Genomic DNA, 57077 nt, shown 5'->3' on the forward strand with positions numbered 1-57077 from the left:
GGCGGACGAGCGCGACCAGCGCCAGGCGAAGGAACTGGCCAAGAAGCTGCCGATCACTGGTGCGCGGTTCAGCGCCGAATCGGCCGGCGAGGTTCCCGCCGAGCTGTCCGCGATCATCGCGCAGGTGGTCCAGGCCGTTGCGGCAGGGCACACCGTCACCGTCAACGCGATGCCGGAAGAGCTGACAACCACAGCAGCCGCGAAGCTGCTCGGGATCTCTCGCCCCACCCTGATGCGCAAGATCAAGGCGGACGAGATCCCAGCACACAAGGTCGGCACACACACAAGAGTTCGCACCAGCGACGTGCTAGCCGAGCAACGAGCCCGCCGGCAGCGCCAGATCGCAGCGTTCGACGAACTGCGCGCCTTGGAAGAAGAAGACTGATCCACGACCGTGGTCGGACCGGTCCGGCTTCACCTGCACGGACCACCGTGCAGGTGCCGGGGCGGTGACTAATCTTGCGTGGTGACTGTCGCAAGAGTGTTCGTCGACGCGAACGTGTTGTACTCACGCACCCTGCGCGACTGGCTCTGTTTGCTGCGCAAGTACGGGCCTGAGGTGATGGACGGCGAGATCTTCATCGTCTACTGGACCGAGCATGTCCTCAGCGAGGCGACCTACCACCTGCTGAAGAAGCACCCCGCGTGGGACGGCGCCAAGCTCACACAGATCCGCGACCGCATCGTGGCCACCTTTGAGGGCGGGCGCGTTGAGGACTTCACCGTCGACGGCTCATTCCCGGGTACCGACCGCAACGACCAGCACGTTCACGCCGCAGCCGTGGCATGCGATGCCGACATCCTGCTCAGCGACGACGGCGGCTTCTCCGTCGACGAGGAGGCCGCCGACGACCTGCCGTACGAGGTGTTTCTTCCCGATGACTTCTTCCTGCTCATCGAGGAGAACATGCCGGAGGTCGTGCGGCGGGTGACTCTCGAGCAAACTCTCTACTGGCGCGGCCGCAAGACAGGGCGTGCTGACCTGGCGCGGCCGCTGATCGACGCTGGTTGCCCGGAGTTCGCGAAGCGGGTGCGCTTCCACCAGAGTCAGCTGTCGCTGCCGGCCGAATCCGAGGCCAAGAGCGAAGGAAAGGCCAGCTGACCAACGCTCAGCGCCCTCGCCCCACCTCCGCCGTAGACTCGCGTTCGAGGCTCGACGTCCGCGTGGTGAGTACGGCAGCACGGATCTTCCGGTGCGGCCGGCGTTGCGGCACGTGCGGAACGCGCACGGTCCACACGCCGGGCCACTGCCCGCGCCGGCACCCTGTGCCTGACTCGGGTACGTTCTCGTGGATCGTGGCGCTGCGCCTGCACGCGCTCATCTGCCTCCGTCGCCGCGACGAGGGGCACATCGACGACCACCAGTGGGCGGTCATCGACCCGGCTTACGAGCAGCTCGGCGAGGACGAGGCGAAACGAGCAGGGCTGGAGCCGGTCGCGGTGCCGCCGAGCGTGCCGGCCGGGCCGGATCGAGCTGCACCTGGACGGCGTCGCGGTCGGCATCCCCGAGCTGGCGGTGTGCCCTCGCGACTGGACCGGCGTGCTCGAGCACGTCCAAGTCGACGACGGGCACCGCGGCCGCGGCTACGGACGCATCCTCGCCCTGGCCGCGTTCTCGCGGGTGGACTGGTCCACCGATGGGCCGCACTGAGTGCGCGGCGATCGACGGGTACGGGCGCTGCGCGCGGCCCAGCAGGGCACCGGGTACACGAGGACAACCACGCTGATCGAGGACACCCGCGAGGCGCGCGGGTTCGGCGGCCGGCTACCGCTGCCGGCGGTTGGGGAGCCGTTGTACTGCCGGCACATGCTCGACGCGGCCGCGACGCTGGCGATGTAGATGCACGAAACGGCCGCCGCACAGTCGGGGGGAGGCGCGCGGCGGCCGTTCGTAGACGCTCTGGAGGCTCCCGCTGCTGACCGCAACCTCGTGACCGTTCTGTGTCCTCGCGCGGTGTTTTCGCCCTGCTCCGCCCGACTTACCGTGGGTGAGAGGTGGGTGCCATGTCACTACGTCATTGGATCGGCGCCTTGGTGGGTGCCGTTTTACTGGTGCTGGCGACCGCGTGCGGAGGCATGGGCTCGGGCGGGTTGGGTTCTGGCGACACCGAGACCACGAACTCGAGACCTGAGACCACGGACTCGAGCCCCGGGATGGAGAGCACGGGGCCCGAAGTGCCGCTGCCGCCAGGGCAGGGTGGCTCCGTGCAGCTCGCGGGTCTGCCCATCGGGGTGGCCCAGGGCGAGAGCGGGACGATGGAATGCCTGAGCGTGAGCTGGCTGGGCAATCCGGCGATCCCCGATGGGGTCGAAGTCGTGGTGACCACTATCAGCGTCGGCCCCTCCGACGTGGTGTCTGGTAGCGAAGGGTGCGGCGAGAAACCGGCCTGCACATCGTTCACGTTCACCGCAGAGGCGCTGCCGTGCTCGGTCGGCATCACGTGGGTTGACCAGTCCCGAAAAGGAAGCCTGAGCATGAATGGCCGGCTGACGTGCGGCGGGGACCAGAGCACCTGCGAGAAGTTCGCGAGCCAGACGAAAACCGGCCAGCACGTGAACATCGACCCCCCCGAGAGGGAGATCTCTCCCAAGACCACCAAATCCTCCTCGCCCAAGACCACCGAATCCTCGGCGGAGACGTCCAAGACGACGACTGAAACCACCATTACGTCGACGACCTCGGGCTGAGCGCGGAACATGGCACTGCACGCACGGAAGACGGTCGAGCCGTGCAGGCAGTCCCGACGGTGTACATCACGTCACCAGGGTTGACGATCATCGATCGGGCCGGTCGTTGAGGAAGCGGCGGAGCCGTTCGGCGTGGTGGCCGTGGTCGACGGCGAACTCGGCCAGCTCCGCGGGTGTCGGTTTGCGCAGGGACACGCCGAAGGGCCCGGTTTGGTAGATCGCGGGCTCGGTTCAGGCGAAGCAGACGAGGAAGTCGCCGTCGGCCGGCGGATCGTGATGCTTTCTGGTCCGGCGGGCCGGCCGAGTCGACTGGCGTGCCGCAGAACGGGCACGGCTGCCGGGTGAATCTGGTCGGGCTCAGTCTCCCGGTGGCTGTGGTCAAGGCGACATACGAAAGACTCTTCGCGATCGGGGTCAACGATGTGCGCTCCAGGCTTTGCTATGCCCGGTACCTCCTGATGCATGGTCCCGATTGGGACCAAGAGGCCCGGGAAATCCTCCGCCAGCTCGAGGAGCCGGCGCGACAAGCTGGTGTCTGGGATGCCGCCTTTCTTGGTCATCATCCGGTCTTCTATGAAGGCCCGCCCAGGTAGGGGTTGTCTTGGAAGCAGGTCGTGCCGTGGGACTTTCCGGGAACGTCTGCTGGACGGCATCGACCGTCAGGAGAGGACTGGAGGCGACGGGTGGTTGCGGTGACCGCGGAGCTGCTCGCCGGAGCCGGCCACCAGGGCTTCACAGCCGGGCTGCGCCTCGCCCCTCCAACACCGAACCCCTGGGCTGTCTACGTGCCCGCCTGGAACCGCGAGACGGCGTTCCAGCAGCACCAGCGAGCGACGTCGCTGCTGGCCATGGGGAAAGCAGCAGCCGCCGCGTGTCACGTCCGCGGCGGACAAGCGGGGAAGCACCGTCGGAAAACGGCAGGGTCGGGGGCCAACCGGGTCATGCCGCGCCGGAGCCGGGCTGTGGACCGACTCCACCCGCCGAGCCCCCTCCTCCCAACCCGTTTTTGTCCGCACCAGCACGAGAAAAAAGCCAGCGTCCAAACCGGACCCGAAAGCCCTGGTCACGCCCCTGGCTCAGGCTTAATCTGGCCAAAAATGCAACCACCGGGAGGTGGCAGGATGAAGTCACATCACGCGATTCGGGTGGCTGTCGCCACCTTGAGCATCTTCGGCGCTGTAGGGCTCGTCAATGCGGCTCCGGCGCAAGCCCAGAACCAAGCCTACGTGGCCGTGTCGTTCGCCCCGTCGGTCAGCCAGCCCGAATTTGTCGCGGGAAACACGCAGGCTGAGGCCACATCCTTGGCCTTGAGTCTCTGTCGGCAATTCGCCGGCAGCTACCCCAACTACCAGAACGACTGTCAGGGCGGGGCCTGGGTGCACAACGGCTCGGTGGCGATAGCGGGAGACGGTTCGTTCAACCCCGGAGAGCCGTCCGGACCGTGGGGAACCGGCTGGGGTAATACCGGGGACCGAGCGACCCAAGAGGCGAGGATGGTCTGCCAGAACTCGGGCGGGCAGGGCTGCGCGCCCCACGGAAGCCAGCAGTCACCCTCCTACGACCCCAACCAGCCGACTGAGGGAGGCTCTTTCTGACAGCGGCGCACCGATCGGCGCAGTGCTCAACCTGACCGACACTCAACCTGACCGACAACGACCCCGACCGCCCTGGCTTGTGGCAACGCCAAGGCGACCAATGGGTTCCGGTAGATCCCGTCTCGTAGGCTGCTGACCTGCGATCTTACTCGCACACGTCGCGTTTTCAACGGCATTAGATCGACATACGATAGATATGAGAATACGAATGAGAAAGGCGATGAGTCTCCAGCAGGGGGACGACAGCAACGAACCCGGCGAGGTCGCGTACGACGACCCCCGCGTCCGCAACGCGATAGCCGACGAGGTGGAGCGGCGCGGGGCAACCAGGCGGAAGAGACCGTCGACGAGACCATCAAGGCCGCAGTCATCGATCTTCGTGCGGTGGCCGCCGAGGGTGTCTACGCCGTCGCCGAGCTGATCACCAAGTACGAGGACTCCCGCGTCCGCAACGCGCTCCACGGCGAGCTGGAGCGGGGACGCGGCGAGTTCGCCGCCGAGACCTGGCGGCAGGCCTGCGACATCGCCGACCAGGAAGCGCTGGTCGACGACGCTGTCGTGGCGGTGAGCTCCGACATCGACACCGCGTTGTCCGCGGCGGCTACGCCCGCCGCGCCGCCGGCGAGCTGGACGAGGGGCACGTCGAGTACCTCGAAGGCGACGCCCAGGACGTCGTCCGGCATCTCGAAGACGCGGCTCACTCGCTGCGCGCCGCCCGCGCCCGCACCGGGCGGCAACCCGGTGACGGCGTCTGCAGGGACCTGGAGGCGCGGATGAGGGGTCTGCTACCGCCGATCCAAACGCACGTGGGCAGCTGCTACGTGGACGGGCCTCTCGGACCACCAGTGGAACAACGAGGGCCTGCTCGACGCGGACCGGGGCGTGATCGTGATGGGCACCGACAACGTCGAGCGGGCGCAGGAGCTCGCGGATACGCGATCAAGCGATGGTTCGGTGCGAACGTCGCCGCGGCCCGGCCGGTCCCGGGCACTTGGTACCTCGTCGCCGCACCGCACAGCGAAGACGACGCGATGTGGATGAACGGTCCTCCCGAGCGGGGCTGCCCTGGCGTCCTGTTCACCGCGCAACCCGCTGAGGCCGTGGGCGACAGCGGCCACCAGACCCCCGGCTTCGACGGTGCTCGGTGCATGAAGAAATCCCAGATGAAACGGAGCAGGACATGGCGATCACGAACAACACGGAGGCGGAGCGGTGTCGACGCTGACGTACTGGCTCGCCGGTGTCGGCCGCAGCGCCATGGGTGTGCCGTCCGAGGAGCACGCAAGCAGGCCCTCGCGACGCCGGCTAACGCGTCGTACAAGAAGCTGATAGCCGGGGTTGGGCCGGCCGACGTCGACGAGCTGTGGGCGAAGATCGTGGCCCGCGTCGACGGCCAGCACGCCGATGCCGACGCCGCCGCCGGTGCTCTCGCCTCGGAGTCGAAGGTGCGGGCGTGACGTCGACGATGTACGAGCAGCGGAACACGGTGGGCCGGTGGGTTTCCGATGCTGCCGCCGCGGCTCGAGGGCGAGACCGAGAGCGACCGCCGAGCACGGTTGCTGAAGCGGAAGATGTACGACCACCAGCCACCAGCCCGGCAGGTGAGGACCGGGTGTCCGCCGGAGAAGCATCCCGCCGCGCACTGATGGACGCGATCCTCTACATCGGGCGTACCGGGTGCTCGCGGCCGCAACTTCCCACCCTGGCAGACCGGGGTTATGTTGGAGTAATCGCCGCTGGTCAGGCCCATTGTGGCGAGGTGATCGGCGCGGCCAGATCTGGCCGGCAGCGGTGGGTGGCTGGGCATGTTCACCCGGACGCTTCCTGGCCACCCTTCTGGCTGGGAGCGTGCGGGCGCTGGCGGGCGTCTGGTGAGGAAGCGGCGTGGCTGCCACCGGAGCGGAGGCCTGATGGGAACTCAGCGAAGCGATCGGATCGCCAGGGAGCAGGCGGCGCTGCGGCGGGTCGCGATGCTGGTGGCCCGGGCGGCCACGCCGGAGGAAGTGTTTGCCGCGGTCGCAGAGGAAGCCGGGCGGCTGCTGGGTGCCCACCACTCGTGGATGACCCGATACGACCCCGATGGCGCGGCAACGGTGGTCGCCACGTGGAGCAGCACCGGTGCTGCCGTCCTCACCGGCACCCGATTGGGCCTCGGGGGACGGAACGTGCGCACGCTGGTGTTCCAGAGCGGCCGTCCCGCGCGGATCGACAGCGCCGCCACCTCGGGCCTCGTCGCCGACGACCTCCCTCGCGAATTCGGTTACGGCGCAGCCGTGGGCGTGCCGGTCAGCGTCGAGGGCCGCCTGTGGGGTGCCATAGTCGTCGCATCCCGGCCAGGGGAACCGTTGCCGGCCGACTCCGAGGCGTGGCTGGCCGGGTTCGCCGAGCTGGTGGCGACCGCGATCGCCAGCTCGCAGGCGCGGGTGCAGCTGCGCTGGTTCGCCGACGAGCAGGCGGCGCTGCGGCGGGTGGCGACGCTCGTGGCCCGGGCGGCCACGCCGGAGGAGGTGTTTGCTGCGGTCGCTGAAGAAGCCGGGCGGCTGCTGGGCGCCCACCACTCGTGGATGACCCGATACGACCCCGACGGCGCCGCAAAGTTGATCGCCACGTGGAGCAGCACCGGCGCTGCCGTCCCCGCCGGAACCCTTCTGCCCCCCGGAGGGAGGAACGCGTACACGCTGGTGTTCCAGACCGGCCGTCCCGCGCGGATCGACAGCGCCATCGGCGCTCCGGGCCCGGACTGCGAAATCGCCAGCGAGCTGGGCGTTCGCTCGGCTGTCGGCGTGCCGGTCAGCACGGGAGGCCGCTTGTGGGGCGCCATCGTCGTGTCATCCACGCAAGAGGAGCCGCTACCCTCGGACACCGAGACGCGGCTGGCCGGGTTCACCGAACTGGCCGCCACCGCCATCGCCAACGCCGAAGCCCAGACAGAGCTGGCCGCCTCCCGGGCACGGATCGTGGCCACCGCCGACACCACCCGCCGCCGGATCGAGCGGAACCTGCACGACGGCGCCCAGCAGCGCCTGGTCTCCCTCGCCCTGCAGCTACGAGCCGCGCAGCTGACCGCGCCCACCGGGGCCGGTGAGCTGATGCGGCAACTGGACGAGGTGGCCACCGGGCTGGTCGAGGTGCTCGAGGAGCTACGCGAGATCGCCCAGGGTCTACATCCGGCCACCCTGGCCGAGCACGGACTGCGTTCCGCGCTGAAGGCGCTCGCCCGCCGCTCCGCCGTTCCCGTCCAGCTGGATGTCCGGGTGAAGGGACGGCTGACCGACCCGGTCGAGACTGCCGCCTACTACGTGGTGACCGAGGCGCTGACCAACGCGGCCAAGCACGCGCACGCCACCACCGCCGAGGTCCAGGTGGCCGCCGGTGACGGCGCGCTGCACGTGCGCGTCCGCGACGACGGCTGCGGCGGCGCCGACCTCACCCGCGGCACCGGCCTCACCGGCCTCAAGGATCGAGCCGAGGCGCTCGGCGGCCACCTGGAACTGCACAGCCCGCCCGGAGAGGGCACCACCCTTCAGGTTCAGCTCCCGGCGGAGCACGTGCGAAGCCGACCACCTGTGAGCGTGTCAGCGATCAAGGACATTCCGTCTTAGCCCGGAGAGGGACGCTGCGTTTGAGGAACATCGGAACGAAAAGCAGCGCTAAGCCGAGGACCCGCTGATCAGAGTGATGCGGGTGTGCGAGCGCCCAGCAGGTATGAGATCTGCGACACACGATGCGCCGGCATCGACAGAACCGGAACCTCGGGGGCGACTGCCCCGAATGTGCACGCGCGGCTGCGCGATGGTTGTGTCTCGAAACCAAAGCAGCGGGAGTCCGGCGGCAGGAGCAGGTGGCACATGAGCCCGCCCCGCGCTGCCGTGGGGCGGGGGCGCAGCGGGGCGGGGTGGTTTGAGGCCGGCGCGGGGGTCGCCTCTCGGCGAGTGGCGCGACCTGGGGCCGAAGACTCGGCGGTCCGGGAGGGCAGTGGGTGGAGCCCGGGGACACCACCGCACCGGCAATCACTTGCAACGCTGCCCGCCCCCGGATATTCCACAGTGGACGTGGCGAGGTGCTCCCACCCCCGGCTAGCCGTCAAGAGGGAGTTCTCGGAGATCTCGCGGAAGATCCAACGGAGGAGGCCCCTGACCAGCGGTCCCCGTAGTACCCGTCGAAAATCGGGCGGATATGCCTGACCAGCAGTGATCAGTCGTTGGCGGCGCGGTGGTCGGCGACCGTTTGCTGAACGCCTACGCTGCCGCGCCATGGTCCGGACCTTCCACGCGGAGGTAACCGGATCAGGAGACCGCGGCCGAACTGGACGGCTGGGTCCGCCGCCGCCACACCCGCCGTGTAGCCTTTCGGCACACGACGCGGGGTGGAGCAGCTCGGTAGCTCGCTGGGCTCATAACCCAGAGGTCGCAGGTTCAAATCCTGTCCCCGCTACTGCGAAGAGGCCCGGTTTGCCCATGGTGCAGGCCGGGCCTTGGTCATTGGCGGATCTGTGGCGGATCCGCGAACTTTGTGAGACTGGTGCCTGAACTAGGCGCGACGGCGTTCATCACGGTGGCGAGCTCTGTGGCCGCGCCGGCCGGGCGGGAGATGTACAGCTGGGCGTACAGCCAGCCGTCGGTCTCCAGGCCCTGCGGGTCCATACCCGCGCTCGAGAGCGTGTCCAGGATCTGGGTCTGCTCCTGCGCCGAGGCGAACCTTCGCTGCCGGAACACACCGTCGACGCGGGCGCTCTGGTAGCCCAGCTCGGCCAGGCTTGCCGCGACCGGGTCGTAGGAGAACATCCGCAGCACAAAATGCGCCATCCACGGCCGCGATCCGTGCGCGATCCGGGCGATGGTCTTGTCCGTGACGTACCCGACGCAGCCGGTCGAGATGACGAGGTCGACCCCGGCCAGCAGGTCCTGTTGCTCCGGCGTCGGATCGTCCTGCTCAAGGTCCGCGTGGATCGCGGCGTCGATGAAGCCGGCCGATTGCGCATAGGCCAGCGCCGGACCTGAGCTGTCGAGACCGATGAAGCGGATGTCGTCGGTACCCGCGTGCGAGCGGACCCAGCCACGGTCGGCCGCGAGCAGTGCTTCGTGGTCGAGGGCGAGCACATCCGGACCCGTGTAGTGGTCGTAGAGCTGGTCCATCGTCACGTCGCACCGTTGCAGGACCGCGTTGACGCCATAGGAGCAGCCGACGTCGAGCACCGTCGGTTCCGCGACGCCGCGTTCGGCGCGGTATTCCTCGATCAGCTTGCTGAAGTAGGGCTTGGCCAGTTGTGGAATGAGATAGCCGACCTGGCTCAGCGTGCCGAAGAAGGCACGCGGATCGGGCTCGGCGTAGATGTGGTCGAAGGAGATTTTGCCGGTCGAGTCGATGGGCACCCCGGTCTCCTGACTGGACGGTATGGCGTGACTGCCTCGGATGAGACGGTCACGGCCCGGGCCTCGTGCACGCACATCCGTGGGTTGCCGCGCAGGGGCTGCCCGCTCGGTCCATCCGACATACGTGGGAGGCCCGGTGGTTGTTGAGCGTACGAGTGTGAGCTCGAAGTTCACACCCGCTCGATCACGGCTGCGGTGATAGCGGCCGCCAGATCAGGAGCCTCGCATCATCCGCTCCACTCGGACCCCGGGAGCGCACACAGCTCGCCGACGGGCCGGGGGGCACGCGCCTGGGGGCGGGGCGCCGCCGGGATATGAGCGAAACGGGCAACGGCCTCTTGAATCTGCTGGTCAGGGGTCGTGTCGGCGAGGGCGCGGTGTTATCGGTAGCTTGGGTCGACGGCCTCCCCTTCGTCGGCGCCCCCTGCGAGAGGGCGCGTCCGACGAGATCGAGCGCGGGTAGCCGCAGTGAGCATCAACCGCCACGGTCGTGGTCCCTTCTCGTGCGTGCAAACGGCCAACTCCAGTCGCTCAGGTGCCACCTCGATTTTCTAGACTCTGATGCCCTCTCCTTCTCGCCCACTTAAGAAAAGGAATCCGAATGGCTCAGACCAGGCGACCTGGGGTGTGCGTTCCCCGAGCCCGTCTCCGGACCCGCTGACGCGGTTGCTGACTGCGTGGCGCCGCGACGTCGAGGCCGAGCCGCTCGCCTCGTCGCTGGCGATCGCGGCGTTGCGCCGCCGCGGAATGGCGAGACTGTCGAAGCGGTAGGCCGGCAGGCCGTGGGGCTTTGCTTCGCTCCCACTTGAGGACTGGACCACGTTTGCGCAGTTGAGCGGCCTGGCATAACAAAACGCACCTCGGGCTTGCGTGCCCATGGTGCGCCATGTAGTCGCGTAGCGTGTTTGCACCTTCGGTTTGGGGGAGGTGAGGCACGTGGTGGCTGCGGAAGCGTGGGCAGCTGTGCGTCGGGCGTTGCGTCCGGCCGATCGGGGCTGGGCGGTCCTCCCGGCACTGCGCACGGTGCTGGCCGTAGGTGTGTGCGCGGCGGTCGGGGCGGCGACGGGGGGCTTTGCGGTGCTCGGGGTGATGTACTTCGGCGCGGCGTGCGCGGTGGTGTTCGTGACGGCGGGGGAGTACCGCACGCGTGTGATCGCGTTGGCGGGTCAAGGGATCGGCGCCGTGCTCGGGCTCGGGATGGGCGCGGTGGCGGCCACGCTTGCCGGGCAGGTGGCGGTGGCGGCCGCGGTGGCGCTGGTGTGCGGGGTGTTCGGCGCGATCGGGCCGGTGTTCACGGCCGGCGCGGTGATGGCGGTGATCGGGGTGGCGTTCGGGCAGTTCAGCGGGCTGGCCCTGCCGTGGTGGCAGCAGGCGGGCTGGTACTTGCTTGGCACGGCGATCGTCGCGGTGCCGGCCCTGGTGCCGTGGCTGTTGGGCCCGCGCCGGTACGAGCGGCGCGCCATCGCCGAAGTGTTCCGCGCGTCGGCGGAGTTGCTCGCGGCCATCGGCACCGAGCAGGCGCACCGGCGGCGCGTGGAACTGGCGGCCTGCAGCGCCACCGCGCACGCCGCCGTGCTCGGGCACCGGCTGACGGTCCCGGGGCGGCACCGGGACCTGCTGGTCGACCTGGCCGCCGCGCAGGAGACCGCGGTGCGCGCCGCGACGTACTACCACGAAGGGCGAACTCCTCCGGCCGAGGTTATCCGTGCGGTGCGTGCGGGCGAGCATCCCGGCCACGACGTGGTGGTCGTGATCCCGTGGCGCCGGCGGGTGGCGATCGCGGTGCGCGGGCTCGCCCGGCGGCCGGTGCTGCTCGCCGGGGTGCGGCTGGCATGGTGCGTGGGCATCGCGACACTGCTGGCCGGGGCGGTGCACCCCGAAGGTCACGCGTACTGGCTGCCCCTGACGGTGGCCGTCGTCGTCCGGACCGAGTACGGCACGGTTTTCGTGCGCACCGTCAACCGGATCGCCGGGACGGTGGGCGGCGCGCTCGTCGCGGTGGTAGCTCTGCTGGTGTTCGGCTCAGGCTGGCCCGTCGCGCTCGTCGCCGCGCTGTCCATCGGCTTCGCGGTGCTCGCGGCCCCGAAGCTGTACGCGCTGAGCGTCGTCGGTGTGACCGCCTCGGCCCTGCTCAGCGCGTGCATCGCGGTGGAGGACACCGTGTTCCCGCTCGTGCGTGTCATCGACACGCTGCTGGGCTGCGCCGTGGCGCTCGTCTTCGGCTACTTGCTGTGGCCCGGCCGTCATGCCCTGCCGGCCAAGGCCGATCTCGCGGCCACAGCCCGGCAGGTGGTCGCGTACCTCCAGGCGACGGTGGCACCCGACGGCGACCGGACCGGCTACCAAGCCATGCGCGACGAAACCTACCGCGTGGTGCACGAGACGCGGACCGCCGTCGCCGCAGCGCTGGCCGATCCGCCACCGCTGGGCGCGCTCGCGGCCGCCGCGCTGCCCTCGGCCGTCACGCTGGAGGACGCGACCGACGGGATCACCACACTGCGAGAACGGCTCGTCGCCGGCGCGGAACCGCCCACCGGCGACCAGGTCCGGGCAGTCATGCAGTCGGTCACCGAGTGGAGCCGGCCGATCGGCCACACGCTGGACCCGCCGGCCACGCTCATCCGGCGCACTCTCATCGACCAACCGTAAATGGAGTCGTTCGGGCCGGGAACCACCCGTCAGGCTGGTGACCTGCACGTTTCCCCCGGCGGCTGCCTGAGTGCCGGGTTAGGCTCGCGCCAAGATGCCGCCGGGCGCCGGCCACCCGGCTCACCGGCGAGCCGGGGAGGTCCGATGGCCACGCGCGCGAGGCGACCGGTCAGTGGTGCCCGGCTACGTGGAGCCGATGCCCCGCCGCGACCTCGGGTAAAGCGGATCTTCGTGATTTGTGGGGCCGGGAGTTTGGCCGGTAGGGCAATGCTGTTTCCCTGTCTTCTCGGGAGGCGACGAACACGCTGGATATGTTCCGTCGCCGTTGCCAAGATCAACACGGATTCGCCCGATGACAATTCGAGCGCGTGCGAAAAGGGGAGAACAGACGTGAAACTTAGCAGCAAGGCCCTCGCTACGGGACTGGTCGCCGGTGCGCTGGTCCTCGGTGGGAACGCGATCGCCTCGGCCTCGACGGTAATCGCGACCTACAGCGACCCGAACGCGTGCCAAGCCTCGCTGGCGATCTACGAGACCGTGCACCCGGGCGCTTCGGTCTCTTGCGAGCAGGTCACGATCAGTGGTGGCGAACTCCGCTGGTGGCTCGTGCAGAACTAGTCGCGTAAGTATGGAGGTAAGTGCGCCGCGGCCATAACTGCGGCGCACTTATCTGCATTCGGAGCAGTTCCACGTGCCGCGCAATTCGATCAGCGGTACCGGCTGGTCGCGTATTGACCGGACAGCTTCTTGGCGTTGGCGAGCGCGACGTCGTAGGCCAGCGGCGCGGCCGAAGGTGGAGTTGCATGCCCACGCCACCGAGGGGGTACATCATGGTGTGCACCCCGACAAGATCGCTGAGCCGCGAAGACCGCCAGAAACCCGCGCGCTCCCGGCGCGTGCCGCGGCCGATGCCCCGGCGCCCCCGGTGCTGCACCTGCGCCAGCCGGCCCGGATCGAGGACACCTCCACCCTCCGCCACGCTCTCGCCGCCTGGGCCCGGGGCCGCGGCCTGCCGCAAGAGCTGATGGTCGATCTCGAGCTTGCCGTCTACGAGGCCCTGGTCAACGCCGTCGAGCACGCTTACCCCGACGGCACCACCGGCACGACGACCAGGCCATGCGCGTCACCGCCACCGTCACCGACCGCGGCCGCTGGCGGCCCCAGCCCGAGCCCGACCCGCTCCGCGGCCGAGGACTGGCCCTGATCCGCTTGCTGGCCGACCACGCCGAGATCACCCCGACCACTCAAGGCACTGTCGTCACCATGTGCTGGCAACTCCCCCGCGACCACGCCACCGGCTAGGCCGGCCAGCGCCACGTCTGCCCTGATCTGTATCCCACACCCACGGTCAGACCACGCCGCCCGGCGGGACGTGGTGACCCGGCATGACCGAGCCGGCATGGTGGCGTGCGCCAGTAGTAAAAACCCCGGTCCGGTCGGCCCGCGCGGTGCCCCGGGCCGGCCCGGCCTGCTCACCGGACGGTCATGGCGGGAACGACGCTGTCTCACGAGATGGCGGGGCTCGGTCGTGCCGTAACGTTGGCTTCCGCGGGGCGGCACAGCCGGCCGTCTTCGCCGTGCGCAGACAGGAAGACCGGCATGAGCAGTGAGCAGGAATGGCAACGCGACAAGGCCCTGTTCGTCGAGGACAACTGTCAGGACGCTGAGGGCCCAGGCCTGCTGGCCGGGCAGTTCGCCGAACTGACGGCCCGGCTGCTCACCGCCCCGACCGTCGACGACGTGCTGCGGCGGGTCCTTGAGGCGACCACCCTCATGGTCCCGTCGGCCGATCTGGCGAGCTTCACCCTGATCGGCCGCGACGGCGCCTTCCACACCCCGGAGGAGACCGACGAGGTCGCCCTCGAACTAGACCGCCTGCAGTACCGGTTCCGCGAAGGACCGTGCGTCGAAGCCGCGGACCCCGCCGGGCCGGCCGTCGCTGTCGCACCCGACCTCGCCAACGAGCCGCGCTGGCCACGCTGGGCGCCGGCCGCCACCGAACTCGGCATCCACGCCGTCATCTCCACCGCCCTGATCCCCGGCCCCCGCAAGGCCCGTCGGTCGGCGCGCTCAACGTCTACTCCCGCACCACCAACGGCCTGGACAAAGCCGACCGCGACGCGCTCCTGCTGCTGGCGACCCACGCGTCGCTGGCCCTGGCCACGACCGACGCCGTCACCCGCGCCGAGCTGGAAGTCGCCCACCTCCGCAAGGCAATCGCGAGCCGCGACGTCATCGGACAAGCCAAAGGCATCATCATGGCCCGCCGTGGCGTGTCCGCCGACGAGGCGTTCGACCTGCTCCGCCACACGTCCCAGGACCTCAACATCAAACTGGCCGAACTCGCCCGGACCCTCACTGACCGGCACACCGAACTCGACCTGCCCACGCACTGAACCGCGCTCAACGACCAGCCGTGCCGGGCATGCAGCAGCGTGGTGATCGCACCTCCTCGGCACTCGCTGCCCGTGGGGGGCGACCCCGCCCGTCCTCGGTCTAGAGCGGACGGGGTCTAAACCCGACGTTTCCCGCGCGAGACGTAATGGGTCGACAGCTTCTTCGCGTTCGCCCGCGACCTTGTATGCCACGGGGGTGGTGGACTCGATCAGTTCGACGGATCCCTCACCTGGGCAGCGAGTCCGTCCACTCGGCACTGATCGCGGCCCCCCGCGGGTCGTCCAAGTGGTACACGGCGCCGTCGGCGGTCACGAACGTCGACGTGCCGTTGACACGCCCGGTCGCCGGGGCGACGACCAGGCGTTCCTCCCCGGGCAGCACGAGCCCGCGCCCGCCGGGCACGGCACCGAGGTCGCGGACGCCCGGATAGGCGGCGATCGCACGGAACGCCGCGGCCCGCACACCCGGCGGCGCGGGCAGCGCCGACACGAGGGAAACCAGCGACTCCAGCAATGCCTGCTCCCGGTCGCTCGCGGTCAGCGGACCCGCACTCGTCCGGGCGTCGCTGTGCTTCAGCGCCTCCGCGATCCAGTCGCGCAGCGCCGTCGGGTCGGTGGGCAGGGCTCGAAGCTGGTCGAGGGTCACGTCGACGACGCCCAGCCGGAAGGGGTTCGACTGGCCCAGCGGCACGACCCGGCCACCGGACTTCGCGCCGCGGAACCACTGGTGACCGTCGGCCGTGGTCCAGGACTCGTACGTCAGATCCCGGGACGTCGTCACGACGTGCCAGTAGGTGCCGGTTTCCGACGGCGCCTTCGCGGCCACGGTGGCCGCCGCGAGCAGGACGTCCTGGCCGGTGACGACGGGGGCCACCGCCTGCGGCCGCGGGGCCTCCGCGGGAGCGCCGGGCAGGGTCGCCACCACGATGGCGGCCGCGGCCGCGGCGGCGAGGCCGGTGCCGAGCACGAGCGGGCGGCGTCGCCTCCGTGGCGCGCCGAGCATCCGGTTCTGCAGCCGGTGCCGGCTCCGGTCGACGACTTCCTGGGCCGGTTCGGTGGGCAGCAGCACTGCCCGCAGGGTCTGCAGGTCATTCATCGGACGCCTCCTGGGCGAGAACAGGGGTGAGTTTCTTGCGGGCGCGCGTCAGCCGGGAGCCGACCGTGCCCGGGGAGATGCCGAGCGCCTCGGCGACTTCGGCGTAACCGAGTTCGCCGAGGGCCACCAGCAGCAGGACGTCACGCTCGCCGGCGGACAGCCGGGACAGTGCCTTGCCGAGCTGCCCGGCCGCGATGGCCGAGACGACGCGGTTTTCGTGGCTTTCGGCGGCCACAGGGACGTCGAGCCGGGAGAGTGCGCGGTAGTGCCGGGCCTCCTTGCGGCGGTGGCGCGAGACGAGGTTGGTCGCGATGCCGAACAGCCACGCCCGCAGGTCGCCGCGGCCGGCGTCGAACGCCTTCCGGCGGTCGAAGGCGACGAGGAACGTCTCGGCGGCGATGTCCTCCGCGGCCTGGGCGCCGAGCCGCCCGGCGACGTACCGGTAGATGTCTGCGAAGTAGCGGTCGTGCACCTCGGTGAACGGCTCGACGCCGGTCACCGGGGCCGCCGTCACGGTGCTGCCTCTGTCATGGGGTTCCTTCCCGTAGGCGTTAGTTTCACCACCACTTCGCCGAAGGTCCGGAACCTCTTCCCTACCCCACCAGTCAGGGGCGCTGCGGCTCGCGAAGCCATTCGTACGCCGTGGCTGCGCGCGGGACGCCCAGTCGTCGTCCGGCGCGGAGGCTGCGAAGGCCTTGTGGTGAAGGTCCGGACCTCGAAGTACTGGCCCGGCCGGCGCAGCCCGGAGTGGTTGAAGCACCCGCTGATCCAGACCCAGGAGGTGGTAATCGGCGGCTGGCGCGGCGGCCAGGGCGGCCGAACCGGACTCTTGGGCGGAATGCTGCTCGGCGCGCACGACCGCGACACCGGCGACTTGCTCTACATCGGCGACGTCGGCACCGGCTTCACCCACCAGGCCCTGCTCGACGCCCAGGCCAAACTCGACCCGCTGGCCCGGGCGACCAGCCCGTTCGCGAACAAGGTGCCGCGCGACCGGGCCAGCGGCGTCCACTGAGTCGCCCCGACGCTGGTGGGTGAGGTCGTCTACCGCCAGTTCACCCCGCGCGAACACCGCCTCCGCCACACCGCGTGGCGCGGATGGCGGCCGGATCGAGTGCCCAGCGAAGCCTTAGTCCCGGACACCGGCCGCGGCGGCGGGTGTGCCTGATGCCCGAGAAGAAGCTGAACGTGCAGGTCGGGGGCCGCCAGCTGGCACTGTCTAATCTGGACAAGCCTCTGGGGCTCACCAGCCCAGCGCTGCTCGTGCGCGGCATCGCCCAAGTCGGGCAAGGCACGGTGTCCCTCGCGGCCGACCAGGTCACGCCGCTCGACCCCAAGAGCCTCGCGGTCGCGTCTCGTGACTTCAGGTAGAAACCAATCTGCAGCGCGGGTGGTCGCGGGACCCTGCTGACCTAGTGTCGCGTGTCGTTAGTTGTTTGACGGTTGGGTGGGTGTCAGAATGCGGTATGGCGAATCGACCGGCTGCCGCGCTGTCTCTTCGTGATGGTGATCGTGAGCGGTTGCTGTCGTTGACCAGGAGTTCGTCGGTGCGGGCGGGCCTGGCGCAGCGGGCGCGGATCGTGCTGCTGGCCGCCGAGGGTGTGGCGAACAGTGTGATCGCCGAACGAGTCGGGGTGTCGCGGCCGACCGTGATCGGCTGGCGGGAACGTTATGAGGGTGGTGGGATCGACGGCCTGCACGACGAGGCGCGCTCGGGGCGGCCCCGGCTGGTGGACCATCGAGAGATCGTTGCGGCCACGCTGAAGCCGCCGCCGAAGAAGCTCGGCGTGACGCACTGGTCGAGCCGGCTGCTGGCCGCCCGGCTGCGGATCAGCAACGGCACGGTGGCCCGCGCGTGGCGGGACTACGGGGTGCAGCCTTGGCGGAGCGAGACGTTCAAGTTCTCCACCGACCCAGAGCTGGTCGCCAAGGTCACCGACGTGGTGGGGTTGTATCTGGCGCCGCCGGAGAACGCGATCGTGCTCTGTGTCGACGAGAAGTCCCAGGTCCAAGCGTTGGACCGGACCCAGCCAATGCTGCCGATGCAACCTGGACAGGTCGAGCGGCGCACCCACGACTATGTCCGGCACGGCACCACCACCCTGTTCGCCGCGCTGGAAATCGCCACCGGCAAGGTCACTGGCGCAGTCAAACCGCGGCACCGGCACCAGGAGTTCCTGGTATTCCTCAAACAGCTCGCCCGCGCCTACCCCGACGACGAGCTACACCTGGTGATGGACAACTACGCCACGCACAAGCGTCCCGAGATCCGCGACTGGCTCGCGGCGAACCCGCGAATCCACGTCCATTTCACCCCGACCTCAGGCTCCTGGCTCAACCTGGTCGAGGTCTGGTTCGGCATCATCGAACGCCAAACCATCCGCCGCGGCAGCTTCCGCTCCGTCCACGACCTCAACGCCAAGATCCGCGCCTTCATCGACGGCTGGAACGAACGCTGCCACCCCTTCATCTGGACCAAAACCGCCGACGAGATCCTCAAGAAGTCCAACCGTCAGACCACTTCAAACACAGACCACTAGCGGAGGACTCGCACGCGAGGACGGGACGCGATCAGCTCAGACTTGGGAATGCACCCTGCCTAGCGGAGAGCTGGATCCTGAAACAGCTGTTACATTCACCGGGTCAAGGTATACGGCCTACGATCTGGAACATGACCAGGTCTTCTACAGGGCCGGGGTCGCGGGTCGTGAGTTGGGCCAATACTTCTCCCGGCGCCCCCCTGTTAGCGCTCTGCAAACGAGGATCGACAAAGCCATCCCCCCGACCTGGCCGGACGGAACTCCTGCACCGCTCGACACCGTCTACGCGATCAAAATCCCGGCCGGGGTTAGAATTTACGAAGGTGAAGTTGCCAACCAGGGTGAGTGGTACATGGGAGGCACTGATCAAATATTTATCAGGAGGCCCTGGGAGATACCGGGCGTGGAGGTGGTAGACAGTTGGCCGCTGCATCCGTAGAGAGAGATATTTATGCCGTTCTCTCGGATATTCGTGATGTTCTTGATGTGACAATGGAGAGCGAGTGGAAGCAGACGTTCTCGAGATATGAAAATTTGCTCAGGAGGAGCGTGGATGACGCTGCGGCTCGGCAGCGTATAATTAGGGAGATGCTCCGGCTGTACGGAGGTATGAATTCATTTAATGATCTCGTCCTTCAAGATTCTCGCGGTGCCCGGCCCGAGAATGCGGAGCTCGACCGACTAAGGCACGAGCTTCATGGAAAACTTATCGAATTTCTCGAATAGCAGGTTTGACGGCAGTCACGGCAGAGGGCTGCGGGAGGCGGGTAGAGTCCTCCGGTGAGCAGTGTGAGGTGAGGACGCCGACGACGCAAATCAAGACGTTCCAGGTGCCGACGTCTTATGTCGATGAATTGCGCGCGGCATCAGTTCCTGAGTCGATGGCACGGCAGTTCCCCGGCAGTCCGATTGTGGTGGATGTAAACAAGGCTGTCGATCAGTTTGGGCTTCGGTCGGATAAGTTCGATGATCTGCGTGCCCACATCATTCCGGGCAGCGGAGGGTTGTGGTGATCGGTCCCGAGGAGCGGCGGCATCTGACGAACGGCCCTCGTCCAGGCGAGGTGGCTGGCGGGGTGGGCATCGTCGAGGTGCTCGCGCGTGGCGGCGCTGGCGGCGTTGAAGTCCTCGGCCGATCCCGTGCTGTGTTGCTCGAGGTCCTGGAGCATTCCGGACCAGGGTGGCCGACTGTCGAGGAGTGGAGGTCCATCCTTCCGCCTTGGTTTGTTGCCGCATGCGGCCCGGAGATGCGGCGCGAGGATGCCGAGCGCTGGATGGCCTGGTGGCGCACTCTGGGGCCTGCTGACAAGGCCAGGGTGGAATCTGAACGTCGGTGGACTCTGGCGGATTGGCTCTATTGGCTTATGCCGTCGGAGCGCCAGTGGTTCTGGTGGGACGCCAAGGTAGGGCGGGACGACACGCTCCGAGTGTCCATCGAGGTCATGGGTTGGCCGACGGCCCTGGGTGCCCTGGACTGGTTGTTGCGGGCAGCCGGCGCCGTTGAGGTTTTTCACGAGGAGAACTTGCTGCACTGAGGTTCGCTGGCACCGATTAGATCTAGAATAGGCGTAGGCAGGGGGTAGACGGCGTCGATAGGCAGTTCGGCTTGGGCAGCGTCCAAGCGGCCGGAGCTGACATGGCCGCGGATTCGCGCAGCCAGGGGGGTGACGTCCGTGATATTAGTGATCCACTGGTCGAGGTAACGGTCGACCGCAACACCGCAGAGCCCGATCTGTATGGCACGTCGATCGAGCCGAGCAAGGGTCACTGATCTGTCGGGGTCCCACTGGATGCGGACCGGACTGGTGCGCTTGCGCTCCGCCCACCGCTGCCGGCTGGCGTAGGTGCCGGGCTCGTAGCTGCTAAGCACACCGTGGGCGAGCGCCCACTCGAAGCCGTCCCTGGTGATCTGGATTTTCAAGATGCGCTCCTGGCCAGGCTTGGTCGCCCACCCGGACCGGTACATCATCCAGAGAAACGAGGGCTTGATCCAGGTCATCCTCCCGCGCTTGAACGGTGTCACGAACGTCTGAGAATCGACTGCCACGTCGGCTATTTGCCGTGAGTACGCCTGATAAACGGTGATGTTCTGGCGTGTGAAGCTTGCCCGCACTTGCCGGTGTGAGATGCCGGGCCAGCCATCAGTTTGAGTCGCGTGTGACGGGACGGGGCGCGGCTTTGATGATGGTGATGACGGTGGCACATTCGTTGTCAACGTGAACCATCCTAGGTTCGCTGCCGCTTATACGAGCTGCGGTTCTCGATAACGGTCGCGTAGTGGACTGACTCATACTTGGCGGGCGTGGCATAGCCGGGGCTACTGTGCAGTTGCCGGTTGTTGTGTCAGTGGCCATCATAGTGGACTGATCATTACTGTCAGCCGCCCGAACCCGCCCGGCCTTGCCGAAGTCTGACCAGCAGTGATCAGTCGTTGGCAGCGCGGTGGTCGGCGAGGACGTTGTGGACGGTGCCGACGGAGAGCTGGGTGGCGCGGGCGATGGTGCGGATTGACTCGCCGTCGGCGTGGCGGGCGAGGATGATGCGGCGTTTGTCGGCGTCGACGACGCGGGGGCGGCCGCCGACCCGGCCGCGTGCCCGTGCGGCGTCCAAGCCGTTGCGGGTTTTGCGGACGATGTCGCGGCGGCGGTCCTCGGCCAACGCCAGCGCCATGTCCAGGATGAGGTTGCGTTCGGTGTGCTCGCCGGCGGCGATGCCCTCAAGGATCTTGACCGCGATACCGCGGGAGAACAGGTCGTTCAGCACGATCAGGCCCTCCAACAGGTTGCGACCGAGGCGATCGGCCTCCTGCACGGTGAGCTGGCCGCACACTGCCGAACAGGGTGCGGTTTGACCCCCGACGGACCCTTACCCAGCCGGTAGGGGTCCGTTGCTGTCTCAGCCCGTGGCCGGGCCTTCCTCTTCATCGTCCAGAGCGCGTAAACGCGCAAGTCCGTCGTTCAGGCCCCGATGACGGGCGATGAGAAGCCGGTCCCCTTCGCAGCGATCGGAGCCTTCTCCAGTACGTTCGGCCAAGGGGGTCACGACATGTCTAACCGCTTCTTTCTGCTCGCCGCCACGGCGGTTGCCGCGTTCGGCCTGACCGCATGCGGCACCCACGCGTCGCCCGCCGCCTCGGGCCACTTGCACGCCGAGATCGTGCCCATCACACCGCCGGCCGACGCCGCACCGCCGACCGGCACGCCCACCTACCTGGCGACGAAGGTCGGGGAACGAGCCGGAATCAACAACAGGGACGGCAGCAAAGCGGCCGACTTCTGGGTCACAAAGATCAGCGTGGACCCGGAGTGTGACCCCGACGGCCATCGCATGGCGGGCGGCAGGCACACGGTCGTCCTGGACGTCACCGTGAAGACCTACATCGACAAGGTCGCGGGGCAACGCTTAAGCCCGTTCAAGGTCCTGCCCGGCAGGATCAATCCGTTCTCGTTCTGGACCACTGACCGCACCGGCGTCCCGAGACGGATCGAGACGGACATGTGCGTGACGACGGTCAAGGAGCTGCCGTTTCAGTTCGTGCCTGGCCGCACGTACACGGGGCAGATCGCGTTTGCCACGCCGTACAAGAGCGGCAAGCTCCAGGTGACCCAGAGCACTGGTTTCTTCCAGAACAGCACCCTCGGGTGGGAATGGTCGTACTGATCACCCGCTGAACGGCAGGAGAAGGCCACGGTTCGTCGTCGCGCCGGCCGGGGCCTTCTCGCATGTTCAGGGCCGTCCGACTTTTCTGAACGCACCGATATCACAAGATATCGGTAGTAGTGGCTTGACGAAGCCGCCCACCGAGTGGCACGTCAAGTTGGCTTGACGACGATGGGAGCGTCAAGCACACTTGACGCATGGAGTACTTGAAACTGACCGACGCTGGATACTTGCCGCCCGACACCGACGTCGACAAGGTTGTGCGCTCTGGAGACGAGCGCGAGCGGATGGCGTTGCGCAGCACCTACTTCCACCGGCGCCTGGTGCGGCAGATGCTCGAACGCGACGACGCCAACCAGGCATTGTGGGAGCCCGAGCTGGCCGCGAGTGCGGAGGTCACGCCGCTGCAAGCTCTGGAGGCCAGCCACCGGCTCGTCGAAATGATCGCCGGCGGCCGCTGGCACGTGATGCGTGACGCCCGTGAGGCCGGGGACAGCTGGTCGAAGATCGGTGACGCGCTGGGCATGACCAAACAGGGCGCCCAGGATTGGTACAAACGCAAGATCGACGACCAGGAGCGGTTCGTGCCCGACTTCCACGACACCGCCCGATCCCGGGCAGCCCTCGAAGGCGACCGCGCTGAAAGCAAGACCGCCGCCGGAGCCGGGACGATCACCATCAGCGTCCGCGACTCCGACAACGGCCCCTGGCGCGAGATCGCCCGCCACGACGACGTCCACCACGTGCTCGATGTGATCGGCAGCTCGTCGTTCCTGGTCCGCGCTGGCGACTACGACCTCGAACCCGGCACGCCTGTACGAGTGTCCGCTCTCGACGACGCCGGCAACGTGGCCGACTTCTTCCCCACGACCGCGCAGTAGTCCCCACAACACCAAGCAACACCCTGACGGCACACACCGACGTGGGGGTCCGCGACTTGGCCGATGTCACGGCCCGGGCACCGAAAGCACTGGCCACGCGGCGGTAAAAGTCGCGGCAGGGTCGGGAGAAAGGAACCACGCAATGCAGATCCAGATCAGCACGGACAGCAACCTGAGCGGTGATGAGAAGCTGATCCAGTACTTCCAGGCCGAGCTCGAGTCGAAGCTGGCACGGTTCAGCGACCACCTCACCCGGCTCGACGTCCACCTGAGCGACGAAATGGGCGCCGGCACCGATGGTGAAGACCTGCGGTGCGTGATCGAAGCCCGGCCTGCCCGGCACCAGCCCGTCGCGGTCACAAACCACGCGGGTTCGGTGGCCGATGCGTTCAACGGCGCCGTGCGCAAGCTGGAGCGGGTCCTCGAGAGCCTGTTCGACCGCGAGGGCCACCACAAGGGAGGCGAGTCCATCCGGCACAAGACGGAGGACGAACAGAGCTGAACGTCGCTGTGGACACCACCGAGGGGGATCGGCTCCGGCCGAGGTGCGGGCGTAGCTGCATGCCGGCCCGCTCCAGCGCCTCTGCCACCGAGAGCAGCGCCTCGCCATGCGTCTCCGGTCATCCCGCTGGCTGAAGCCGCCCGCCATACCCGCGCCAACGACATCTGAAACCGCCCAGGGGGACGACGCCGAGACGTGGCTGACTCTCGGAGCGGCACGATAAGGCCGAGGTCCGTGACGAGCTGGACTGCGCCCGCGCGGTGCGGACTGGCGTCGAGCCGCCGGCCCCGACCAGCCTCAGAGTTTGCGGGCGACGCCACCGGCGAAGAGCCGCTGGGCGACGTTGAGCAGCTTGAGCCGCGGACCGTCCGGCCACCAGCTCGACCAAGCCCGGCGGCACGAGCTCGAGGTTGTCGAACAGCTCCGTGATCTCGGCGCGCGTACGGGCCGTCGCTCCGCCGGGCGAGCCGTTGCGCACCGCCTCCTCGAGGCTGCGCATCGCCGACTGAACCCACCTCGTGCCCAACGGTTCCGGCGCGACACGCACCGTTCGGGGACCTCGATGAGCGTGCCTTGCTCACCGAGATCTCCGATGATCTCGGCCAACTGCTTTGTCCTGTACCACCCCCGATGGCCCAGCACGCCAATACCGGTGAGCTGGGCCATCACCACCCGCGGGAGCTGACGCGGGTGAGCCGTGTGTCCTGATGTGAAAGGTGTAGCGCCGTGAGGAAGGTTCGACCAGGCAGTAGGCGTGCCGGTGGTCTTGTCGTTGCCACGTCCGCAGTGCTCGCGCTGGTGGCCGGCTGCAACCTGCCGACCGCGTCCGGCGCCTCCACCCAGGACGCAGCGCCTACCTCGTCGACCGGCGACGCGGCCACCGAACTCACGAAGCTGCGGGTCACGCCCGAGGACACCGGCGCGCACTACAACCGTGATGACTGGAAGCACTGGATCGGGCAACCCGCGTTCGGCAAGGGCTGCGATACCCGGGAGATGGTGCTGATTCAGCAGGGTCACCACGACGGCGGCGGCCCGGTCGTGCACGACCCCTCCACCTGCCGGGTCGCCTCGGGACACGGCAATTCTATGCGTCAAGGGCGTTGCCGAGGTCGGAGTGTGGTTCGTGCCCGGCGGTGCCGAGGTCAGAGGCGCCGAACTCGCCATCGTCGGCGGTGAACACCTGGTCGAGGGCGCGGCTACCGCAGAAGGTCGTGCCTTCGCCGCTGAAAGTGAAGCCGTAGTTGCAAAGCGTCGACGAGCTGAGGGCCTGTCTCCGGACGCTGCTGCGACGGGCGATCATACCGTTTTTGAACGGAATGCCGACGGCGTGGTTACGCGCTATCAAACTTGGATCAAGAACGATAGGGCCAATGACGGGTGGCAGAAGGGGCCGAGGTTCCGAGGGACGGGAGGCATCCATGCGAACATGAAGCCACCATTGTACTATCCTAAGGGCAACGGGAAGGAATTCCCGGGAGCCCAAGTTCCTGAAAATATTCCACCGGGGTACCTTTGATGAATGATGAGAAGTCGATACGTGATAGTGCTGCAGTAGGTCAGATTCTGCAGTACTCGTATCCAGAAGTGAATTCTCTCGATCCGGTGTCGTACGTTAGCGAGGTGGGCGATTCCGTACAGGCATTGATATACTCCCGACTCTTTTGGCCTGAACTATTGGAAATCGAGGGAGCTGTATTTGTGGCCCTCTGGGGAGGTGACTATGATTACATTAATGATCGTATTCGAATCCCTGCGCCGAGCAGTGAATGGGCGCCCTTGTCGTGGACAACGGCTGTCGATAGTTTCAATATTTTTGAAGTTGCCCACATTTTTAGGCAAAATAGAGGTACCGCGGAAATAGTTGACAGAGCTAACCGTGAGCTAGGAATGATCTTGGTTCAGTCGTGGAGTGCCAGGCTAAGCGTCAGCTACCCACACCGCGGGTTTAGTGTGCGGTTCGTAGAAGCCGACGAGGAATTGGATTCTCGCGTCGAAGTGTCCCAGGAGCACCCGTCGCTTGTGACGCCGCGTGGATGGAGCGACGAGCGGCGCGCAATCCTTCCATCCGGTGACGACGGCAATAGCTGATGACAGCGTCAGCGACAGGCGCTACACCTACGACGCCGACGGCAACCTCCTGCTCACCAAGGACCCCACCGGCACCACCCTGACGATGAACGACCAGGAGCTGTTCCGCGCGACCGGAACCTCCAGCACGGTCGGGACCCGGTTCTACACGTTCAACGGCGCACCCGTCGCCGAGCGCAACTTCAAGACCGGCCTGTCGTGGTCGATGACCGACACCCAGAACACCACCTACGCCACCGTCAACGCCGACACCCTCGCCGTCACCCAACGCCGGCAGGACCCCTACGGCGTGCCCCGCGGTCCGGCCCCGTCCACCTGGCCCGACAAGCACGGCTACCTCGGCGGATACCAGAACACCACCGGCCTGACGCACCTCGGGGCCCGCTAGTACGACCCGACGACGGGCCGTTTCACCACGGTCGACCCGGTGCTGAACACCGACAGCCCGCAGCAGTTGAACGGCTACTCCTACGCCAACGACAACCCGGTCGGGATGTCCGACCCGTCCGGCCTGTGTCCTTTCCAACCCGACGGAGCCTGCCGCCAGCCCGACGGCAAACTCGGCGGCGGCGACGCCTGCCGTGTCGGTGGCTGGAGCTGTCCGACGAAGGACTCGAACATCTGCGGTTGCCGGGCCAGCCAACAGCATCCCGCCAACAATGGAACACCTCCCTCCGGCGGCCACCAGCAGCCAGGGCAGAAGACTCGCGGCGCGTCAGGTGGTGCAGCGCGCCACGCGTCCGACGATAGTGACGACGACGGAGGGTTCTGGGGGAAGGTCTGGGGCGTCGTCAAGGACGTCGGGGAGGACATCTACGAATACTCCGGCGCCAAGGACGTCGTAGACGGCAGCTTCCAGGACCCCAACTTCCTCGGATGCGTCAAGGGCGTTGCCGAGGTCGGAGTGTGGTTCGTGCCCGGCGGTGCCGAGGTCAGAGGCGCCGAACTCGCCGTCGACGCCGGTGGTCACCTGCTCGAGGGCGCGGCTACCGCGAACCTCGTCGCCGAAGGCGCCGAAGAGGCCGCGACGCCGCTTTATCGAACGTCTCCCATTGAGCGCGGTGACTCGGAGCTCAATGACGGCCTGGACCCTGCGAACTTTCCGCGAACTGACGACGGCTCCTATGATGGGGGGGCACATTTCGGGAACGAGAAAACCGCATCTGAATGGGCTAAGGGGTCAGTTGATACTCACGGAACTGGCTTGAGGGTTGATGTTCCGAATAAGTGGCTTCAAGGACACATCGATTCTGGAAGAATAGAGAAATGGGAGGGTATGACTGAAGAGCACATGGAGTACGTGATTCCCAGAGAGCTGTTTACGGAGTTCAACTCCTTCCCTCGATCCCCCTGGAGTGGCCGGTGATGGACCCTTCTGATCGGCTAGAGAAGTGGCAGCTCGTTCACGCCACTGTCGTAGCCAAGATGCCGTATGGGCTCAGGGCAAGGGTGCCATCGGGAGAGATTGGTGTTGTGGATCGCGTGTTGATCCATGACCTCCCCTTGAGGGAAGCCGAGTGGCCCGGTGTGGGTGCTGAGATCCTGGTGGTATGTGGCGGATATACCAGCGGTGGGCAACTTCGTCTGAGTGCTCGCGAGTCGGATATCGACATCGCGAAGCAAAGGTGAAGAATGCCCAGGAGAAGCATGACTGAGCACCGCAGCTGATTGGTTCTCTCTGTACCACTGGGCCCCGCCGGCATTGTGTCCGGAGGGGCCAGCGGCTGCCTGACAGCAATCGTTGACGCAACGTCAGCGGCACGGCTACACGCAGAAGGCCCCGCGCCTGAACTGCGGTTTTTCAGCGGAATGTTGGTCATCGAGGGCAGCTTCCACGTCAAGACCACTGGAAGTGGCCTCCGGCGGGCGCAGCTCCACGCCCTCCGGCAACCCAGGCGCTGTCCGTTCCCGGAGTGATCGTCCGGGCTCTTACTGTGATTATGGGGACGGTCGTCGGCCTCTCGTTCCTGTTCGGTTTCGGCAACGTCCTCACCCTGGCCCTCAGACTCGGCGTACCTCTGTGCGTTGCGCCTTGGTGGCTCCCGCGGTCGATCTTTCGATCCTTGGTTGCGAGACGGCGTTTGAGGAACATCGGAACGAAAAACGGCGCTAAGCGTGGATCATGGCTTGAGCTGCGGTTCTGGCGTTGACCGGCGGTTGGTGGTGCTGGTGAGGTGCTCGCGGTTCCGCCGCGGTGGGCGGGTTGCAGCAGCAGGAGAGATGCGTTGCCGGTTGAGTTCCTGTCCGACGATCAGGCGTCGGCGTACGGCCGTTTCCCGGGTGCGGGGTTCTCTCGCGCCGAGCTTGAGCGGTACTTCTTCCTCGACGATGTGGATCGGGCGTGGATCGAGCCGAAGCGGCGTGAGCACAACAAGTTGGGGTTCGCGGTGCAGCTGGCCACGGTCCGGTATGCGGGCCGGTTCTTGGATGATCCGCTGGACGGTGTGCCGGTCGAGTTGGTGGAGTACCTGGCCGAGCAGCTGCAGATCGGCGACCCGTCGTGCGTGAAGTCCTACGGAGAACGTGACAAGACCCGGCTGGAACATCTCTGGGAGATCCGCCAGGCCGATGGTTGGCAGGAGTTCTCCGAGGTTGAGGCCGAGCTGGGCGAGTGGGTCGAGGGCGGAAGTGGAACGGGACGCCGAGCCCGCCAACCGGATTGAGCGGCCAGGGGCGATTCGGCCGCCGATCGTTCCGGAAGTCGTTCCACAAGTTATGTTCCGGAAATGGAGTACGGTGACGACTTCCGGTACGGTTCAGTCATGGGAACCAGCGATCGGCACCCTGCGCGCGGGCTCGACCTCGGCTATGCCCGGGTCTCGACCACCAAGCAGAGCCTGGAACGTCAGCGCGCCGCGCTCAACGAGGCGGGTATTCCCGACGAGCGGCTCTACGTGGACAAGAGATCCGGGGCGACGGTGGACCGGCCCGGCCTGGCCGAGCTGCTCAAGTACGCCCGCGACGGCGACACCATCGTCGTGCACACCCTCGACCGGCTCGGCCGCAACCTGCGCGAGGTCCTCAACCTCGTCCACGACCTCGCCGAGAAGGGCATCGGCGTGCGGTCGCTGGCCGACCCGCTGCCCATCAACACCGCCGACGAGGGCATGGGCCGCGTCGCCTTCCTGCTATTGGCCCTGTTCGCCGAGATGGAACGCACCTACACCGCCGAACGCGCCGCCCACGCCCGCGCCGTCGCCGAGGCCGCCGGCCGACAAGTCGGCCGCCCCCTGGCCCATCCAGCCGACAAGATCGAGTACGCCAGGCTGCTCAAGGAACAAGGCGGCAGCTTCGGGCAGATCGCCGCCAAGACTGGCATCCCCAAGACCTCCCTGCACCGCTACCTCGACACGCCGACCACCACCGGGTCCGCTGGTGAGTAAGCGGAGATACGTGGCCAGGGGCGTGCCCGGCGGCTACCGAATCTGGGACAACAAGGGCCGCCGATGGTGGGGCGACCTCTACGAGCACTGCCCCGACGACCTGCTGGCCGAGTTGAACGGCCACGCGAGCCCAGAGAAGATCACCGCCCTGCTCAAGCGATACCGAGCCCTCAAACGCTGAACGGCGCCCCAGGAGACAACCCGTGCAGACGACTTCAGGCATCAGTGCAGACGACTTCGGAATCTGACAGATCAGCCGCATGTGTCTCGCAAACGATCGTCCGCGAGACACCTGTGGCTGATCGGCGTTTCCGCAGGTGGGATCTGTAAAGGTTGCCGTGTCCGGCGCCAACGTCATGTTCTCGGGGGTTTGCGATACGGCCTGGACCATGTGGATCGGCTTACGGACACCTCCATGGGGTCGACCTACCGAGCGGGCCTGGTGGGTAGGTCGAGGAATGCCAACAGCCGCAGGACTCCGGCTAGGTGGTCGAGGTCGTGCCAGAGCGCGACCACGTCGTGTGGTCCGCGCTGGGCAGCGGCGGTCACTTCGGCAAAGTCGTCGCTGCTCTGGCCGCAGTCGAGGTGCGCTTCGGGGCCTTGGTGGATGTCGAACGCGGCGGCCAGGTCCACGTTCCAGTAGTAGTCGATGGGCACGTCACCGAGGTTGATCTGATCCCCGAATCGGCGCTGTATCTCGTCCAGCAGCAGGGAACAGGTCCGGCGGAGGTCGGCGAGTTTGAGCACTGGGTTTCTCTGCGTCACGCGCATCATCGTTCTACTCGCCTCCGGCAATCACTGCGTCCATGTCCGTCCCGGCTGGCATCGCCACCGCGGAGACCCGCTGGCACGTCACCCCGCCGCCGCAGCCGTGATGATCTCCAGTTCGATCGCTCTGCCGCTCGCGTCCGGACCGCGATGACCATCGCCGACCAGCTGCACCAGCTGCGCGCCGAGCTGGTCGTCACCGACAGCAGTGGATACCGGCCCGTCGGCGGGCTCGCCGCGAAGTTCGAGAAGCCGCACTCCCTCGCCGATCAGCTCGGCCACAACATCGTCGACGAGCCTGAGGAGGGTGCCGACCAATGACCCTCATCCGGCCGAGGAGGATCACCCGTCAGCGCACGCGCGGCTGGCGCAAACCCGCGGCCGCGGTGATCGTGGATCGGACCAGCCGCTGGGGCAACCCTTTCACCGTCGCCGCGGCGCTGGCCGCCAGCGAAGACCAGGCGCGGGCGTTGTGCCGCGAGCAGTACCGGCGGTGGATCACCGAAGCAGTTCCAGGCCAGCCAGACGTGCTGGGCTCGGGCCGCCGCACCTTCGATCGGCGGTGGGTTCGCGCACACCTTCACGAACTACGGGGCCGTGTCCTGTGCTGCCCGTGCCCGGCAGGATCGCCCTGCCACGCCGACGTGCTCGGCGAGCTGGCTGACTTGTGCGCGTAACGCGCGGCCACTACCTGATCGACGTTCTTCCTGCCGCCACTCAGCCGCACCCGAATCCAAACCGCCGAAAGCAGTCGGTGGCCTCGCGGGTCCAGACCTGGAGAATCTCGTCGCCGAAGGCGGCATCCTGATCGACACCAGAGATCTGTTTAAGGCTCAGCGCGACGTCGCCGCCGGCGCCGTGGATCGCGACGCAGTCGCGTGGCGCTGCGCTCGGCGACCAGCCGCTGGACACACGATTCGCAGGCCGCGGTTGACGAGGAACCCACTTGATTCCCACCTCCGGGACGACTTCGCTGACGAACCTCAGTCGATGACACAGCATCGACCGCGCACCCATGGAAGTGAGACCTGGTGAAGGACCTGATCAGCCCGAGCACCCGGGGCCTGTTCCGACAGTTGATGACGGACAGCACCTGGGGTGAGATCGTTCGGGCTTTCCAGGACGAGGGCTTCGCCAGCAATCCGAACAGCACGTACGCGGACAGCAGCGTGCGTCGCAAGACGACGCAGGAGTATCTCGACTCCGTGGACTGGACCGATCCCGGTCACGTCGCCCGTGCATGCCGGGCCTTCGAGACCCTGCTGGTCGGATGGGACGACACGCCTCACCTTCTACGCTTCTACGCTTCTACGCTTCGCTGCGGCGGGACGGCGCAGTGGTCGAATTCCCTGGTTCAGGGCTGATCACTCCGCCCGAGGGAGCAGGGCAGCTGCGGCCGTTGAAGTCGCTGGCGAGTCTCCGTGATCCCGCTGCGATTTTGGAGCAGCTCGACCGCATTCAGCGTGCTGTGGACCATGACGATCCCGCGCAGGTCATCGGCAGTGCGCGAGAGCTGATCGAGAGCACGGCGAAGGTCGTGCTCACCGAACGCGGTCGGTCGGTTAACAACAAGGACGACCTTCCGGCGTTGGCTCGGCAAGCGCAGGAGGCGCTTGGCTTACAGCCCTCGTCCAGCACTCCTGGGCCCGATGGGACCGACGCGGTCCGCAAGATCCTCGGCGCCGCGATCGCCATGGCCACAGGGATCGGTGAACTGCGCAACCGCGGATACGGCACCGGCCACGGCCCCGCGAGCGCGCGCGTCGGCCTGCGGGCCCGGCACGCGCACCTGGCCGTCAACGCCGCCGTCACCTGGTGCCAGCTCGTGCTGGACACCCTCGCCGACCCCGAAGCGCCCTGGCGTAAAAACCCCTGACCGAACCCACGCCGAACACCGAACCGAGAGGCCAGCGCGTCGTGACGGAGATTCGCCCGGTCGACCTGCCCGAGATCAGGAACCAGATCATCGCGTGGTTGGACGAAGCTTCTGCCGCTGAGCTTTGGTACAAGATGGCCGCGGCCGGCCACTACGACTGGGTGTCCGGTCGAGCCAGCACCGAGCCATCCACAGCGGGCAGCGTGTTTCGGGGAGCCGAGATCCTCCGGCTGCAGAACTCCACCTTGTTCTACGTGGCTGCCGACATGGTCGAGCTGGCCACCGTCGCAGCGCGCTCCATCCCGGATTTCCAGCTTGCGCCGGAGGATCTGCCCTCCGAGGCCGGATTCATGGCGTTTGAGCGGCCCATTGCATCGAGCGAGCTGGGTGATGCCGAGGTCGGGATCACCGCGGTCTGCTGGGCTCGGATACCCGGGAGAAGCGAGGCGGTGCTCGGGTCGATCTACTTCCTACTTCGACCGGGACGAGACTTCTCCGGTCTTCGACAAGATCACGCCGAACCGGCGCGTGGCCGAGACGGAGCCGCGGCTGGTGTACGGGCACGGTGGTGAGTTCACCTGGGCGTTTGGCGACAACGAAGGTGCGGCGCCGGGAGCGCAGTTCATGAGGGCCCTGGCTCCCAGGCTGCGGGCTGCGTGGCTGCTGATGCAGCAGCCTCTGGTAGGTACCAGTGAGGTGCAGCTCCCGCGCCCGACGCGCCGGCGGTTGCAGCGGGACGGGCACGAGCCCCCGCCGGTCCGGCTCGTCGAGATCCGTCGCCCGGAACCCGTCGGCGGCGGGACCGACGTGGCCGCCGACCGTGGCTACCACCACCGATGGATCGTGCGGGGCCACTGGCGCCAGCAGTGGTACCCATCGCGGCAGGTGCATCGGCCCGTCTGGATCGCGCCGCACGTGAAAGGCCCGGGCGACGCTCCGTTGCTCGGCGGCGACAAGGTCAATGTCTGGAAACGCTGAGCCTTCCCAGGCTCAACGGCGGCCGAGCCGGGCCAGTGAAAAACCGACTGGTGAGAACCATCAGTCTGCGGTGGTGGCCAGGGAGGCGAAAGAAGCTGTCGTGGCCTGGCGAGCCGGACCTGCACCGCGCCTGACCCATGACGTGGCCTCGTTATCCGGCCTGGGGCGGGTTGTGGTCATGAACGAGACCCGCGCAAGCTCAACCACCGGTGGGCGGTGACCTGGTCACAGGCCACACGTGACACCCCTCGACCTTCGGCGTTGCCCGATGGGGACGGGATCGTGGCAGCTGTCGCAGTTCGGCGATCGCGCGCACGACGGTGGCGTGCACGCGGCACACACGTAACACAGCGTGTCGGTGATCTGCCTCCATTGCTCCCGAGCGGTAGGGCCTATGCGTCATTCAAAGCGCCGAGCGAGTATCCGGCCGTGCGTTTGTACTCGGCGAGGATGCGGTCGAGCTCGGATTCGGTGATCACATTGCCGATGTCGTCGAAGGGGCGGTCGCCGGTGCGTTCGTAGACTTCGCGCAGGATGGCGTCGGGCGGGTTGGTGCGGTTGGCCTGCACGACGGCGGTGGTGGCGGGGCGGCGGAGCTGCTCGTAGGCGGCGAAGGCGGCCGGGATCTGCGAGTGGGTGCGCAGCGCTTCGGCGAGGGCGGCGGCGTCGAGGACGGCTTGACCGCCGCCGTTGGAGCCGCGGGGGACCATCGGGTGGGCGGCGTCGCCGAGGAGGGTGATGCGGTCGGTGCCCCACCAGGGAAGGGGGTCCTGGTCGACCATGGGGTACTCGAGGATCGAGTCGGCGTCGCGCATGAGCGCGGGTACGTCGAGCCAGTCGAAGTGCCAGTCGGCGAAGTGGTCGAGGAAGTCTTCGACGCGGCCGGTGCGGTTCCAGTCGCGGTCGGCGTGTTGCGGGGTCTCGATCTCGACGACCCAGTTCACGAGTTGCCGTCCGGCCGCGTCCACGTTGTCGCGGATGGGGTAGACGACGAGTTTGCCGGTGGCGAGCCAGCCTGCGCGGATCATGCTGGCGCCGGACAGGATGGGCTCGTGGACGGTGACCCCGCGCCACATGTTGTAGCCGGAGTAGACGGGCGCGCCTTCGGCCGGGTGCAGTTGTTTGCGGATGGCCGAGTGGATGCCGTCGCAGCCGACGACGGCTGTCGCGCGGTGGGTGGTCGTGGTGCCGTCGGGGTGCGCGAAGGTGAGGGTGACGCCCGTGGCGTCTTCGGCGGCGTCGACGCAGGTGTGCCCGGTGACCAGTGCGTCGGGGCCGAGCCGGTCACGGACCGCGCCGGCGAGGATCGCCTGCAGGTCGCCGCGGTGGACGGAGAACTGCGGCCAGCGGTAGCCGGCGTTCAGGCCGGTGGGCTCGGTGTGGATGAGCTGGCCGAAGCGGTTGAAGAACACCGATTCCCGCGTGCTCACCGCGGCCGAGGTCAGCTCTGGGAGGAGGCCGAGGCGGTCGAGGTGGCGGGTGGCGTGGGGCAGGAGGTTGATGCCGACGCCGACGGCCGAGAGCTGCGCCACCGATTCGAACACCCGGCACTCGATGCCGGCCGCGTTGAGTTCGAGAGCGAGAGCCAAGCCGCCGATGCCTCCGCCGACGATGGCGACGGGCACGGTCGAGGACATGGGTTTCTCCGTTCAGAGCCAAGGGGGAAGCGTGGGGAGTGGGCCGTTGAGTTCGGCGCCGGTGCTGCGACCGGTGAGCCATCCGAGCAGTGCCGGTGCCGGTCCGCGGATGGTCGTCGACGGCGAGCCGATCGTCCACACCTTGTCTTCGGCGATCAAACGGAGGCCCGGAGCGCCCGGCTTACGGTTGAACGCTGTCGCAACGTCGGTCAGCAGCGCCGTTACCAGATCGGCCGGCAGGTCGGCGAACGTCGGCTCGCCGGCCAGGTCCACGAGGTGGATCCACACCTCACGCACGCGCAGCCACGGGACGTCGGTGGCCGGGATGTCCCGACCGAGGGCGCTGCGGACGCGGGTCGCCCAGGCGTGGTCCGGGAGAGCCTCGATCGCGTCGGCGTAGCGTTTGTCCGCCGAGAGCAGATCCTGGCGCAGGTCGGCGAGCGGCTGCGCGGCGCTGGCTTCGATGTCGCGGGTGCGCTGGTCGACGTCGGCGTACATCGGGTTCGGATGGCCGGTCGCGGCCCAGTCCAGCAGGTTGACGAGCGCGTCGGCGTTGCGGGCCAGATGAGCGACGAGGTGGGTTCGGCGCCAGCCGGGCAGCGCACACGGTTGGAGGAGCTGCTCGTCCGACAGTGCTGCGACGGCCGCTTCGAGGCGAGCCGTGCCGTCGTGTTGCCAGGCGAGCAGCCGGGAGAGATCTGGCGTCACGACGGCTTCTCCGCGCGGCAGCGGTTATGGCATTCGCCGAGTCCTTCGATTCGGGTGGTGACGAGGTCGCCGTCGCCCAGGCGGACAGGTGGTTTGCGGGCGTGGCCGACACCACCAGGTGTACCTGTGGCGATGAGGTCGCCGGGTGCGAGCGGCAGGATGGTGCTGATGTATTCGATCAGTTCGGCCGGGCCGAACACGAGGTCTGAGGTGGACGCCGACTGCATCAGCTCCCCGTTCACCTCGCAGGACAGCTGCGCGGGCGCGAGGTCGCCGGTCACCAGGTAGGGGCCGACCGGGGTGGTGCGGGCGAACGTTTTGCCCTGCAGCCATTGTGCTGTTCGGTATTGCCAATCGCGCGCCGTGACGTCATTGAGCACCGTGTACCCGGCAATGGTGCCGCCCGGGCCGGTGACGAGCGCGAGCTCGGCTTCCCAGTCCATCGCGTCGGAGACCTCGGGCAACACGATGTCGTCGTACGCCCCGATCAACGCGGGCGGGAACTTCGCAAAAAGTGTGGGGAACTTCGGAAGCTCCCGTCCCATCTCGAGGATGTGCCGGCGGTAGTTCAGGCCCACGCAGAGGATCTTCTCCGGGCTCGGTACCACCGGGGCGAAATCGAGGTCGGAGACGGCATGGGTAGGACCGTCGACCGTGGCACGGTCGAGCCAATCCTCGTGCCGCAGCAAGGCGCCCAAATCGGGCTCGCCAAGTTCCACGGCGTGGTCGTCCTCCACCCGCACGGCGGCGGTGCCGGTGGGGGTGCGGATGGTCGCGAGTTTCATGAAATCTGGCTCCGGTGCAGGCGCAGGGCTTCGTAGACGGGGGCGTCACTGAAAGTGAACAGGTCGAGGTCGGTGTATGCCCGGAAGGAGAGTTCCTCCCATGACGGCACGGCCACGAGGTCACCGGTGGCGATCTCAACCGTTCGCTGTCCGAACCGGACTTCTCCCTCGCCGGAGAACACCTGCCATACCGATGAGCCGACGGTACGGGTCACCGGTGTCGCGGTGTCGGCTGTGAGGCGGTGCATTTCGGTGCGCAGGCTGGTGAGTGCGTCGCGTCCGGTGGCCGGGTTGGTGAAGCGGATCCCGGCGTGGCCGGGTGCCACAGCGCCGGCGTGGCCCGCCGCGGCGAGCTCCAGCTGGGCCGCCAGCGCGGAGTCGGTGTGCTGCCACCGGTAGGCGGGCAGTGGTGACACTGCAACCTCGTCGTCGATCCCGGCCAGCGGACGCAGGCCCGGGTGAGCCCACAGCCGTTCGCCGCGCGACTTGTCGGGCGTACTGGTGTCGGCGACGGCGTCGGGGCCGAATTCGAAGAATCCGGCGTCCAGACTGGACACCAGGGGGATGTCGAGGCCGTCGAGCCAGGCCATCGGCTTGTCGGTCGGGTTGTGGTGTTCGTGGAACGCCCAGCTCGGCGTGAGCAGCAGGTCGCCGCGGCGCATCGCGACCGGGTCACCGTCGACGACGGTCCACACGCCTTCGCCCTCGACGACGAACCGGAAGGCCCCTTGGCTGTGCCGGTGGGCCGGGGCGACCTCGCGTGGTCCGAGGTACTGGATCGCGGCCCACAGGGTCGGAGTTGCGTGGGGCAGTCCGGGGAGTCCGGGGTTGGCGAGCGCGATCGCGCGACGCTCGCCACCGCGGCCGACCGGCACGAGCTCACCCGCGCGTTCGGCGATGGGGTACAGCTGCGTCCACCGCCAGACGTGCGCCTTCGCGGCAGGCTGCGGTGTGAGCGGCATGAGGTCTTCGCGCTGTGTCCACAGTGGAAGCAAGCCGGCGTCGGCGAAGTCCTCGTAGAGTCGGTCGAGTGCTGGGTCCGTAGCGGTCACGCGGGAACTCCTTGCTGTGGTTCGGTCGCACCGACGGTGCGAGAGGTGCGATCGGTGACGAAGGACGTGCTGACGATTGCGAGTGCCGCGGCGATGGCGACGGCGAAGAACAGCGCCGACGTGCCGCCGAAGGCACCGAGGAGCGACCCGCCGATGGTCGGGCCGACGATGCCGCCGACGCGGCCGAACCCGAGCATCAGGCCCGCACCGGTGCCGCGGGCGTGGACGGGGTAGGTGATGGCGCAGACGTTGTTGAGCAGGAACTGGCCGCCGATGATGCCCAGCCCGGCCAACGCGATGGCGATGATGTCGATGGCCGTGCCCCCGGCCAGCGCGATCACGATCGCGGCGACGACGCCGAGCGCGCACCACAACATCAGGCTGCGGCGCGCGCCGAGCCAGCGGTCGGCGACGAACCCGCCGAGCAGCGCGCCGATGATCGACGTGCCCTGCAGCACCGCGCCGAAACCGAACCCCGTCGCGAAGCCGTGCCCGCGCTCGATCATCAGCTCCGGCGTCCAGGCAGAGAGGCCGTAGACGTTGAACAGCAGCAGGAACGACGAGACCCACAGCGCGATCGTCCGCACGCGGTAGCGCGAGGACACCACCAGCTTCAGGTCACGCGCCGGGGGCTCGGCGGCGATGAGGCCGCGGGATTCGTACACCGCCACGCGATCGGGGCGGATCCTGCCCAGCAGCCGCAGCGCATCGGGCGTCCGGCCGTGGGACACCAGGTACTCGACGGATTCCGGGAACACCGCGAGGTAGATCAATCCGAGTACCAGCGCGCCGCCGCCGACGTAGAACAGCGACTGCCAGTTGCCGCCGCTGGTGAGCGACACCCCCAGCACGGCGGCCAGCACCCCGCCCAGCGCGAAGCCGGTGCCGCCCAACACGGCGAGGCGGTGGTGCACCCGGTTCGGCAGGTACTCGTTGACGTAGGCGGTGCCCAGCGGCAGCAGCACACCCAGGCCGAGACCGGTGAGCGCGCGCAGCGTGATGAACGACGTGTAGGACGTGCCGAAAGCGCCGGTGAGCACGCTGAAGAAGCCGGAGACGAGCAGGCCCGCGATGAGCGTGGGCCGGCGGCCGATGCGGTCGGCGATCACGCCGTGCACGACCGAGCCGACGGCGAAGCCGATCAGGCCGGAGGAAACGAGGAAGCCGACTTGGCCCTCGGACAGGTGCCAGGGCTTCGCGACGAAGTGGATCACGTACGAGGGGATCAGGGTGTCGTAGCCGTCGAACATGGTCGCGAGGGCGACCAGGCCGACGAGCAGCCAGTGGAACGGTCTGAGTGGCGCGGCACCGAGTTCGGTGCGCACGTCCGGAGCGGATTCGGTCACGGGAACCTCCCGGGCAACGTTGCCCCGTGGATTTCGGATACCGGGACCGTAACCGCGACCTTCTTCCACCAGAATCGACTTGTCGTACAATTCTTCGGTGCAGAACAAACCAGGGTATCCGGTGGAGTCCGCCGACAACGTGCTCCAGCTCCTGCTCATGCTGGCCGAACGGCAGCAGGTCCGGGTGACCGACGCGGCCGAGCACCTCGGCGTCGCGCGCTCCACCGCGCACCGCTTGCTCGGTGCCCTGAGCTACCGGGGCTTCGCGGTCCAGGACGCGCACAAGGCCTACCGGCCCGGCCCGGCCTTCGAGCGGATGACAGTGTCGGGTCCCTCCACTCCGGACTTGCGGACCCTGCTGCACAAGCACGTCGAGCGGCTCAACGCGCACCTCGGCGAGACGTGTCACCTGATGGTGCTGGAGGGCAACGGGGTGCGGTTCCTCGACTGCGTGGAAGCCACGCACGTGCTGCGCATCGGCACCCGCACCGGCATGCTGTTGCCGGCCCACTGCACCTCCGGCGGCAAGGCCCTCCTCGCGGAGCTGTCGGCGGCGCAGGTCAAGGCGCTCTACCCGCGCGATCTGCTCGACTCGCCGGCGGGGCCGTCGATGCGCCGGGCAGCGCTGCAGCGGCAGCTGGCCACCGTGCGCAGGCGTGGTTATGCGACCAACTTCGAGGAGAGCGAGCGCGGAATCGTGGCGGTCGGCGTGTGTGTCCGGGACAGCGCCGGCCGGGCGGTGGCGGCGCTGGCGACCGCGGTGCCGTCCGCGCGCTGCTCCCGGGTGGACGTACCGGAATTGGCGAAGATGGTTCAGACGGCCGCCGAAGCGGCCGGTGCGGACCTGTGACCGGGACGGACTGCCCCGGTCACAGGCCTGCGGCTAGTTCTTGATCCTGCCGAAATCGTTCGCGCACGTGAAGCTGCGCGCGGTGTTCGGGTCACCGCCGCGGTACCGCGCGACCTGCGGGTACGCGCAGATCGGCCTGGTCATCGTGACCTTGCCCGCCGCGTCGGTCTTCGCCCCAGCAAGCTGGGCCGGGGGCTTGCCGTGCTGCACCCAGTCGACGACCGCCTGGAACTGGTCGGTCGGCGCGGCTCCGGCACCGCCGCCGCAGTGGCCGACACCGGGGGCGAAGAAGAACCGGAGGAACTGGTCTGTCTGCTTCGCCCCGCCGATCACGTCGCGCACCCGCTGCACGTAGTCGAGATCGCCGAGCTGGTAGACCAGCGGGTCGTAGGTGCCCGACCACATGACGATCTTGCCCCCGGCGGCCTTGAACGAGGACAGGTCCGGTGTCGCCGAGGACGTGACGTCGAGGTCGGTGTATTCGGAGCTCGCCTGCTGGAAGAAGTCGAGGAACTGCGGGTAGGTGATCGTGCGCCAGTCGAACTTCGGGTCGCGGGCGAGGAAGTACCGGTACCACTCGTCCGAAGCGCCGAACGGGCTGCCGGTGGTGGTGCCGTCGGCCGCGGTGACCGTGTTGTTCAGCCCGCCGAACGAAGCTCCGGGTTGCAGGCCGAACCACAACGGGTTGCCCTTCGGGTCCACCGGGCCCTGCCAGATCTTGTTCACGATGTCCGCGTCGATGGCGGTCACCGTGCCGCAGGGCGTCGCCTGGCCGATCACCGTGCGGGCGTCGAAGTGGCAGCCTTGCCAGTCGCTGATGATGCCGTCGGCGACGCCGTCCAGCTTGTCGCAAGCCACCGTGGCGGCCGCGTTGAAGGCGGCCAGCTTGCACTGCGGGATGAAGTCTCCGGCGAGCTGCATCTGCATCTGGCCCCACATCTGCGCGGCCCGAAGCTTGTTCGAGTTGATGGCCGGCGAGCCCGCGGAGATGCCGTTGTAGTCACGGGGATAGCGCTGCGCTTCGATCAGCCCCTGCCGGCCGCCGGTCGAGCAGCCGTTGAAGTACGAGTACGCCGGGGCTTGCCCGTAGTAGGCCTTGGTCAATTGCTTGGCCAGCACGGTCATCTCGTGGATGCCGACGTAACCGAAGTCGTCGATGGCCTGCCAGTCCGGCGTTCCGTCGGGGCGCAGCGCGAAGCTCCCGGACTTGTCCGGGTGCCCGGTGTCCGAGCCGGCCGTCACGTAGCCACCCGCCAGCGCGGCGCTGTCGGGGTTCGTGGGATCGCCGCCGCTGAAGCCGCCGCCCCCCATTCCCTGGAAGCTCCCGTTCCACGTGCTGATCGGCAGGAACACGCCGATCTTCACGCTGTCGGTATAGGCGGGGGCGTTCGTGACCGTCGCCTGCACGTCGCAGTAGGCCGGAGCGGTTTTGCTCGCCTCGACCGCCGTCGCGCTGACGATGGTCGTGTTGGCGAACCGCGCCGAAACGAGGCTCTCGCACGACCGCCGCGGCTGGTGGCTCGCGTGGTGGTCACCCGTCGCCTGCGCCTGCACCGCGGTCACCGCGGAAACCGCCGCGGCCACCACCAGCACCAGCGCACCTGCCAGCCGTATCCGTGTGGGTCTCTTCACGCACTACCTCCGACTGTCCTCAATGGACGCCGGTGGGAATCGCCGACGCCCTCGTCCGCTTAATCGGAGGAAGATTAAGCACGGGTGACGGGAATTGTGCGGCGCGCGCCCGGAAGTTCTTCTGTGCGGAACACGGACGGGCGCTGAGCAGATGCAGAGTGCGCTAAGCCGTCGGCGGTGAAGGCGGCAGTTCGCTGGCCGTGATGAGGCCGCGAGGGTAGGGCGCTACCAGCGAGGCGGGGACCTTGTTCGCGGTAGGCCTCGATGGTGGCTAGGTGGTCGAGGTCGTGTCAGAGCCCGATACCAGCGCACCCTGCGGTTTCAGGGCGACAGCTCGGCGCCTGATGGTGAGGCCGGCGATCCAGCCGGCAGGTGATGGCGCACCAGCCGCGCATGTCCTCGGGGGTGAATTCCTGCGCCTGGCGGCGGGCGACGGTGTCCTCGAACGGCACGTTGAGGTAGGTGACGTAGGCGTGGCCGCGGTGATTGGCGATGAGACCGCGCAGCATGGTGCCGTAGCGCTCGGCGTGCAAATCCCTTCGAGGACGACGTGGAAGCCAGCGCCGAGGGCGCAGCGGGTGACGGTGTCGATGAGGCCGATATTCGCTGCGCCGGGGTGGTCGTGCTCGCGCAGCAGCGGCCGCGCAGGACATCCTGCTGGACCAGCGCGAGCCGTAGCCGAAGTCGGCACGCAGGGGCCTCGGCCAGAAGCGTCTTGCCCGAGCCGGAGGGGCCGCGCAGCAGCAGCGTGGTGGTCTCCTGTCCGGCCGGGGTGCTCACGTGGCGGGTCCTTGCGTTTCGCCGGTGGTGAGGTTCTCTCCGGCGGTGATGAAGCGGCTCGGTCGGGACTCGGCCGAGCTGACGGCGCTGGCCGATCACCTCACCGCGCACGGCATCGTGCTGGAGATGCTCGGCGGCCCACTGCCCGGCATCTACGATCCGACCGGCACCGGCCGCATCCTGTTCGCATTCTTCGCCGCGATGGCCGAGACCGACCGGGAGAACATCCGCGAGGCCACCCTGGAGGGCCTCAACGCCGCCTCCCGCAAGGGAAAACACGGCGGCCGTCCGCCGGTCATCACCGATGACATGCTGCACACCGTGCTGCGCCGCCGTGCCGGCGGCGAGTCGGTCGAAGACATCCAGCCCGACCTGGTCATCCCCAGCGGGAAGCGCAAGGGCCGCAATCCGAGCGTAGCCAGCATCTACCGGGCGCTGGCCGAGCACGCTCAGCGCGAGCGGTTCCCCGAGGCGATCGAACAAGCCCACACCGAGTTCGCGGAGCTTGGCCCGACCACCTGACCGGATCGCCGCTGGTCAGGCATATCCGCCCAATTTTCGGCGAATGCTACGGCGACCCCGTGAGGGTGTAGCCGCCCAAGCGGCATGCGATCACGATGGCGAGCGAGCGGAGCAAGCATCCGTGGTCGCTCGCGGCGCGCAGCGAGACGGTGGCCACCGCCTGCCACGCACGGGCCGTATACGGCAACGGTGCGGGCCGGGCGCCTCGGCGCAGCAGCCGCAGCACGCGTCGCAGCCGTTCGGGTTACGAGTGGAGGTCGCCGAACCTTGAGCTGGGCTCCAGGGTCGGCGACGAACACGACCAGGAGCCCGTCCGGATATGAGTGATTCCTGGCTGGATCGATGGAGAACCGAACTTCGACGCTCGACAAAATTTAGCCAGCGATCTCCGCCCTTACTGCGGCCTGTGTTCGGTCACCGCTGCGGCTTGAGAGTCAAGCCGCAGCGGTGAGTGGAGATGGGAAGGGTGGGCCAACACCAACCAGCCCGCTCGCGAGCCGGAAAAACTACCCCTATTACCGATTAGGAACCTCCGCATGATCACCTGCTCCTCACCGTTCCGCTTGCCGCAGGGTGCACCGTCGCGAGTCCACGGGTGCCTACCAGGCTCCGTCGATTAGCAGACGCTGGTGAAGGTGTTGTCGATGCCGGTGATCACGGTTGGGGTCGTTGATGATCAGGCCGAGTTCGCGGTTGTGGTTGCGGGAGTTGTCGGAGAAGTTTTCCGAGCCGGCGAAGACCTTGGCGGCGTCCCCAGCGTGCCAGCACCCGCTCGGTCCTGCGGCAGGCTGTGGTCCTGCGCGGTTCAATGTGCGCTTCACTCCGCAATCATTGATGCACATCGTGGGTCAGACCAACGCCCGGGCCGCCCTGTTGGCCAGTGAGTCCTGGCCAGGCGGTGTCCGTGGCGTGCTCGGTGATCGGCGGTCGGCCGCCGTGGATCGGATCACGCGCTGCTCGACCTAGGCATTTCCATCGAAACCATGGTCGGAAGAAATGAGGCGGAAATGGGAGATCAGTCGAAGTTCAAGGCGGCGGCGGTTCAGGCCGCACCGGTCTTCCTCGACAGGGAAGCCAGCGTGGCCAAGGCCTGCGCGCTGATCGAGGAGGCGGGACGACACGGCGCGCGGCTCATCGCGTTGCCGGAGGTGTTCATCCCGGGCGGGCCGTACTGGGCTTGGCATCTGCCCATGGCGGAAGGCCGCAGGTTCTCCGCCGAGCTCTTTCACCACTCCGTGGAGATTCCCAGCGATACCACGATGCGGCTTGGCGAAGCGGCGCGTACGGCGGGGGCCTATGTGGCGATCGGGATCAACGAACGATCGGGCAAGACGCTCTACAACACCCTGCTCTACTTCGACCCCGCCGGGCGCATCATCGGCAAGCACCGGAAATTCCGGCCGACCGGGCCGGAAAAACTAGTCTGGGGCGATGGTGACGGCAGCACGCACAAAGTGTACGACACCGAGGTCGGCAAGCTCGGCGGCCTGATCTGCGCTGAACACACGATGGCGCTGCCTGGGTACACCCTGGCGGCGATGGGCGAGCAGGTGCACATCGCGTCGTGGCTGGGTTTCAGCTCCTCCGACGTGTCGCTGGCCGAAATATGCTCGCGCTACCACGCGATCGCCTACAACACCTTCGTCGTGGCAAGCCAGTTAGTGGTCGGCGACGACGTGCTGGAGAAACTCGGCATCGGCGCCGACCGGCAGCCGACCCTGGCGTGGAGCGCCATCATCGAGGGCGGCACCGGCCGCGTGCTCGCGGGGCCGCTCGGACCGGACGAGGAAGGCATCGTCTATGGGGAGATCGACCTCAACAGCTTGATTCCCGCGTACTTTCTGATGGAGACGACCGGGCACTACTGGCCGAAGCAGTTCAGCGTGCATTTCGACGACCGGGAGCTGAAGCCCTTGACGATCGGCCCACCGGTGGACGACGGGCCGGCCGGGAATGGGCCTCGGGAGGTGCGCTTCGCGCCTCCCGCTCCCCTCGTCGGGGAATGAACCGGGGCCGGTGCATCCCTTGTCAGCGCAGCATTGACGCGGAGACAAGGCGTGCTCGCGGCCCGGCCCGGCCGATCAACCGCGGCACGTGGCGCCGCGGTTGATCTGGCGGCGCGTACCCGAGCGCAGTACGCGCGCACCTACCCGCGGGGGGTGTGGAGGCCCGTGACCACGGCCTGTTGCGGGTCCGGCAGGCCGGCCTCGAGTTCGACTTCGGAGAGACCGCCGCGGAGGCGATGGCGGTCTACCTGCTGCCGCCAGAAATCCAGTGCCGGGACGACCAGCACGAGGTGCGGCTGGAGGACCAGGACCGGCTGCGGGCGAGCATGGTGAAGCTGGGTCAGGCCACCGCCCGCTTGCGATGCGGTTCCGCGGGTTCGTGCAGCTCGACGACGGCCGCCAGGTCAGCGGCGTGTGGACACCGATGACTGAGCTGCCGATCTGGCGCGACGAGATCACAGAGGACGACCTGCGGCGCCTGATGCGCCGCCCGCCACCGTCCTGACCCGCGGCGGTCGTGCTCAAGGGGCATAGCCCTGGTCCTCCGGTCGGGATGCTCAGTGGCCTGCGGGCTGGGGCCATCTCGGACTCGTCCGTTCGCTGCTGTGCCGGCGGGCGAAGGACCAGGGCCTGCCGTGCGCAGCACTGGTCAACGCTGGCCCCGGCGAGCGGCGTGATGGACGTGTCGGGCTGTCCCTGCGCGAGTTGACCGGATAGCGCGAAGGGCCCCCGCACACCAGCTGGTGTGCGGGGGCCCTTCGTCGTCGCGCCTGGGTGGTCAGCCTTGGGTGCGCGCGTAGTTCGTGAACGCCGTCCACGATTCGTGAGTGACGGTGAAGTGGCCGGCGTCCCGGTTCTTGGTGTCGCGCACGGCGACCTCCCGATCGTCCGGCCGCACCTCTACGCAGTTGCCTTGATTTCCGCTGCGCAGCGGCGTCCGCCAGTGGGTGCCTTGCATCATGACTCGCTCAACTTCCTCAGAATGTCTCGGATGATTTCGCGCGACTTGTCCGGCGGGGAGCGCCAGGCCCGGCTGGTCTGGTGTACCTCGGATGTCGGCGGACACGATCACATTATGGACGCGGCGCACGTCGAGCTGCTCCACCATGCGCCACGGAGGACGCGATCATGACTGGTCCGGCCCCTCGTCGGTGTCGACCAGCAGGCCTCCATCGGGTCACATATCGTGGGTGATGAACAGGGCGAATCGGACACCGTAACGTGGGGGGCGCCCGGGGCCGCCGGCCGGCCCTCAGGCGCGCTCGAAAAACTGGGCACCCCCCGCCTCGGACGATGGCGACGCCCGCGCGGCGGGGCGCGGCGCGCTGGTGCTCGCGCCGCGGTGGGACGCCCTGGAGGACGCGGCGAGCCCGACCGAGCGGCTGGCGACGCTGGACGCGATCGCCGAGACCTACGTCCGGACGCAGCGTCCGGCGAACACCCTGCGCGCCTACGCCTCGGACTGGCGGGTCTGGGAGGACTACACCGCCGAGGCGGGCATCCCGCTGTTGGCCGGCACCCCCGGCGCGCTGGTCGGGTTCGTGTGGTGGCTGGAGACCCGCAAACACGCGGCCCCCGCGACGATCGACCGGCGCCTGACCGGCGTGACGGTGACGCTGCGCGCGCAGTACAAGGTGGCGGTGGAACGGGTCGCGACCCAGGCCGCCCGGCACGCCCTGGCCGGGTACCAGCGCCGGCTGGCCGAGGCCGGCCTCGTTCTCGGCCGCGGCCAGGCCCGCCCGATCACCGTCGCCGAGCTGCGGCAGGTGTCGCGGGCGTGCCCGGACACCGTCGCGGGCCTGCGGGACCGGGCCCTGGTCCTGCTGGAGTTCGGCATCGCCGGGCGCGTGTCGGACGTGAGCCATCTGCTGGCGCGCGACATAGCCGAGGATCCGCGCGGGCTGGTGGTCACGGTGCGGTACGGCAAGTCGGTCGGGACCTCGCCGATCGTCCACGGCGAGCACCCGGAAACCTGCGCGGTGCGGGCCTGGCACCGCTGGGTCGCCGCCGCGCTCCTGCAGCCCGAGGGCGCCGCGCTGCGCCCGGTCGACCGGTGGGGCCGGGTCGGCGCCGCCGGGCTGTCACCGCAGGCCATCGACGAGATCCTCGTCCGCGCCGGCGAGCGGGCCGGGCTGGGCTACCGGCTCACCGGGCACAGCCTGCGCAGCGGGCTGGCCACCGAACTCCGCCGGGCCGGCGCCAGCGACGACGAGATCGCCGACCAGGGCCGCTGGAAACGCGGCTCCCGCGCCCTGCAGCTCTACTTCCGCGTCGTCGACCGCTGGACCAACAACGCCCTGAGCAAACTCGATCTGTAGTCCCTGCGCGAGGAACGCGCTCGTGGTGCAACCACCGCGCGCACGCGCAGCACGCACAGTCGAGACGACCCCGCGGTCTTCGGAACCGACCAGAAGGCACCGGTTCTCGCCGCGCGAGTACGCGCGTGATCTCGCGGCGTGCGATGTCAGCCCGGCGACGTTGCGCAGCTACGGCTATGACCTGTTGCGCCCCTCGGTTCCTGCACGTGCTGCCAGCGCCACCTACCCAGTGGTGGGGTCATCGGTGCGGAAGCGCGGCTGCCGACCGATCCGGCGGGCGACCGCGGCGACCTCGTTGCGATCACGCCGTCGTCGTCGGCCAGCGGCCGGCGACGGCGGCGTGATCCCGAACCGAGCCGGCGCCCGATCGCGCACCCGCTCGGTTCGTCACATGTGGGTGAAGATCTTTTCGGCTTCGAAGCGCGAGACCGGCTGGTGGGAGACGCGTGTCTCGTCGGGATATCCGAGCGCCATGATCAGCGTCGTGGTGAAGTCGGTGTCGGTGAGGCCGAACGCTTCGTCGATCGCTGCACGGTCGAATCCTTCGAACGGGGTGGCGTCGACTCCGAGAGAAGCGGCGGCCATCATGGTCGCGCCGACCACGAGATAGGTGTTCTTCTCCAGCCAGTGCAGCACGTCGCCGCCATAGTTCTCCGACTGGATCTTCACGAAGCCGGCCGCTCCAGCCTCCCATCCCGACTGGATCTCCGGGTCCGCGAAGCGACCGTCCGCGCGCTCCTTCGCAAAGATCTCCTCCAAGTGCTCGCCGGGAATCGTCTTGCGGGTCGTGAACACGATCGCGTGCGAGGCATTGGGGGCCGCCCGAGGCCTACTACGTTCGCGCCGGACGCCAAAAGCGGACGGCCCGCCGGGGTCGGGGGATCCGGCGGGCCGTCCTGGTGGTGTGCGCTGTCTGCGGGTCAGCCGTCGCCGTCGAGGCCGGGGAGGTAGGCGCCGGGGACCTGGGCTGGGGCGTAGATCTTGGTGTCGCCGGGGTAGGGCTTGGTCCATCCGGTTGCTTCGTACCAGCTGAAGCGGCTCATCTGCTCCGGCGGTGCGCTGTCGACCTTGGAGTTGTCCCCGACGAACGGCTGCGACGCCTTCCACGTCTGCCATTGCGCGGCTACGTTCCGCGCCCCGGCGGGGACCGCCGCTGTGGTCGGCGCGGGTGCTGCGGTCGGGTTCTGCGCCGCGGGGGTGTCGGCGCCGCACGAGGGCGGGGTGGACAGACCCAGGGTCAGCGACGTGCGGTTGGGCACGACGGTGAACGGCGTGTAGTCGGGCGTAGTGGTGAACGCCGAGCTCATCGGGCTGGCCGCGGCGTCCATCTGGTTGAGGGGGTGGATGCCGAGGATCTGCTCGATGGTGCGGATCATGGTGGCCTGGGTGTAGTAGTGGCTGTCCACCACGCTGTGCTGGGCCCAGGGGCTGATGATCTGGACCGGGGCCCGGTGCCCGTCGACGTGGTCGATGCCGGCCTGGGAGTCGTCCTCGACCACGAAGATCGCGGACTGATTCCAGTACTTGCTGTGCGAGACGGTGTCGATCAGCTTGCCGACTGCCAGGTCGTTGTCCGCGACTTGGGCGGGCCCGGTGACCGGGCCGCCGGTGTGGTCGTCGGGCAGCCACATCATGTTCAGGTTTGCCGGACCGTTCTTCTCGAAGTCCTGCTTCCAGATCTGGTACCGGTAGTTGTCCGGGATGGCCAGGTCGCCGCCGGGGAAGGCGTGGACCGAGATGTCGTTGAGCGAGGGGATGTCCACGTTCGAGTACATCGGGTACGCGGTGGTTGCTGTGGGGTCGGCCGCCATGTTTTTGCTGTCGCAGTACAGGTTCTGCCAGGTCGCCGCGGCCGGCTTGTTGTTGGACTGCATCTGGTACTCGCCGAAGTCTCGGGCCGTCTTGCCGGCCGCCTCGGCGGCGGTCCAGATGTACCCGGAGGCCTGGTGGCCCAGCACATCGTTGTAGCTGTCGTAGCTGCGCTGGTACTCCCCGGCGGTCGACTCGGTGTACTCCGGGTCGTCGGCCTGCATCAGCCAGCTGTGCCCCTCGGCCGAGTTCGTGGCCGGGTCGTAGAAGTTGTCGTAGAGCCCGAACTGCGCGGCCAGCGCGTGCTGGTTCGGCGTCACGTTCGCGCCGTAGGCGGTCAGTGTCGGGTCGCCGTTGCCCGCGGGGATGTCGCCGTAGACCTGGTCGTAGGTCCGGTTCTCCTTGACGATCAGGTACACGTACTTGATCGTCGACGGGTCACCGATCTTCACCGGAACCGGCACCGGCGCCACGTTCGGGTTCCCGTTGCTCTGCTTGACCGAGTTGCCGATCCAGCCGTTCTGGGCGAACACCTTGGCGGTGTAACCGTGGATGGCGCTGTCGCTGGGCAGGGTGAACCGCGTCAGGCTCGATGTCGTGTCGTGGCTGTTGTGCCTGCTGGTGTTGCGCAAGGCGTCGATACCACGGGTGTTGGAGACGACCACGTCGTCGCCGGAGGTGGCGATCTCTGCGGGGTAGTAGTCGGTCGGGAGCAGGCCGACGTAGGAGACCGGCTCCCGCGCGGAGGTGTACTTGTAGACGGCCACGGCGTTGGCCCGGCCGAGCGTCACCAGCAGGTGACCGTCGTCGGTGAGCGTCACCGCGTTCGGATCGTAGCCGACGGAGGCATCCGGCCACGGCTGCGTCGCGATGGTCTGCACGACCTTGTCGCCGGCGGTGTCGATCACGGACACGGTGTTGCTGTTCGTGTTGGTGACGAACACCGCCCCGTGCTTCGCGTACACCGCGGTCGGGTGCAGGCCGACGTCGATGCTCGCCGCGTCCGCGTCCGGCTTCGCCAGGTCGATGACGCTGACGGTGCCGGTGGTGCTGCCTGCGTTCGGATCGGCCGGCACCGCGGTGCCGTAGGAGTTCTGCGTGGGCTCGGCTGGGGCGGTCGAGTCGCTGATGTCCCAGCCGCTGAGCTGCAGGAGCGGGTCGCCCCAGTTCGCGGTGACGTTCAGCCGGTAGTAGCTGTACGCGGTGGTGTTGGTGAAGGTGTAGCTCTTGGTGACGTACCGCGAGTCGAAGCGCTCCCCCGTGCGCTTGTCCACATCGGTCCAGGTGCTGCCGTCGTTCGAGCCCTGCAGGGTGAAGTCCTTGGGGTCGCGGCCCGGCGAGTCGTTCGCGGAGGTGAGCGAGTACTGCACCACCGCCGCGGGCTTGGCCAGCCGATAGGTCACCGAGCCGGTCGGGTGCTGCGCCAGCCACTTGGTCGACGGATCGTGGTCCTTGAGGTTCACAGCGACTTCGTTCGGCGGGTTCTCAGCGCTCGTGGTGACCGTGCTGACCTGGGCGAGCAGAGTGCCGGGCATGGGCTTGGCCGGGCGACCGCCCTCGTTGCTGACGTAGAGCTTGGTCCCGACCTGGACCATGCCCCGCGGCGCGGTGCCCACGGCCCAGCTGCGCTGGATGGCCCCGGTGGCCGCGTCGATGGCCACCACGCGGTTCTGGCCGTTGACGGCGGCGTACGCGGTCTTGCCGTCGGCCGAGAACACCGGCGTGGCGGACAGCGCGTGCTTCGAGCCCTGCGCGGGAATGCTGATGTTCGTCGGGCTCGCGAGGCTGCCGTCCGTGTTCACGGTGAACTTCGTGTAACCGTCGATCCGGCCCAGCCACAGCTGTGCGCCGTCGGGCGAGTACGTCGGGCCTTCCTGACCCACGTCGCCGCCGCTGACCCGCAGGTCCGACTGGTCGTTGGTGCCGACGTATTGCTGCACCTTGTAGTTCTTCAGATTCACGATGGCGAGCACCTGCCCGCCGTCGGTGAGCGAGGCGGCGACGTGGGTGCCGTCCGGGCTCACCGAGGACGACATGATCTTGCCGGACGGGATGACCAGACGCTGGCCGATGGGTTTGACGTACTGGCCACTGGAAGCCACCAGGCCCTGATCGGTGGTCTGGCCGGCGTGCACGAAACCGAACTGATTCGTCTGAGCGAACGCGACGCCGGCACCGGTGGTCACGGCGGCAACGACTGCCACCGCGACCACGAATCTGCGGCCCACAGCTCTGGCGAGAGGGCCGCTGCGAGCCTTCCCCCGTCGTTGACGTACTACCTGCATGGAGTGATCCCCTTCAAGCTTCATTGGGAGCAGTTCAACCACGCCGTCGAACCACCAGGCCGTGGTCCCCGTCCAGCGCCGGGACGACCGCACACCGCCAATCCCGCACAGACCACGTCGGGGAACCCTAAGAAGGCGAAGTGACGCCGCCTGGGCAGGCAGGCAAACAACAAAGGAAGGGGCGACGGCACATGCCGTCGCCCCCACCGGCCCGCAGCACCGCGGCGGCCCCTCCAGCCACACCCGGTCACCCGCACCCAGCGTGAAGAACCGGATCAGCTCGTCCCGGCCCAGCTCCTCCCGCCACGACCGCAACCGCCAGATCTCCGCATCGGAGAAAATCGGGCACAGTGTAGCCAGCAGTAGGTCTTCGCGTTTCACGCCGATCGTGGCCCAGGACGGGGACGCCGGCGTCATCGTCACCGCTCAAGGTCGTGGCGCCGCTGCTCCCACGCTGCTCGTTCAGGTGTGCCCGTGATCGGGGGGCCGAACTGGGCGTCCTGTACGGCGGCGGTGATCCGCACGGCTACTTCGCGACGCTGGTCGGCCAGCACGCGCACGGCGTAGGGGCTGATGTGCTGCTCGCCGCCGAGTTCGTTGCCGAGTTCGGCGCACCGCAGGGTGAGTACCTGACCGTAGAGCGGGTTGAAGTGGTCGTTCGGCTCGAACGGGTGGGCCATGGGGTATTCCCAGCGTCGCTCCCCGTACCGGCCGACGGCGGCGACTGCGCGCTAGCGGTCTACCGCAACACCCGCACCCGCAAGATCGACGCCGCCACCAGCCGGCGCTACGGGGAGGCCGGCGCCGGCGAGAAGGTGCAGCTGGAGGCCGACCACAAGTGGTTCCCGATCGCCCCGGCCCGCTGGCCACGGCTGAAGGCGATCGTCTACGTCGTCGACGGCGTCGTCGCCCGTATCCGCGGCGTCGAAGCGGACCTGGCGAAGTGGGACACCGACGACCGTGGCTACGCCGATGTCCCGGTCACCAAGCCACTGACCGAGCTGCAGATCGCCAAGCGGCTCCCGACGCTGGGCATCGCCGTTGGTGACCACCGCCCGCACGTCCGCGGCAAGATCCGCGAATACGTGTCCCTGTAGCCGCGGCGGCATGGCCGCCAGCGGCGGCTCCCACGCTGGCTGGCCGGGTACTTCACACCAGAGCGGTCAGCACGCCGAGGACCACCTGGCTGGAGAGAACAGATCGGCGAAGCTGACCGCGCCGCCCTGCTCCATATCCTCGACGGGCTACTCGCCAGCACCCGCATCCGAGCAGCCCTCGACAACGCCGGCTAACGCTTCGTGACGTCGTTGATCGCGGTCCCCGGCGGCAGGCTCAGCGCGCCACGTCGCAGCTGGCCACAGATCGACCAGTAGACCTCCAGGTCGCTGACCTCAAGGTTCTCGATCATGTCTTGGCCGCCGAGGAACAGCGGGACTCGGTAGCCCACGCACTGGTCGCGGCGCAGCGGCACAGAGTCGCTGTTGACGGCTGACCACGAGTCGAAGAATTCTGTTGCTAGTGCGGCGTCCGCGTACTCGACAAGTTCTTCGTCGTGGAATGCCGCGAACGGCAGCGGGATCTCCAGAGCCTCGCCCGTTCCCGGCTCGAGTAGGAGGACCTGCGGCTGCCCATCCACGGTGCGGCCGGAGTCGACGGCGAACTGCCGCCCGAGCCAGTCGTAGCCGAACGGGCCGACGCGGGTCGCATACTCGGAGAACGCCTCCGCGATCAGCGTCAACGCCTGCGAGCCAGACGTGTGGTCGTGGACCCGGTACAGGCCGCCTCCGAAGGTCGCTCCGGCGAACTCCGAAGCGAAGTCGAGGTACCCCTCAACACCGACGAGCCGTTCATGCCGCCACGTCGAGCCAGCCGGAACCGCGTCCCGAAGCGGGGCGTACTCGGCGCGGAAACGTTGGAACATCCGAAGTCCTCTCACCAGATCATCACTGATATCACGAATGTGCCTGGCTTGAGGCCTCGGAGCTGCCACATGATCTGCGACCCGAGACTCCGGTTTACCGACAAGTCCAGCGGATTCATGTTCGCGACGTCATCAAGCCCGCCGAGCTGCAAGTCGATGGTGTGATCGACGTCCGCTCCGCTCGGGACGATGCCACCAGCACGGCGGTAGCGTGAGGCCGGGGACGTACCGACCCGCTTAACCGGAGTCACCCGCAGGCCTCCAGCTCCCGCCGCTTCGTTCAGCGCAGCCACCTTCGCATCAGCAGCCGACCGCTGGGCTGCGTTCCACCCGGGCTTGTAGCGGAGCGACAGGCTGGCCCCGCCCTCTACTGCGTGTTCGACGTCTGCAGCGCTCGCAGCCGACGCCTCGCCTGCCCCACCGTCGCCTTCGCATACCAAACTACTCTTGTTCCAGGTCTCGCCATCGAAGAGCCATTGGCCGCCAGCGCAAGCAGCGTCGTCGAGGCTGCCCTGGGCCGGAGCGAGACCACCCGGCCAGGTGTCAGGACTTCCCGGTTGTGCGTAGGGGTCGAAGGTGGTGGGGTCTTCGCTGGGATTAGTGCCGGCGACGAGGTTGGTGATGATCGGTGAGTCGGATGCGCCGGTGGCGGGGGTTTTGGTTCCGTTTTGGGGGATGATGCCGGGGCCGGTGACTTGGCCGCTGGGTCGGGGGTTGTCCGGTGTCTGGTAGACCCGCGCGGCGATGATCTGGTCGTGAGTGGGTGGTTTCGGGCGGGTGAGGCCTTGTCCTCCCCCGTGACCGGCCGGCTTGTGTCCGCGGGGGGCGTGGCCTGGTGGGTTGTGTCCGCTTGGCCCAGTCGTTTCGGGCCAGTCGAACGATCCTCCCAGTGAAAGTGCCGCTCCGCCGTAGTCGTAGCCGCCGTAAGACGGGTACCCGCCTGGCCAGTTGGACGGCGCGGGCGGACGCGAAGGATAATGTTGATCTCGTTGCCCAGGTGCCTCGTCTCCGGCGAGCAGGAAGTCAAGGCCCCCCAGGATCGCGCCGAGCCAGCCCCACGACGCAGCGCCGCCGCCGGCCGCCACTCCTGCGCCTGTGGTAGCGAGGTCGGTACCACCGGCCCCGGCCAGGGTCGGGAGTTCGCACCCGATGAGCAAGCATTCGCCCCAATGGCCGTTGGGGTCGTTGTAGGTGAGGGGGTTGTCGTTGGCATAGGTGTAGGGGTTGGCGGCGGTGCCGGTGATCGTGCTGATGGTGTCGTGGCTGGTGAAGTCGCCCTGGGCGGGGTCGTACCAGCGTGACGCGGTGCCGACGAGCTGGGTGGCGGGGTCGGTCCAGCCGCCTTGGTAGCCGAGGTCGGCTTGGGTTCCGGTGGTGGCAACGGGGTTGCCGTAGGGGCCGTAGGCGCTGGATCCGGTGAGGGCGGTGCCGGTGGGGGTGAACAGGCCGGTCACGTCGCCGTGCAGGTCGGTGAACGCGGTGGCGGCGGTGCCGCCGGTGGCGACGCCCAGGAGGTTGCCGCCCGGGTCTCGGCTGAAGGTTTGGGTGCCGTCGCCAGTGGGGGTGGTGTCGGTGCCGTCGTAGGTGAAGGTGGTCGTGCCGGCGGTGGTGAGGCGGCCGAGGGCGTCGTGGGTGTAGGTGGTGGCGCCGTTGTAGGCGGCCATCTGGTCGAAGGCGTCGTAGGTGTAGGTCTGGGTGGTGGTGCCGTCGGTGGTGGCGGTTTGTGCACCGCGGGCGTCGTAGGTGGTGGTGTTGGTGGTGGTGCCGTTGGTGGCGGTGGTGAGTTGGTCGCGGGCGTTGTAGGTGTAGGTCCAGGGGCCGGCTTGGGTGCGGTTGCCGGCGTTGTCGTAGGCGTAATTGGTGGTGGTGGTGCCGTCGGTCCAGGAGGTCAGGCGGTCGGCTTGGTCGTAGGTGTAGGTGTTGGCCGCGGCGCCGGCGGTGCCGGTGGTGGTTTTGCCGGTGAGGTTGTTGTTCGGGTCGTAGCCGTAGGTGATGGCGGCTTCGGTGGCGCCGCCGGGCGCGGTGATGGTTTGGGCGGCTAGGCGGTGGGTGGTGTCGTAGGTGTTGGTTTGGGTGGCGTTGCCGGTGCCGTAGCCGATTCCGGTGGGCTGGTCGAGGGTGTTGTAGGTGTAGCTCGCGGTCGCGCCGGTCAGCGGGTCGGTGGCGGTGGCGAGCTGGCCGGTCGGGGTGTAGGTGAACCCGGCGGTACCGGTGCTGTCCGTGCGGGAAGTCAGCTGCCCGTTGTTGTCGTAGGTGTAGCTTGCAGTGCCCGACGGTCCGGCCGCGGAGAATGTCAGGCCGCGGTCGTCGTAGGTGAAGGTGTCGGTGCCGGTGGGTGCGCTGGCTGAGGTCAGGCGCCCGGCCAGGTCGTAGCCGATGGTGCGGGCGGTGGTGGTGGCCTCGGCTCCGGTGCCGCTCTGGGAGGTGAGCCGGCCGAGTTCGTCGTAGCCGAGAGTCTGGGTGACCCCACCGGGTTCGGCCAGGGTCGTCAGGTGGCTGTCGGCGTCGTAGGTCCGGGTCGTGGTGGTGTCCGCGGGGGTGGTGAACCCGGGAACCGCGGGGGCGATGGTGGATTCGGGCAGGCCGAGGCTGTTGTAGGTGTAGATCGTGGCGTTGTTGTTGCCGTCGGTGTAGCGGGTGGTCTGCCCGGCCGCGTCGTAGCCGTAGCCGGTGGTGATCGACGCGGTGGCTGAGATCGGCTGGACCTGTTGGGTGATGTGGTTGCCGGCGTCGACGGTGTAGGTGGTGGTGTGGTTGTTGGCGTCGGTGGCCGAGATCTTGTTGCCGGCCGCGTCGTAGCCGGTGCCGAGGGTGCGTACGGTCGCGCCGGTGTTGTCGAGCTGCGTGGTTGCGGTGGTGCGGCCGGCCGGGTCAAATGTGGCCACCACCGCGGAGCCGTCCGGCAGCGTGGTCTGGGTGAGGTGCCCATCGGCGTCGTAGGCGGAGCTTGTGGTGTGGCTGTTGGCGTCGGTGACCGAGGTGGTCTGGCCAAGTTTGTCGTAGCCGTACTGGGTTGTCTGCCCGCCGGGCAGGGTGACCGAGAAGGGTCGGTCGAGGGGCTCGGGACCGAGAGTCTGGGTGGGGTCGTAGCTCAGGGTTGTGGTGTTCGCGGCGCTGGTGGGCTGGCGGACCACCTGGGTGGACGTGATCGTCTGGCCGAGTTCGTCGTAGGTGGCCTGGGTTTGCGCGCCGGTGGGGTCGGTGGCCGAGAGTTGTTCGCCGTCGGTGTCGTAGGTCGCGTAGGACACGGGGGTGGTGCCGTCGACGGCGGGCTGGGTGGTGGTGACCCGGTTGCCGAGCTGGTCGAGGGTGTAGCTGGTGGTGCGGCCCAGCGGGTCGGTGGTGGAGGCCGGCTGCCCGAGCGGGTAGTAGGTGTATTGGGTCAGCGGGGTGATCGACGTGGCTGAGCCGGGTGGGGTGTATGCGGGTCGGGACACGCCGAGCAGTTCGGAGTCCGCGTCGTAGGTGCTGGTGGTGATGTTGCCGTCGGGATCAGACGAGGTGGTCTGGTCGCCGAAGGTGTTGTAGCCGTACTGGTTGATGGGGTGGGCCGGGGCGGGCGCGCCGCCGTCGGTTTCGGTGGTGACGATGGGGCCGGTGAGGGTGGTGAGCTGGCCGGCGGGGTCGTTGGTGTAGGTGGTGGTGTAGGCGGTGGGGTCGGCGCCGGTGACGTTGCCGCGCGGGTCGGTGACGCTGGTGAGGGCGCCGCGCTGGTCGTAGGTGGCGGTGGTGGTCAGGGTGGTGGCGCCGTTGTGCACGGCCTGGGAGGTGAGGTCGCCGAGGGTGTCGTAGCCGTAGTCGGTTTCCTCGTTCACGCTGCCGTTGGCGACCGTCTTCGTCGCCACTTGATCGTTCGCGTCGTAGGTGAAGGTCGTGACGTGGCCGTCGGCGTCGGTGCTCGAGGTGACGCGCCCGGCCGGGTCGTAGACCTTCGTGCTCGCGCTTGGCGCCGAGGAGAGGTCGAACTGTGACGTCGGGTGCCCGGCCGCGTCGTACAGCGCGGTGGCCACGCTGACCGGGGTCTGGGTGCCGAAACGGTCGTGCCAGTTCGTCACGACGGCGGAGAGCTGCCGGCCGCTGTCGTCGTAGGTGTAGCGGGTGGTCCGGCCCATCGCGTCGGTGTCGGACGCGAGCAGTCCATCCGGGTCGTAGGCACGGGAGTCCAGCACCAGGTTCGTGGCGGCGATCGGGTGGTTCGGGTCGCCGGTCCAGTTGGTCAGCGTCGTGGCCGTGTGGTGCCCGTTCGCGTCGAAACTGTCGGCGTAGATGTTCCCTGCCGGATCGGTGGTGCTGGTGCGGTTGCCGTAGCTGTCGTAGCCGTAGCTGGTCTGCCGGTTGGCCGGGTCGGTGGTCGTCGCGAGCAGGTCGTGGCTGTCGTAGGTGTTGGTGGTGGCGCGGGCGGTGTCACCGCCGGTGGTGTCGCTGACGGTTTGGGCCAGGACGTTGCCGTCGGCGTCGTAGATGTAGGTCGTTTGCGGGGTGTGGGTGGTGCCGGTGACCGCGTCGGTCGTGGCGGGATCGGTTTGCGTGGTGAGCCGGTTCTGTCCGTCCCACGCGTAGCTGGTGGTGACGCCGGCCGGGAACGTGTCCGAGGTCTGGGTGGAGGTGAGTTTCCGGCCCAGCAGATCGAACGTCGCGGTGGTCGCCATGCCAGACGGGGCGGTGATGCCCGCGGCGTCGCCGGCGGCGGTGTAGCTGTAGTTGGTGATGTGGCCGAGCGGGTCTTTCTGGGTGGCCAGCAATCCGGCGGGTTCGGTGCCGCCGCCGACCGCTGTTTCGCTGCCGGTGGTGTAGGTGTTGGTGGTGACCGACCCGGCCGGGTTGGTCAGCGTCAGCAACCCGCCGGCCGCGTCGTAGGTGTAGCTCGTCTGATACGTCGTGTCACTCGGGCCGGACGAATCCGCGGTCAACGTGGTGAGCGGTTCGTCGTTACGCGGATCGGTGACCGCATA

Annotated in this window: 59 protein-coding genes, 1 tRNA gene and 2 pseudogenes (2 of these 62 only partly in view); 41 read left to right on the top strand and 21 right to left on the bottom strand. The window is 68.0% G+C overall.

Translation table 11 applies throughout. The features are described 5' to 3' along the window. The 10 genes from I6J71_RS15300 to I6J71_RS15340 form a co-directional block, all read left to right on the top strand. On the top strand, positions 1-385 hold the 3' portion of the coding sequence (locus tag I6J71_RS15300) for a helix-turn-helix domain-containing protein (RefSeq protein WP_204095322.1). The gene continues 50 nt to the left of window position 1, outside the view; 385 of the gene's 435 nt are visible here — the last part of the coding sequence; its start codon lies off the left edge, out of view; it ends in the stop codon at positions 383-385. Positions 386-481: 96 nt separating this feature from the next. Continuing rightward, positions 482-1102: a PIN domain-containing protein gene (locus tag I6J71_RS15305; RefSeq protein ID WP_239154844.1), complete on the top strand. Its 621-nt coding sequence runs from the start codon at positions 482-484 to the stop codon at positions 1100-1102. 414 nt (positions 1103-1516) lie between these two features. Then, complete coding sequence (locus I6J71_RS48190) at positions 1517-1651, top strand: N-acetyltransferase (protein ID WP_239154846.1); 135 nt, start codon at positions 1517-1519, stop codon at positions 1649-1651. Further along, on the top strand, positions 1652-1840 hold the full coding sequence (locus I6J71_RS15310) for a hypothetical protein (RefSeq protein ID WP_204095323.1): 189 nt from the start codon (positions 1652-1654) through the stop codon (positions 1838-1840). 365 nt (positions 1841-2205) lie between these two features. After that, positions 2206-2688 carry a hypothetical protein gene (locus I6J71_RS15315; protein WP_204095324.1) on the top strand — a complete coding sequence of 161 codons (483 nt, stop codon included), beginning with the start codon at positions 2206-2208 and terminating at the stop codon, positions 2686-2688. A gap of 1121 nt (positions 2689-3809) precedes the next feature. Further along, positions 3810-4283, top strand: coding sequence for a DUF4189 domain-containing protein (locus I6J71_RS15320; protein ID WP_204095325.1), 474 nt, complete (start codon positions 3810-3812; stop codon positions 4281-4283). A gap of 384 nt (positions 4284-4667) precedes the next feature. Continuing rightward, a complete protein-coding gene (locus I6J71_RS15325) occupies positions 4668-5060 on the top strand; it encodes a hypothetical protein (RefSeq protein WP_204095326.1) in 393 nt (130 codons plus the stop codon). Positions 5061-5431: 371 nt separating this feature from the next. Continuing rightward, on the top strand, positions 5432-5740 hold the full coding sequence (locus I6J71_RS15330; RefSeq protein WP_204095327.1) for a hypothetical protein: 309 nt from the start codon (positions 5432-5434) through the stop codon (positions 5738-5740). A 453-nt stretch (positions 5741-6193) separates the two neighbouring features. Continuing rightward, on the top strand, positions 6194-7885 hold the full coding sequence (locus I6J71_RS15335; protein ID WP_204095328.1) for a GAF domain-containing sensor histidine kinase: 1692 nt from the start codon (positions 6194-6196) through the stop codon (positions 7883-7885). A gap of 758 nt (positions 7886-8643) precedes the next feature. Continuing rightward, positions 8644-8717 (top strand) — tRNA-Met (locus I6J71_RS15340). A 44-nt stretch (positions 8718-8761) separates the two neighbouring features. Here the strand turns inward: I6J71_RS15340 and I6J71_RS15345 are convergent. After that, on the bottom strand, positions 8762-9655 hold the full coding sequence (locus I6J71_RS15345) for a class I SAM-dependent methyltransferase (RefSeq protein WP_204095329.1): 894 nt from the start codon (positions 9653-9655) through the stop codon (positions 8762-8764). A 936-nt stretch (positions 9656-10591) separates the two neighbouring features. Between I6J71_RS15345 and I6J71_RS15350 the strand changes: the two genes are divergently transcribed. The 4 genes and pseudogenes from I6J71_RS15350 to I6J71_RS48195 all read left to right on the top strand — a co-directional run bounded on the left by I6J71_RS15350 (position 10592) and on the right by I6J71_RS48195 (position 14700). Next, complete coding sequence (locus I6J71_RS15350; RefSeq protein WP_204095330.1) at positions 10592-12304, top strand: FUSC family protein; 1713 nt, start codon at positions 10592-10594, stop codon at positions 12302-12304. A gap of 390 nt (positions 12305-12694) precedes the next feature. Next, positions 12695-12922, top strand: coding sequence for a hypothetical protein (locus I6J71_RS15355; RefSeq protein ID WP_204095331.1), 228 nt, complete (start codon positions 12695-12697; stop codon positions 12920-12922). Between the two features lie 307 nt (positions 12923-13229). After that, a pseudogene (locus I6J71_RS15360) lies at positions 13230-13606 on the top strand (ATP-binding protein). A gap of 599 nt (positions 13607-14205) precedes the next feature. Further along, positions 14206-14700, top strand: coding sequence for an ANTAR domain-containing response regulator (locus I6J71_RS48195; protein WP_239154848.1), 495 nt, complete (start codon positions 14206-14208; stop codon positions 14698-14700). A gap of 226 nt (positions 14701-14926) precedes the next feature. Here I6J71_RS48195 and I6J71_RS15370 read toward each other — a convergent pair whose 3' ends face one another. Together I6J71_RS15370 and I6J71_RS15375 are read right to left on the bottom strand one after the other, a co-directional pair. After that, on the bottom strand, positions 14927-15796 hold the full coding sequence (locus I6J71_RS15370; protein WP_204094263.1) for a CU044_5270 family protein: 870 nt from the start codon (positions 15794-15796) through the stop codon (positions 14927-14929). Continuing rightward, entirely contained in the window at positions 15789-16310 is a 522-nt protein-coding gene (locus tag I6J71_RS15375; protein ID WP_204094264.1) for an RNA polymerase sigma factor, read from the bottom strand. The genes I6J71_RS15370 and I6J71_RS15375 overlap by 8 nt, the downstream gene beginning before the upstream one ends. Positions 16311-16496: 186 nt before the next feature. Between I6J71_RS15375 and I6J71_RS48200 the strand changes: the two genes are divergently transcribed. The 6 genes from I6J71_RS48200 to I6J71_RS15405 all read left to right on the top strand — a co-directional run bounded on the left by I6J71_RS48200 (position 16497) and on the right by I6J71_RS15405 (position 19870). Next, positions 16497-16811, top strand: coding sequence for a hypothetical protein (locus I6J71_RS48200; protein ID WP_239154850.1), 315 nt, complete (start codon positions 16497-16499; stop codon positions 16809-16811). Between the two features lie 152 nt (positions 16812-16963). Further along, entirely contained in the window at positions 16964-17167 is a 204-nt protein-coding gene (locus tag I6J71_RS15385) for a hypothetical protein (protein ID WP_204095332.1), read from the top strand. A 95-nt stretch (positions 17168-17262) separates the two neighbouring features. Beyond that, positions 17263-18336 carry an IS630 family transposase gene (locus tag I6J71_RS15390; protein ID WP_204089022.1) on the top strand — a complete coding sequence of 358 codons (1074 nt, stop codon included), beginning with the start codon at positions 17263-17265 and terminating at the stop codon, positions 18334-18336. 420 nt (positions 18337-18756) lie between these two features. After that, positions 18757-19062, top strand: a complete 306-nt coding sequence (locus I6J71_RS15395; RefSeq protein WP_204095333.1) for a hypothetical protein — start codon at positions 18757-18759, stop codon at positions 19060-19062. A gap of 68 nt (positions 19063-19130) precedes the next feature. After that, on the top strand, positions 19131-19349 hold the full coding sequence (locus tag I6J71_RS15400; protein WP_204095334.1) for a hypothetical protein: 219 nt from the start codon (positions 19131-19133) through the stop codon (positions 19347-19349). A gap of 62 nt (positions 19350-19411) precedes the next feature. Beyond that, the gene (locus tag I6J71_RS15405) at positions 19412-19870 is read left to right on the top strand and encodes a hypothetical protein (protein WP_204095335.1); all 459 of its coding nucleotides are present in this window, start codon (positions 19412-19414) and stop codon (positions 19868-19870) included. On the opposite strand, the gene I6J71_RS15410 is transcribed toward I6J71_RS15405, so the two are convergent. Then, a complete protein-coding gene (locus I6J71_RS15410) occupies positions 19846-20448 on the bottom strand; it encodes a DUF4291 domain-containing protein (RefSeq protein WP_239154853.1) in 603 nt (200 codons plus the stop codon). The genes I6J71_RS15405 and I6J71_RS15410 overlap by 25 nt on opposite strands. Positions 20449-20759: 311 nt before the next feature. Continuing rightward, positions 20760-21164 (bottom strand): recombinase family protein, encoded by a 405-nt coding sequence (locus I6J71_RS15415; protein WP_204095336.1) that lies wholly within the window; start codon positions 21162-21164, stop codon positions 20760-20762. A gap of 216 nt (positions 21165-21380) precedes the next feature. On the opposite strand from I6J71_RS15415, the gene I6J71_RS15420 reads away from it, so the two are divergent. The 9 genes and pseudogenes from I6J71_RS15420 to I6J71_RS15455 all read left to right on the top strand — a co-directional run bounded on the left by I6J71_RS15420 (position 21381) and on the right by I6J71_RS15455 (position 29033). Beyond that, the gene (locus I6J71_RS15420; RefSeq protein WP_204095337.1) at positions 21381-21995 is read left to right on the top strand and encodes a hypothetical protein; all 615 of its coding nucleotides are present in this window, start codon (positions 21381-21383) and stop codon (positions 21993-21995) included. Between the two features lie 197 nt (positions 21996-22192). Next, positions 22193-22876, top strand: coding sequence for a hypothetical protein (locus tag I6J71_RS15425; protein WP_204095338.1), 684 nt, complete (start codon positions 22193-22195; stop codon positions 22874-22876). A 142-nt stretch (positions 22877-23018) separates the two neighbouring features. Beyond that, positions 23019-23378: an HPF/RaiA family ribosome-associated protein gene (locus I6J71_RS15430; protein ID WP_204095339.1), complete on the top strand. Its 360-nt coding sequence runs from the start codon at positions 23019-23021 to the stop codon at positions 23376-23378. Positions 23379-24164: 786 nt separating this feature from the next. Further along, positions 24165-24557 carry a hypothetical protein gene (locus tag I6J71_RS15435; RefSeq protein WP_204095340.1) on the top strand — a complete coding sequence of 131 codons (393 nt, stop codon included), beginning with the start codon at positions 24165-24167 and terminating at the stop codon, positions 24555-24557. A gap of 892 nt (positions 24558-25449) precedes the next feature. Further along, a complete protein-coding gene (locus I6J71_RS48210) occupies positions 25450-25857 on the top strand; it encodes a hypothetical protein (RefSeq protein ID WP_239154855.1) in 408 nt (135 codons plus the stop codon). A gap of 12 nt (positions 25858-25869) precedes the next feature. Beyond that, a pseudogene (locus tag I6J71_RS15440) lies at positions 25870-26835 on the top strand (hypothetical protein); the annotation flags it as partial. An 808-nt stretch (positions 26836-27643) separates the two neighbouring features. Then, positions 27644-28132 (top strand): DUF4158 domain-containing protein, encoded by a 489-nt coding sequence (locus tag I6J71_RS15445; protein ID WP_204095341.1) that lies wholly within the window; start codon positions 27644-27646, stop codon positions 28130-28132. Positions 28133-28231: 99 nt separating this feature from the next. After that, on the top strand, positions 28232-28852 hold the full coding sequence (locus tag I6J71_RS15450) for a recombinase family protein (protein ID WP_204095342.1): 621 nt from the start codon (positions 28232-28234) through the stop codon (positions 28850-28852). Beyond that, positions 28845-29033: a hypothetical protein gene (locus tag I6J71_RS15455; RefSeq protein WP_204095343.1), complete on the top strand. Its 189-nt coding sequence runs from the start codon at positions 28845-28847 to the stop codon at positions 29031-29033. The genes I6J71_RS15450 and I6J71_RS15455 overlap by 8 nt, the downstream gene beginning before the upstream one ends. Before the next feature lie 245 nt (positions 29034-29278). On the opposite strand, the gene I6J71_RS15460 is transcribed toward I6J71_RS15455, so the two are convergent. Next, positions 29279-29617 carry a hypothetical protein gene (locus I6J71_RS15460; protein WP_204095344.1) on the bottom strand — a complete coding sequence of 113 codons (339 nt, stop codon included), beginning with the start codon at positions 29615-29617 and terminating at the stop codon, positions 29279-29281. A 153-nt stretch (positions 29618-29770) separates the two neighbouring features. Here I6J71_RS15460 and I6J71_RS15465 point away from each other — a divergent pair, with 153 nt between their 5' ends. Continuing rightward, positions 29771-29941 carry a hypothetical protein gene (locus tag I6J71_RS15465; RefSeq protein WP_204095345.1) on the top strand — a complete coding sequence of 57 codons (171 nt, stop codon included), beginning with the start codon at positions 29771-29773 and terminating at the stop codon, positions 29939-29941. Beyond that, complete coding sequence (locus I6J71_RS50725; RefSeq protein WP_204095346.1) at positions 29938-30297, top strand: DUF4326 domain-containing protein; 360 nt, start codon at positions 29938-29940, stop codon at positions 30295-30297. The genes I6J71_RS15465 and I6J71_RS50725 overlap by 4 nt, the downstream gene beginning before the upstream one ends. Before the next feature lie 40 nt (positions 30298-30337). Here I6J71_RS50725 and I6J71_RS15475 read toward each other — a convergent pair whose 3' ends face one another. Continuing rightward, positions 30338-30532 carry a hypothetical protein gene (locus tag I6J71_RS15475; RefSeq protein ID WP_204095347.1) on the bottom strand — a complete coding sequence of 65 codons (195 nt, stop codon included), beginning with the start codon at positions 30530-30532 and terminating at the stop codon, positions 30338-30340. Between the two features lie 119 nt (positions 30533-30651). Between I6J71_RS15475 and I6J71_RS48215 the strand changes: the two genes are divergently transcribed. From I6J71_RS48215 to I6J71_RS15490, 4 genes are all read left to right on the top strand, one after another. After that, positions 30652-30984 (top strand): hypothetical protein, encoded by a 333-nt coding sequence (locus I6J71_RS48215; protein WP_239154859.1) that lies wholly within the window; start codon positions 30652-30654, stop codon positions 30982-30984. Between the two features lie 74 nt (positions 30985-31058). Further along, complete coding sequence (locus tag I6J71_RS15480) at positions 31059-31496, top strand: abortive infection family protein (RefSeq protein ID WP_239154861.1); 438 nt, start codon at positions 31059-31061, stop codon at positions 31494-31496. A 41-nt stretch (positions 31497-31537) separates the two neighbouring features. Continuing rightward, the gene (locus I6J71_RS15485; RefSeq protein ID WP_204095349.1) at positions 31538-32068 is read left to right on the top strand and encodes a hypothetical protein; all 531 of its coding nucleotides are present in this window, start codon (positions 31538-31540) and stop codon (positions 32066-32068) included. Next, positions 32025-32474 (top strand): hypothetical protein, encoded by a 450-nt coding sequence (locus I6J71_RS15490; RefSeq protein WP_204095350.1) that lies wholly within the window; start codon positions 32025-32027, stop codon positions 32472-32474. The genes I6J71_RS15485 and I6J71_RS15490 overlap by 44 nt, the downstream gene beginning before the upstream one ends. Positions 32475-32866: 392 nt before the next feature. Here the strand turns inward: I6J71_RS15490 and I6J71_RS15495 are convergent, their stop codons facing one another. From I6J71_RS15495 to I6J71_RS15515, 5 genes are read right to left on the bottom strand one after another with little or no spacing between them, the layout of a single operon-like run. Then, positions 32867-34111 carry a flavin-dependent oxidoreductase gene (locus I6J71_RS15495; RefSeq protein ID WP_204095351.1) on the bottom strand — a complete coding sequence of 415 codons (1245 nt, stop codon included), beginning with the start codon at positions 34109-34111 and terminating at the stop codon, positions 32867-32869. Positions 34112-34123: 12 nt separating this feature from the next. Next, the gene (locus tag I6J71_RS15500) at positions 34124-34819 is read right to left on the bottom strand and encodes a maleylpyruvate isomerase family mycothiol-dependent enzyme (RefSeq protein ID WP_204095352.1); all 696 of its coding nucleotides are present in this window, start codon (positions 34817-34819) and stop codon (positions 34124-34126) included. Continuing rightward, positions 34816-35604 carry a fumarylacetoacetate hydrolase family protein gene (locus I6J71_RS15505; RefSeq protein WP_204095353.1) on the bottom strand — a complete coding sequence of 263 codons (789 nt, stop codon included), beginning with the start codon at positions 35602-35604 and terminating at the stop codon, positions 34816-34818. The genes I6J71_RS15500 and I6J71_RS15505 overlap by 4 nt, the downstream gene beginning before the upstream one ends. Further along, complete coding sequence (locus tag I6J71_RS15510) at positions 35601-36656, bottom strand: cupin domain-containing protein (RefSeq protein ID WP_239154864.1); 1056 nt, start codon at positions 36654-36656, stop codon at positions 35601-35603. The genes I6J71_RS15505 and I6J71_RS15510 overlap by 4 nt, the downstream gene beginning before the upstream one ends. Next, positions 36653-38002: an MFS transporter gene (locus I6J71_RS15515; RefSeq protein WP_204095354.1), complete on the bottom strand. Its 1350-nt coding sequence runs from the start codon at positions 38000-38002 to the stop codon at positions 36653-36655. Before I6J71_RS15515 ends, I6J71_RS15510 begins: the two co-directional genes overlap by 4 nt. Positions 38003-38099: 97 nt before the next feature. On the opposite strand from I6J71_RS15515, the gene I6J71_RS15520 reads away from it, so the two are divergent. Next, a complete protein-coding gene (locus I6J71_RS15520; protein ID WP_204095355.1) occupies positions 38100-38852 on the top strand; it encodes an IclR family transcriptional regulator in 753 nt (250 codons plus the stop codon). A gap of 33 nt (positions 38853-38885) precedes the next feature. On the opposite strand, the gene I6J71_RS15525 is transcribed toward I6J71_RS15520, so the two are convergent. Together I6J71_RS15525 and I6J71_RS15530 are read right to left on the bottom strand one after the other, a co-directional pair. Then, positions 38886-40484: a tannase/feruloyl esterase family alpha/beta hydrolase gene (locus I6J71_RS15525; protein WP_204095356.1), complete on the bottom strand. Its 1599-nt coding sequence runs from the start codon at positions 40482-40484 to the stop codon at positions 38886-38888. Positions 40485-40774: 290 nt separating this feature from the next. Beyond that, positions 40775-41017 carry a hypothetical protein gene (locus I6J71_RS15530; RefSeq protein ID WP_204095357.1) on the bottom strand — a complete coding sequence of 81 codons (243 nt, stop codon included), beginning with the start codon at positions 41015-41017 and terminating at the stop codon, positions 40775-40777. Positions 41018-41312: 295 nt separating this feature from the next. On the opposite strand from I6J71_RS15530, the gene I6J71_RS15535 reads away from it, so the two are divergent. Beyond that, positions 41313-41786, top strand: coding sequence for a recombinase family protein (locus tag I6J71_RS15535; protein ID WP_239154866.1), 474 nt, complete (start codon positions 41313-41315; stop codon positions 41784-41786). 46 nt (positions 41787-41832) lie between these two features. On the opposite strand, the gene I6J71_RS50730 is transcribed toward I6J71_RS15535, so the two are convergent. Next, on the bottom strand, positions 41833-42012 hold the full coding sequence (locus I6J71_RS50730) for a lasso peptide biosynthesis protein (protein ID WP_204095358.1): 180 nt from the start codon (positions 42010-42012) through the stop codon (positions 41833-41835). Positions 42013-42793: 781 nt separating this feature from the next. Between I6J71_RS50730 and I6J71_RS15545 the strand changes: the two genes are divergently transcribed. Beyond that, on the top strand, positions 42794-43792 hold the full coding sequence (locus I6J71_RS15545) for a carbon-nitrogen hydrolase family protein (RefSeq protein WP_204095359.1): 999 nt from the start codon (positions 42794-42796) through the stop codon (positions 43790-43792). Between the two features lie 155 nt (positions 43793-43947). After that, positions 43948-44220 (top strand): hypothetical protein, encoded by a 273-nt coding sequence (locus I6J71_RS15550; protein WP_204095360.1) that lies wholly within the window; start codon positions 43948-43950, stop codon positions 44218-44220. Positions 44221-44570: 350 nt separating this feature from the next. Here I6J71_RS15550 and I6J71_RS48220 read toward each other — a convergent pair whose 3' ends face one another. Further along, positions 44571-44900, bottom strand: coding sequence for a DUF397 domain-containing protein (locus I6J71_RS48220; protein WP_239154868.1), 330 nt, complete (start codon positions 44898-44900; stop codon positions 44571-44573). A gap of 220 nt (positions 44901-45120) precedes the next feature. On the opposite strand from I6J71_RS48220, the gene I6J71_RS15560 reads away from it, so the two are divergent. Next, positions 45121-46110, top strand: a complete 990-nt coding sequence (locus tag I6J71_RS15560; protein WP_204095361.1) for a tyrosine-type recombinase/integrase — start codon at positions 45121-45123, stop codon at positions 46108-46110. Positions 46111-46497: 387 nt separating this feature from the next. Here the strand turns inward: I6J71_RS15560 and I6J71_RS15565 are convergent, their stop codons facing one another. The 3 genes from I6J71_RS15565 to I6J71_RS15575 form a co-directional block, all read right to left on the bottom strand. Further along, on the bottom strand, positions 46498-46905 hold the full coding sequence (locus I6J71_RS15565; protein ID WP_204095362.1) for a nitroreductase family protein: 408 nt from the start codon (positions 46903-46905) through the stop codon (positions 46498-46500). 125 nt (positions 46906-47030) lie between these two features. Continuing rightward, the gene (locus I6J71_RS15570) at positions 47031-50204 is read right to left on the bottom strand and encodes a discoidin domain-containing protein (RefSeq protein WP_239155364.1); all 3174 of its coding nucleotides are present in this window, start codon (positions 50202-50204) and stop codon (positions 47031-47033) included. Between the two features lie 419 nt (positions 50205-50623). After that, complete coding sequence (locus tag I6J71_RS15575) at positions 50624-50884, bottom strand: hypothetical protein (RefSeq protein WP_204095363.1); 261 nt, start codon at positions 50882-50884, stop codon at positions 50624-50626. Here I6J71_RS15575 and I6J71_RS15580 point away from each other — a divergent pair. Next, the gene (locus I6J71_RS15580) at positions 50876-51301 is read left to right on the top strand and encodes a hypothetical protein (protein ID WP_204095364.1); all 426 of its coding nucleotides are present in this window, start codon (positions 50876-50878) and stop codon (positions 51299-51301) included. The two genes, I6J71_RS15575 and I6J71_RS15580, sit on opposite strands and share 9 nt — an antisense overlap. A gap of 191 nt (positions 51302-51492) precedes the next feature. On the opposite strand, the gene I6J71_RS15585 is transcribed toward I6J71_RS15580, so the two are convergent. Next, complete coding sequence (locus I6J71_RS15585; protein WP_204095365.1) at positions 51493-52125, bottom strand: T6SS immunity protein Tdi1 domain-containing protein; 633 nt, start codon at positions 52123-52125, stop codon at positions 51493-51495. Between the two features lie 11 nt (positions 52126-52136). Continuing rightward, on the bottom strand, positions 52137-57077 hold the 3' portion of the coding sequence (locus I6J71_RS49745; protein WP_204095366.1) for a DNRLRE domain-containing protein. 4842 nt of this gene lie beyond the right edge of the window; the window shows 4941 of its 9783 coding nt (coding positions 4843-9783); its start codon lies off the right edge, out of view; its stop codon occupies positions 52137-52139.

Origin of the sequence: Amycolatopsis sp. FDAARGOS 1241, assembly GCF_016889705.1 — a bacterium.
In the GTDB taxonomy this organism is placed as follows: Bacteria; Actinomycetota; Actinomycetes; order Mycobacteriales; family Pseudonocardiaceae; genus Amycolatopsis.

Bases quoted from the DNA above. Each gene is read 5' to 3' on its own strand.
- I6J71_RS15320 (WP_204095325.1), top strand. From the start codon at position 3,810: ATGAAGTCACATCACGCGATTCGGGTGGCTGTCGCCACCTTGAGCATC.
- I6J71_RS15330 (WP_204095327.1), top strand. From the start codon at position 5,432: ATGAAGAAATCCCAGATGAAACGGAGCAGGACATGGCGATCACGAACA.
- I6J71_RS15335 (WP_204095328.1), top strand. From the start codon at position 6,194: ATGGGAACTCAGCGAAGCGATCGGATCGCCAGGGAGCAGGCGGCGCTG.
- I6J71_RS15370 (WP_204094263.1), bottom strand. From the start codon at position 15,796: ATGAATGACCTGCAGACCCTGCGGGCAGTGCTGCTGCCCACCGAACCG.
- I6J71_RS15385 (WP_204095332.1), top strand. From the start codon at position 16,964: ATGCCCGAGAAGAAGCTGAACGTGCAGGTCGGGGGCCGCCAGCTGGCA.
- I6J71_RS15390 (WP_204089022.1), top strand. From the start codon at position 17,263: ATGGCGAATCGACCGGCTGCCGCGCTGTCTCTTCGTGATGGTGATCGT.
- I6J71_RS15420 (WP_204095337.1), top strand. From the start codon at position 21,381: ATGTCTAACCGCTTCTTTCTGCTCGCCGCCACGGCGGTTGCCGCGTTC.
- I6J71_RS15425 (WP_204095338.1), top strand. From the start codon at position 22,193: ATGGAGTACTTGAAACTGACCGACGCTGGATACTTGCCGCCCGACACC.
- I6J71_RS15430 (WP_204095339.1), top strand. From the start codon at position 23,019: ATGCAGATCCAGATCAGCACGGACAGCAACCTGAGCGGTGATGAGAAG.
- I6J71_RS15450 (WP_204095342.1), top strand. From the start codon at position 28,232: ATGGGAACCAGCGATCGGCACCCTGCGCGCGGGCTCGACCTCGGCTAT.
- I6J71_RS15465 (WP_204095345.1), top strand. From the start codon at position 29,771: ATGACCATCGCCGACCAGCTGCACCAGCTGCGCGCCGAGCTGGTCGTC.
- I6J71_RS50725 (WP_204095346.1), top strand. From the start codon at position 29,938: ATGACCCTCATCCGGCCGAGGAGGATCACCCGTCAGCGCACGCGCGGC.
- I6J71_RS15495 (WP_204095351.1), bottom strand. From the start codon at position 34,111: ATGTCCTCGACCGTGCCCGTCGCCATCGTCGGCGGAGGCATCGGCGGC.
- I6J71_RS15505 (WP_204095353.1), bottom strand. From the start codon at position 35,604: ATGAAACTCGCGACCATCCGCACCCCCACCGGCACCGCCGCCGTGCGG.
- I6J71_RS15535 (WP_239154866.1), top strand. From the start codon at position 41,313: ATGAAGCGGCTCGGTCGGGACTCGGCCGAGCTGACGGCGCTGGCCGAT.
- I6J71_RS15545 (WP_204095359.1), top strand. From the start codon at position 42,794: ATGGGAGATCAGTCGAAGTTCAAGGCGGCGGCGGTTCAGGCCGCACCG.
- I6J71_RS48220 (WP_239154868.1), bottom strand. From the start codon at position 44,900: ATGGTGGAGCAGCTCGACGTGCGCCGCGTCCATAATGTGATCGTGTCC.
- I6J71_RS15570 (WP_239155364.1), bottom strand. From the start codon at position 50,204: ATGCAGGTAGTACGTCAACGACGGGGGAAGGCTCGCAGCGGCCCTCTC.
- I6J71_RS15575 (WP_204095363.1), bottom strand. From the start codon at position 50,884: ATGGCCCACCCGTTCGAGCCGAACGACCACTTCAACCCGCTCTACGGT.
- I6J71_RS15585 (WP_204095365.1), bottom strand. From the start codon at position 52,125: ATGTTCCAACGTTTCCGCGCCGAGTACGCCCCGCTTCGGGACGCGGTT.